Genomic DNA, 54,862 nt, shown 5'->3' on the forward strand with positions numbered 1-54,862 from the left:
GGGGCCCAGTGCGGTGCGGTGGGTTTTCGCGAGAGGGTCACCTGCACACAAGCCGATGCAGCGTGGCGGTGTTTGCTGGTGAATCGGGGCGCTGGGTTCCTGCGTTCGCAGGAACGACGGGTTGCGAGATTTCGATTCCCTGTCTACCCCTCACGTCGTCCCTGTGAAAACAGGGGCCCAGTGCGGTGCGGTGGGTTTTCGCGAGAGGGTCACCTGCACACAAGCCGATGTAGCGTGGCGGTGTTTGCGGGTGGACCGGGGTGCTGGGTTCCTGCTTTCGCAGGAACGACGGGGTTCATAGAACGGGGTCGAACAGCCTTGCGACATGTAGTGCTACGCGCCGGAAATACGACAGGCGGCGGTAGTCGTTCGGGTTGACCTCATCGCTTTCGGCGAAATCCCGTTGCAGCATCGCTTCGACATCGCTCGCCAATGCTTCATCCACATTCAACGACGTGATCTCGAAATTCAGCCGGAAGCTGCGGTTGTCGAGATTCATGCTGCCCACCACGGCCGTATCGTCGTCGATCAGCATCACCTTCTGGTGAATGAAGCCCGGCCGATAGCGGAACATGCGAATGCCAGCCAGCGTGGCCTCATGGGCATACAACGTCGAAGCCATGAACACCGTCTTGTGGTCCGGCCGGATGGGAATGAGCACCCGCACGTCCACACCGCGGAACACGGCGAGGCGCAAGGCACCGAACACCGCCTGGTCAGGCACGAAGTAGGGCGTGGTGATCCACACACGCTTCGTCGCGGCATGAATGGCCTGGGTAAAGAACAGCGAGCAGCTTTCCTGCCGGTCGGCCGGGCCGGTCGCCACGATCATGGTATTCGCACGGCCGCAACGCTCCGGGGGCGGCTGTGACGGCGGTCGCTCGCCGGTTACCCAGTACCAGTCCTCCGCAAAGGCACGTTGCAGGTCGGCCACGGCGGGGCCTTCGATGCGAAGGTGCGTATCGCGCCACGGCGCGAGGGGCGGTTTCTCGCCAAGGTATTCATCGCCGGCATTCAGGCCGCCGACGAAACCGTGCGTGCCATCCACCACCAGCACCTTGCGATGGTTGCGGAAGTTCAGCTGGAAGCGGTTGCGCCAGCGCCGCGTGGCGAAGGGATGCACCTGGATCCCGCCGTTGCGAAGCGTGGCGACGTAGCTGTCCGGCAGGGCATGGCTGCCGATGCCGTCATAGAGCACGCAGATATCGACGCCGGCCGCAGCACGCTCCAGCAGCGCATCGCGAAGCCGGCCGCCGAGACGATCATCGTGGATGATGAAGAACTGCACGAGCACATAGCGCTCGGCTTTGGCGATGGCCGCGAACATCGCAGCAAAGGCCTCTTCGCCATCCACCAGCAGGGTGAGCGCATTGCCCCCATGCATGGCGGTTTTTAGCATCCGGCCGATGGCAACGTAGCGCTCGTCATGTTCGGGCTGGGGATGAGGCAGCAGGGCGGCCTGGGTCTTGTGCGCTTCCTCGTGGAGCATGAAGAACCGCGCCTGGCGCTGGCGGTGCAGGTCCACGTAGCCGCCGAAGTGACTGGCACCCAGGAACAGGTAGGGAATGAGCGTCACGTAAGGCAGCAGGACCAGGCCCAGCACCCAGGCAAAGGCGCCCTGGGCGGTGCGCGTATGCATCACGGCGTGCATGGCGGCAAAGACGCCGCCCACATGAAGGCACAGGGCCGCCACGGCAATCAGGGTGGCGATCATGGCCGACTTCCTTCGATATTCAAGTTTTCGGCAACAATCTTTGTCGCGTACAGGAGTTTTTGCATGCCTGGCCTGGCTGGAGAATGGACACCATTGCTTTCTTCCGAGCCTATCCTATGCACACCCCGTCGTCCCGTCTGCCCTTGTTGGCACTGTCGGTGGCTGCCTTTGCCATCGGCACCACCGAGTTCGTCATCATGGGGCTGCTGCCCGAAGTGGCTGCCGACCTGAAGGTCAGCATCCCCTCGGCCGGCATGCTGGTGTCCGGCTATGCCCTCGGCGTTGCCGTCGGCGCGCCGGTGCTGGCCGCCCTGACCGCGAAGCTGGAGCGCAAGCGTGCCCTGTTGCTGCTGCTCGGCTTGTTCATCCTGGGCAACCTGTTGTGCGCCGTGGCGCCGGGCTACGACGTGCTGATGGTGGCCCGCGTCATCGCGGCCTTCTGTCATGGCTCGTTCTTCGGCATCGGTGCCGTCGTGGCGGCGCATCTGGTGCCGGCAAACCAGCGGGCCCGGGCCATTGCGATGATGTTCGCCGGCCTCACCCTGGCCAACGTGCTGGGCGTGCCGTTCGGTACCTTCCTGGGGCAGTGGGCGGGATGGCGCTCCACGTTCTGGGCGGTGACGGGGCTGGGTATCCTCGCCGCGATCGCCGTGGTCCGTTTCGTGCCGGCGTTGCCGAACCTGAAAGCTCCCGACATGGCGCGGGAACTGCGGGTGTTGCGCGAACCGCAGGCGCTGATCGCCCTGGCGATGACCGTGCTGGGCTTCGGCGGCGTGTTCACGGTGTTCACCTACATCGCGCCCATCCTGCAGGAACAATCGCATATCAGCCCGCAGTGGACGGGCGCCGTGCTGGTGCTGTTCGGCGTGGGCACCACCATCGGCAACATGCTGGGCGGTCGTCTTGCCGACTGGAAGCTGATGCCGTCGCTGATGGGCATCCTCGTGGTGCTGGCCGTGCTGATGGCGGCCTTCGCCTGGACGATGCATTCCACCGTTGCATCCATCGTGACCGTGTTCGTCTGGGGCGTGGCCGCCTTTGCGACCGTGGCACCGCTGCAGTCGCGGGTGGTGCATGTGGCAGGCGACGCGCCGAATCTTGCGTCGACGCTGAATATCGCCGCGTTCAACCTGGGTAACGCGGGCGGTGCATGGCTGGGTGGTGCGGTGATCGGCGCAGGGTATGCGTTGCCGGTGGTAAGCCTCGCCGGTGCGGCCGTCACGGTGGTGGGCTTGCTGGTGACGATGGTCAGTGTGGTGATGGAGCGGCGCAGCGCGGCTGGCATGGTGACAGCGGGTTGTGCCTGAACCCCCAAGACATCGTCACCTTGTAGGAGCGCGCCTTGCGCGCGACCGGTCGATGCGATGCATGGATGATGTTCGTGATAACCGGTCGCGCGCAGGCGCGCTCCTACAACAGCTTGCGATCACATGGGGTTGGGCCGCCCGTCGCTGCGCCGAGCGTAGGGCCGAAGGCGGCCCCGCCCCACGAAGCGATCCGCATCACTTCGCGGGTTTATCCGCCACCAGCATGTTCGCCACCGCCTGCGCCTGCCTGCGGATCTCGGGAATGGCCGTCGACTCCCACAGGGCCCCGCGCAGCAGGCTGCCGATGGCGAAGAGATTGCCGCGTGCCTTGCCATCCGCATCGAGCAGATGACCATCCGGTTTCGCCTTCAGCCCCAGCCCCAGCGGATCGGGCAGCACGAACTTGCCGACCACCAGCTGCTTCATGAGGTGATGCTCGGTACGCAATGTGTCGGTGTTGAGGCCGACCGTCTGCACGACGATGTCGTAAGACTCGGTGAGTTCGTTGCCACCGGGCAGTGATCGCACGACGTTGAGCTCGCCGTCCGGCGACAGCGTGGCCGAACGCATGCGGCCACGCAGGCGCTTCAGACGGTCGGCTTTTTCAAGCTTGACGATGGCGTCGGTGACCTGCGGTGGCATGCGATGGCGTGCGCGCTCCCAGGCCCAGCGTGCATGGCGCAGGAAACGGGCGCGTTCGGTGTCCGGCAGTTCGGCCCACAAGGACTGCGTATGCGGACGCATGCCATCGATGACGGTGCGCCAGTCCACCGTGCGCTCTTCATCGCTGTTCGTGCCGTGTGCATAGCGACCGAGCCCCATGGCCTTGCGTATGCGCTTCGACCAGTTGCGTACATTGGGGTCGTCACGCAGGGTCTCGATCAGGTCACTGCCGTCGTCACCGGGAACCGAAGGGGAATCCAGGTGCGGTTCGGGCAGCTTGCCGTGTCGCGACAGGGCGGTGAAGCGCGCGTTCGGCCACTTCGCCGACAGCTCCAGCAGGACGTCCACGGCCGTGAGGCCAAGACCGATCACCAGCACGCGCAAGGGGCGCTCGTCTTCCGGTGCCGAGGCGAGGTAAGGCCATGGATCGGTGACGTACCGACCGCTGGCCAGGGCGGCCTCGTGCACGCCCGGCAGGGGACGCGGAGGCAGCGAGCCGATGGCCAGCACCGCCGCGTCGGCCTGGGCCTCTTCATCGCCGTAGCCGATAGTGACGCCGTCCTTCGAGGGCACCAGCGAATCGGCCGTGAAGGGCACCACGTTGACGTGATGCTTGAGGCCCGGCGCATTCTTGATGGCCTGCTCGACACGTTCGCGCAGGAAATTGCCGTACAGCTTGCGCGGCAGGAAATCGGAACCCTTGACGCTGGCGTCGTGCGACTGGGCGTATTCGAGGAAGCCACCGGGCTTGCTCACGAACATGCCCATGGAGGCCGCACGCACGTTGAGCAGGTGGCGCTCGGAGGGCGTGCCGTACGCGACACCGCGACCCGCTTCCGGGCCGCCGGCGTACCAATCAAGGTGAAGCGGCTTTGCCGTGCGCCGCTCCAGCAATTCGCTCACCAGCGTCGCCGCTGCTGCGCCACCGCCGATGATGGCGACTTTCTGAAACATGTGTTGGTCCTTCGCCCGTAGGGTGGGGTGGAGGGCCGTGAGACCGTCAGGCCGTCAGGCGTCCCGCGATGATCGACTGCCTCGGTCGTGCGATCCAGTGTCCCGAAGGACCGGGCTGCTCATACGCGAGGTACTGTGCCAGATCGCCACCATACACGTGAAGCGTGAGCGCGGTGTCGTGCCGCGACAGATTGCGGCAGCGATGCGCATGAACTTCCGTGGCATCGAACCATGTTGCATCCCCCGGCCCCAGCCAGGTACGGCCGCTGCTGCGCAGCGCGTGCTCGTCGTCGCCGCGGTCGAAGGACTCTACTTCGAGCGCGCCGGCGATGGTCACCTCAAGGCCCCACAGGCCGCCATGGTCGTGCACCGGCGTGGTGTATCCCGGCGGCCAGGCCATGACGAGCACGCTCACGGGCGGCCGCGACCGCTCGGCGATCATCCAGCGCTCGAAGCCCCGGCGGCGCTCGCGCAGCGCACCGAGCGAGGCCATGGCCTCGCCGTTGCGCGCGTGCAGCACGCGCCCGATCTCGCGGCCCATGCTGGCAAGGTCCGGGTGCTCGGCGTCCGACAGGTCGAACGCGATGTCCCGCAAGGTGGTGATGATGGAAGAACGTTTACCCATGGAAGGGTCCGCCCCGTAAATCGACTGAGCGGAAGTGGAGCATGGGCGCCGTTAAACACTCGTAACCCCCCGTCATGAAAATCGCTTTAAACTTTTCCCTGGCAGGCCGCATCGAAGGGACGAACCGCCCGCAAGCGGCCCCGCTCAACGGAGAGCCCCGCCATGATCATCCTCACTTCGCTCGTTGTCCTCGCTGCCGGTTTCTGGCTGGTCTTCGCCCTCATCGGCGCCGTCCTGAAGCTGTTCTTCGGCATTGTCGGTGGCGTGTTCAGCCTGGTCGGCAGCCTCCTGGGCGCCGTCATCGGTGGCGTGGCGATGCTGCTGGTCGCCCCCGTGGTGGTCCTGGCCCTGCTGCCGGTCCTGTTGCCGGTGGCCTTCCTGGTGCTGCTGGTGTGGGCCATCGCCCGGGCCACCCGCAAGCCGGTCGTGGTGGTGACGTCGACGTCGCACTGACGCCGGCGTTCCTTGGGTCAGAGTTTTCTCAGGTCAAACGTGACGGGGATGCGCGCCCAGGCGCGCACGGCCCTGCCGTTGGCCGTGGCAGGCTGGAAACGCCATGCGGCCAGCACCTGGTCGCGGGCCGTCTTGTCCAGGATCTCGTGACCGCTGCTCTGCTCGATCTCCACCTGTAGCGGCTTGCCGGCCTCGTCCACCAGCACGCGCAGGGTCACCGTGCCTTCCATGCGCCGGCTGATCGCCGCCCTCGGATAGGCCGGGGCGGGGGCCGAGACGTAGGCCAGGTGGGCTTCCACCGGGGCCGCTTCCACGGCCGGCGGGGACTGCACGACCTCGGTCGGTGCCACCATCGGTGCGCTGCCTTCGTCGCTGGCTGTCGGCACCACGGCGGGCGGTGCCACGGTCTGCGGTTTCACGATGTGGGTCGGTGTGTCGTGCTTCACGACGGGTAGCGGTTTCATGTCGATTGGCGGGGGTGGAACAACCTTCGGCTCCACGGGGTGATCGATCAGCCGGATCGAGGGCGTGGGCAGCGGCGCGGTGACGATCTGCGCCACCATGGGTCGCATTACGGCGATGAGGGCGGCGGCGTTGAGGGCGATCGCTGCGCTCATGGCAACGATGCGGACGGTATCCGGGTGAACCCCGGCCAGGGACTGCGGACGAGCGAACGACATGAGCCACCTCCATGCACTGTGGGGGAAGGTGATGCGCGGTCGGGAACACGGCCGGGTGGGGGCCGGCGGGGATCGTGTTCAGGTCCGGTTTCAGATTAGGCCCGGGTCGAAGGTTCTTGCAATAGGGATGTGCGTGGCGATCGGCACAACCGGTTACGTTGTAGGAGCGCGCCTTGCGCGCGACCGGTTTTCGCGATGATCCGGTCGCGCGCGAGGCGCGCTCCTACAGGGAGCTTTCTAGTGCGCCACGAGCATCGGCACGTCGGATTGCATGAAGAGATAGCGCGTGGTGCCGCCCAGCACCATTTCCGAGAGGCGCGAACGCCCCCAGGCGCCCATCACGATCAGGTCGGCACCGTCGCGGTGAGCGATGTCGAGCAGGGCGGGGCCGGGTGACGAAAGCGCAGACTCGTCGAGCCGGCGGACCTCGGCCTTCACACCATGGGTGTCCAGCCAGCCGCAGATATCGGTATCGGGCAGGGCGCAGGTGCCGGTGTCCTCGTCGCGGCTGCCGTCGATCACGGTCACCCGCGCCGCCTTGCGCAGCAAGGGCAGGGACGAACGCACGGCCAGCGCGGATTCGCGGCTGCCGCTCCAGGCCACCAGGACGTGTTCGCCCAGTGTTTCGACTGGTGCATTGTCCGGCACCACGAGCACACCACGGCTGGAGGCGAAGACCGTACGCGATACCACCCCGAAACCGATGGGTGCGTCGCCACGCATGGTGGACGACCGTTCCATCACCACCAGGTCGTAGCCGGCCGAGGCATGGGCCAGCAGGGTGACGGTATCTCCCGTGCCGACCCGCCAGTTGCCTTTCAGACCCTTCGAAGCCAGCAGAGCGGCCCAGTCGTCCCCGATGGCCTTGGCGTCGCTGGTGCGCTGACGCACGGCGTCCAGTTGCATGGGGACGGCCTCGGGCACCGTAAAGGCGGTAGCCGGCAGATCCACCACATGCATGGCGTCCAGCCGGGCGTCGATGCGTGAGGCCATGGCCAGCGCGGCCCGCAGGCCGGAACCCTGGGGCGGAAGACGGGCGATGTGCAGCAGCAGTTCGAGGGTCATGCCCGCATGGAACACCGCCCCGCGGGGCAGGTCAATGGCCGTTCCGTGATGAATGCCGCGGAAGGCCAATTGCGAGCGGTTCTCGTCAAGGGGGCGGCTGGAGTACGCTCGGGGTCCCCACCCAGCGAACCGACAGCCCATGACCCTCGACAGCGCGCGCCCGCGCTACCCCTTCGCCGAAGAAGTCGCCAGCAGCGTGATCCACGGCATCGGCCTGGTCCTGAGCATCGCGGGCCTGGCGGTGCTGGTGGCCTTCGCGGCGATGTACGGCGGCACCCGTGCGGTGGTCGCCAGTTCCGTGTTCGGTACGACATTGATCCTGCTCTACACGGCATCGACGCTGTATCACTCGATTCCGGGCGAGATCCCCAAGCGCGTGCTGCGCACGCTCGACCATATCGCCATTTTCCTGCTTATCGCAGGCACCTATACGCCGTTCACCCTGCTGGCGCTTCCGGGGGCCTGGGGCTGGGGCTTGTTCGCCACGATCTGGACGCTGGCCCTGGTGGGCAGTGCGGCCGAGCTGGGCATGCTCAAGCGCTACCGCAAGGCGGCCGTGGTGATGTACGTGCTGATGGGATGGGTGGCCGTGGTGGCGATCCAGCCGTTACGGCAGAACGTGGAAACGGGCGGACTGGTGCTGCTGTTTGCCGGTGGTGTCGCCTACACGGCGGGCGTGCCGTTCTATGTCGCGAAGAAGCTGCCGTTCGGGCATGCGATCTGGCATTTCTTCGTGCTGGCGGGGAGCGTGCTGCACTACCTGGCGATTCTGCTTTACGTCATTCCTGACGCGCCGTCGCATTGATCCATCGCCGATGCGATCGGCTCCCACCCCTTCGGTAGGCAACGTTGCACTGAACCTTGCGTTGTAGGAGCGCGCCTTGCGCGCGACCGGGTTGTCGCGATAACCGGTCGCGCGCAAGGCGCGCTCCTACAGGGGTTTTGTACGAATCAGCGGTGAGGCTTATTTCTTCTTCAGCTGTTCGGGAATGAAGCGCGTGCGCACCGCTTCGGCCAGCAGATCAGGCGGCAGCAATCCCTGGGCGACGAGGAAATCGTTGAAGGCCTTGCGGTCGAACTTGTCGCCAAGCGCCGTCTGCGTTTCCCCGCGCAGCTGCAGGATGCGCGTATAGCCGTAGAAATACGACGTGGCCTGGCCGGGCGAGTTGAGCGTGTAGCGATCCAGCTCCTGGCGGGCCATTGCTTCCGACAGGCCGACGTCATGCACCAGGATGTCGTGCGCGCGGTCGCGGGTGACCAGGCCCAGGTTGAGCATCGGATCGAGGAAGGCGCGTGCAGCACGCAGCAGGCGGAACTGCAACGCGATGAACTGACCTGCCGGCGGCTCGTACGGCATCATTTCCGCTTCGGAATACAGCGCCCAGCCCTCGACGTTGACGCTGTTGAAGGCGAACAGGCTGCGCGTGAGCGAGACACCCTGTTCCACCATCGCGGCGAACTGCAGTTCGTGGCCCGGGCGACCTTCATGGGCGGTGAGCGTCCACGCGGCGGCCGCAAAAGTGAAGTCGTCGTACATCTGCGAGGCGTCGCCGTTGGCCGGCGGATTGCCTGCCGTCAGCACAAAGGTGCCGCGTTGTCCGGTGTTGTTGATGAAGGGCGGCGGATCCATGTGCGGTGCAGGCGTGCGCGCCGCTTCGGCTTCCGACGCCATGCGCATGGCCAGCTGGCGCTTGGGCAGTTCGACGATGCGCTGCTTGCGGATCACGTCTTCGATCTTGCCGATCACCTCGTGGTACATCGGTTCGACCTGGTCCTTGGGCAGCTGCTTTTTCTTCAGCGCCTTCAGCACGTCGCGATAGTCACCGTCGGGCAGGCCTTCGGCCTTCGCCACCACGGGAGCGAGCGCCTGCAAGGCATAGGTGGTTTCCATGAATTCCAGCTGCGCACGGCCGATCAGGTCGCGCGGCGCGATGTCCAGGCCGACCTGCTCCAGGTTATAGGCGTACAGCGGCTCGGGCAGGCGGAAGTCGGTACGCGAGCGCGGCAGCACCGTCTGCTTCACCCAGGCGTTGTAATCCTTCAGCTGCTTGTCGAGCTTCGCCATCGCCGCGTCGCTGCCAGCGATCTTCTTTTCGACGAAGAGCTTGCGGATGCCGTCGACATAGCGCTGGGTGTTGCCCAGCTTCTGCTCCACATCGGCCTTCACCGGGCCCAGCAGCGCCTTGTCGCCAAGGGCTGCCGTGGTGCGCGTGCGCGCCTGGTCCACGATGGCCGTGCAACCGGGCGTGATGCCCGTGTAGCAGTTGAGGCGGCCCAGCGCAGCCTTGTTCTGCTCCGGCGTACTCTGTGCGTTGAGCAACGAAAACTCACCGCTGAACACGATCTGGCCGACGTCGAACCAGGGCAGCAGGTACTTGTCGTTGAGGTCGATGCCCTTGATGTTGCCGTCGATCTGCTTGACGAGGATCTGCAGGTCTTGCTTGACGTTGGGGTCCTTTTCCTCGGCCAGTCGCGCGGACAGCTTCTGCTTCGCATCCACCAGCGCGGCACGCTGCTGTTTCTCGGCGTCGGCACTGAGGTCGGCAATCTTCTCGTCATAGCCCTTGATGCCGATATCGGTGGCCGATTCCGGGCTGAAGCGTGCCGTGATATCGAGCAGCACCTGTGCGTCGGTATTGCTGCGGGCGATCCAGGCGGGCTGCGCGGGCTCGGCGGCGTGCAGGCTGCCGACCGCGAAGGTCACGGCAGCGGCAAGGGTGAGTCGTCGGAACATGGGTGTCTCCCGGTGAAGTCCGGCGAGACTAGCGGCAGCCGTGGCGCGTCGCCAATGCCCGGAAGTGGGGTGTACATACCGATTGTCAGCCGGGTCTCGTCGCCGAAGCCCTTCCGGGCTCCAGCGACAGACTCTGCGTCCATGCACCTGTTGGTTTCCATGGTCCGCTTATGGGGTGCCTTATCCGCGCAGTGCGTCGATCAGTCGTGAGGCGGCAGCGGAGGAAGACGCCGGGTTCTGGCCCGTGATGAGCACACCATCTGCCACCACGTAAGAGCCCCAGTCGGGGCCTTTCGAATAGTGCCCACCGTTGGCCTTGAGCATGTCTTCCACCAGGAAGGGCACCACGTCGGTGAGGCCTACGCCCGCTTCCTCGGTGTTGGTGAAGCCGGTGACCTTGCGTCCCTCCGCCAGCGGATGACCGTTGGAGGCCTTCACGTGTTTCAACACACCAGGAGCGTGGCACACCAGCGCCGTCGGCTTGCCCGCCTCGACGAACGATTCGATCAGCGCGATGGAATGCCTGTCTTCCGCCAGATCCCACAGCGGACCGTGGCCGCCCGGATAGAACACGGCGTCGAAGCCCGTGGACGAAACGCTGTCCAGGCGAACCGTGGCATTCAACTGGGCATTCGCATCCGGGTCGGCTTCAAAACGGCGGGTCGCGTCCGTCTGGAAGTCAGGCTCGTTGCTTTTGGGATCCAGCGGAGGACGGCCGCCCTTGGGCGAGGCGAGCACCACCGCCACCCCGGCGTCCTTGAACGTGTAGTAAGGCGCGGCCAGTTCTTCGAGCCAGAAGCCGGTCTTGCGGCCGGTCGTGCCCAGTTCGTCGTGCGAGGTCAGAACCATCAGGACTTTCATGTCGTTCTCCCGGTATCAGCTGGTAGATATTAGTAGACCAGTCGGCTAGTGGATTGGCCCTAAAAAAGCACTTCCGCGGAAGTGCGTGTTTCGCCTGGCTGCCCCCGGTCAGGAGGGCAGGTGAAGCATCTGTTTCGTGGTTTTCATGGCCTGCGCGAAGGGCTCCGGGCTGCGGGCGATTTTCGCCATCAGGCTGGTTCCCAGCCATAGCTGGTAGAGACTCTGTGCCACGTCTTCCGGTGCTCCCTCGCACGTCAGGGAACCCTCGGCCATGCCGGCTTCGATGGCGCGGGCCAGGTGTTCGATGATCTTCGAGGTACCGCGTTTCAACGAGGCGCGCATGGGCTCGGAAAGATCCGAGACTTCGGCGCCGAGTTTCACGGCAAGGCATTTGCCTTGGCAATCCAGGAAGGACTGGTTCTCCTGCCAGCCGCGCCAGTAGTTCGCCAGCCGCCCGGCCATGGTGAGCCCCGGCTGGCGGAGCGTTGCATCCATGTCAGCGAGGTAATCCTCGAAATAGTCTTCGAGCAGGGCCTCGCCGAAGGCTTCCTTCGAGGCGAAGTAGTAATAGAACGATCCCTTCGGCACGCCGGCGCTGGTCAGGATCTCGTTGAGACCCACGGCGGAAAACCCACGGGCGCCCATGATCTGCTGGCCTACGGTCAGTATCCGGTCGCGGACGTCAGGGGTATCGGCGGCAGTCGAAGGGCTCATGGGACGTACCTTATCCAGAATTAGACCGGTCGTCTAGTGCCGAATTCTCTATCGGGCATCCGAAGTGGGATGGCCCGGTTCAGGAAAAAAGCAACGCCAGTCCCGCCATGCCGATCATGAGGAAGGAGATCACCACCTTGGCGACAATGCCCAGCAACATGCCGATCCAGGTGCTCACCCCCACGTGAGCCGAGCGCAGGATGCTCTGCCCGGACCACAGCTCGCCCACCATGGCACCGACGAACGGCCCCAGCAGCAGGCCGGGAATGCCGAAAAACATGCCCACCACGGTGCCTGCGCCGGCACCCCACAACGCTCGTGGACTGGCGCCGATCTTCTTCGCGCCCAGTGAGGCCGAGACGAAATCCAGGGCAATGCCCACGGCGGCCACGATGGCGATCGCCACGATCCAGCCCCAGCCCAGGTGGCGATACTCATCCACGGCAGCGGCAAGCCAGATGCCGCCGAAGATCATCGGGATGCCGGGCAGAACAGGCAGGATGGCGCCCGCCACCCCGCCCACGACCAGTGCCGCCGAGAGCAGGTAGAGGGCGATCTCCATCAGCGAAAGGCCTCGCGGTACTCGGGCTTGAGCCACGCGGAAAACGCGTCGCTGGGCACATCCACGGCCTGCGGGCCCGCCGAATACGCCGCCACCTGGTAGGGAGGGAAGATCAGCGTGACACCGTGGGCCTTGTCATCCGGGCCGGTGAGCAGGTTGAACACACGGAAATGGTTCTTGCCCGGCGCAGTGCCTTCGTCGATCTGCCGGCTGTCCGAGGCCAGGGGCTCGTCGTCGTCGTCCAGGGCGCTGATGAGCTGGCGCCGTGCTTCCGTGGCGAACGCGCCTTCGGCGGCGTCCGGATCGGCGAACAGGTCGCGGATCCCCACCACGCGCTGCTCGTCGAGATCGTAGGTGAAGCTGTCTACGATCGGGGCGGGATGAGCGCCACCGGTGAAGGCCGAGCCGTCCACCTGCACGTTGAGGAAGCGGTCGGTGCGCGACGCCACGGCGATATCGAGGTTGAGGTCCCAGGGCAGCTCACGGGCACGCTCCTGCGCGCCCGGCGCATCCAGGCTGGCCATGAAGGCCTTTTTCTGGCGTTCCACGTAATGGTCGAGCGTCGTGCGCAGGCCCGCGGCCCGGGCAGGCAAGTCAGGAAGCTTCACTTCCACGGTATAGAGGCCTTCCCGGCTCGATTGGGTATCCTTGTCGGCACGCGTCTGGGTGGACGGTGGCGTTTCCCCGCCGTTCGTCCGGTCAGCGCCTTCGCGGCAGGCGGCAAGCCCGGCGGTGGCGAAGACCAGCGACAGGATGTGTCGCACCAGCATTTCGGCTTATCTCCCTGCAAGGCCCGCATCTTAGCGTAGCGGCTGCACAGCGGAGAGAGCGTCAACGAATCGAAGGAATAGCGTGTACGACGCGATGACGGAAACCGTCACCCTGCTCAAGGCCGATGAACTGGGCCGTATCGAACGCGTGGAGCGCGGCGGACAGCTGCTCATCCGTCGCGATATCGCCGCCGCGCGCTGGTGGGCCCGCTGGTTCGCGCGCCGCGCGGCTGCGCGTGAAGCCCGTGCGCTGAAGCGGCTCGAGGGCATCGACGGCGTGCCACGCCTCCTGGCCTGGAATGGCCGCGTGCTTGAGCGCAGCTATATGGCCGGCCTGCCGATGCAGCAGGGCCAGCCGCGCGATGCGGCGTATTACCGCGATGCCTTGCGCCTGCTCGCCGTGCTTCACCGTCGCGGCATCGTGCACAACGACCTGGCCAAGGAACCCAACTGGCTCGTGCGCGAAGATGGCTCGCCGGGGCTGGTGGATTTCCAGATCGCCTGGACACGTGGCAGGCGTGGGGCCCTGTTCCGCCTGCTGGCGCGCGAAGACCTCCGCCACCTGCTCAAGCACAAGCGCACCTATGTGGCCGAGCGCCTTTCCACCCGCCAGCGGGCGATCCTTGCGCAGCCCGCACCGCATTCGCGGCTATGGCGGGCAACGGGCAAGCGGCTCTACAAGCTGATCGCGCGAAAGGTGTTCGGGTACTGGGATAACGAAGGCCAGGGCCGCATCCGCCGCTGACATGCCCTTTTTTGTAGGAGCGCGCCTTGCGCGCGACCGGTTGTCGCGAAAACCATCAACGCATTCGCATCACCGGTCGCGCGCAAGGCGCGCTCCTACACGATGCGTTACTTCTCGACGAATGCCCGCTCGATCACGTAATCGCCCGGCTCGCGCGTGCGCGGCGAGGCCTGGAAACCCTCGCCATCAAGCAGTACGCAGATGTCTTCGAGCATCGACGGGCTGCCGCACAGCATCACGCGGTCTTCCGCGGGGTTCAGTTGCGGCAGGCCCGTGGTGCGGGCCATCTCGCCGTCGGCGATGGCGTCGGTGATGCGGCCGCGGTTGCGGAAGTCTTCGCGGGTCACCGTCGGGTAGTAAACGAGCTTCTCGCGCACCACGTCGCCGAGATACTCGTGGTTCGGCAGTTCGTTCTCGATGTATTCGGAATAGGCCAGGTCGTTGACGTGGCGCACGCCGTGGGCAAGCACGATCTTGTCGAAGCGCTCGTAGGTTTCCGGGTCGCGGATGATCGACAGGAACGGCGCCAGGCCCGTGCCGGTGCCGAGCAGGTAGAGGCGCTTGCCCGGCTTCAGGTCGTTGAGCACCAGCGTGCCCGTGGGCTTGCGGCTCACGATGACCGGGTCGCCGGGCTTCAGGTGCTGCAGCCGCGACGTGAGGGGGCCGTCCTGCACCTTGATGCTGAAGAACTCCAGGTGTTCCTCGTAATGCGCGCTGGCGATGGAGTAGGCGCGCATGAGCGGGCGCCCCTCGACTTCCAGGCCGATCATCACGAAGTGGCCGCTTTCGAACCGGAAACCGGGATCGCGGGTGGTGCGGAAGCTGAAGAGCGTGTCGTTCCAGTGGTGCACGTCGATGACGTGCTCGGTCGCCAGTGCCACCATGGTTTGCTTGAACCTCAGATACAAAAGGGACGTGGGCCACCGCGCGACGCGTTGGCCCTGGATTCGGCTGGGGAAGCGGCCTGAAGGCCGCGCTGCCTCGCACGTCGCGCCGCGCCTTCGTAGGTGCGGGCTCAGGGCCATAAGGATACACCAGGGCGTTACCCGGGGCCGGCATCCCGTCTCGCGCTGGTCTAAGATCACCAGCCACCCACTTCAAGGACGGTGCCGCATGACCCGACCCGAATACGCCCCCGGGCAGGCCTGGACCTACCGGACCCGAGGCGACGAGGAAGCCTCCCGCCTGATGATCCGCAAGATCGATATCGAGCCGGAAGACGGCGAGGTGTTCCATGTCTCCCTGAAGGGAGTGAAGCTTCGCAACCACCGGGTGCCCGGCGGTTTCCAGCCTGCGATGCATCATGCGGTGATGAACCGCGCGGCGCTTGATCGGAGCGTAGTGGACATGGTGGGGGAGGCCGATTCCGATGAAGCCTGGATGGATGGCTATGCCGTCTGGCGCCAGGCCTACGACAACGGGGACGCAGGCGTGTTCGACATCCCTGCCGACCAGATTCTCGGCTATATCGAAAAGGTGGTTGCCGCATCTGGCGAGGCCCGCTGATGCGCCGTGTCCTTAGCGTGATGCTGCCCTTTGCGCTTGTCGCCTGCGCGCATGCGCCCCAGGTCACGCAGGTACCTCAACCGTTACGTGACGGGAAGGTCAGTTACGAAGCCCTGCCCGTCGTTGCCGATGGCAGCTACAAGCTCGAAGCCAGCCAGACCTCGTTTGGTGCCCAGTCCATTGCACGCGATCCACCGGCTTACCCGGCGGAACTTGTCGCCAGCAATCTGCCGCCTGTCACCATTCGCGTGAAGGTCATCGTCGATGGGGAAGGCAAGGTTACCGACGTACGCGACCTGGATGCGCCGGCGGACGAACATCACGCAGCCTTCTTCGCGGCATGCCGTCAGGCAACCTTGCACTGGAGCTATACGCCCATGACCATCGTGGATATCCATGAAGAATCGGGTGGCAGGATATCGCAGATACGGCACACGGCGCCTTTCAGCCTGGACTACGCCTTTCATTTCGAGTTGAAGGATGGCGCGCCACTGGTGTCCTCGGATCGGTGAAGTGCATCTCCCCAGCGATCGCGCACCACAGACCATGTGGCGAGTTTGATCGCCGATGCGATCGGCTCCCATCCCGCTGCCAGCACCGTTGCGTTGTAGGAGCGTGCTTGCGCGCGACCGGATGAATCGAAAAGATGAAGGTTTTCGCGTCAACCGGTCGCGCGCAGGCGCGCTCCTACAGGGTAGCGGTAGTCCCCAAGGTGTTCTTGCATGGCCTCCTTCGCCTCCAGGCGACCACGCCACGCGCGCCGGGCGCGAGGCCGAAAGGCGAGCCCACCCTACGAAGCGAAACAAAAAAAGAGCGCCCGGCTCCAGATCGTCCGGTCGGGGAGGGACCGGACGATCGAAGGGGGCGCAAGTCACACAGGGATTCGTGGTTCGCTGGCGATCAGAAGTCGTACGTCACGGCCAGGCGTGCGTAACGCGGGTCCTGCACGTAGAGCGGCACGCGGTAGATCGGGTTCGGGGTGAAGGGGCGATCCTCGCTCGACGGGTAACGGTAGGTGGCGCGCTGCTGGTTCAGCACGTTGAAGACATTGGCCGAGAAGGCCAGTTTCTGGTCGGCCCAGTTCGGCCGGTAGGTCAGGCCGAGGTCGAGCTGGAACGTCCAGGGCAGCCGGCCTTGCGATCCCGGCGGCGACGGCAGCCCGTTGCAGTAGTGATAGGTGCTGCCGTAGGTCTTCGGGTCGCTGTGCGTGGCACCGTAATAGCCCAGGCATACCTCGGGGGCGCCGGAGATCGCCTGGAAGCTGCCGGAGAGCTGCCATTCCGGGGCGAACTGCCAGTAACCGTACGCCTTGAGCTGATGAGTGTGATCGTTGCCGAGCACACCGTTGGAATACTGCATGACGTAGCTGTTGTCCCAGTCCACGCTGCCCGCAGCGCCGGACTGACGCGTATCCGTGCGTGCCTGGCCTTCCGAGTCGCCATAGGAACGCGAGAACAGGTAATCGACCTTGCCGTACCAGACGCCATCGAATGTGTGCTCGAGGAATCCTTCGAGGCTGTAGTAGCGGCGCTTGGCGGACGGAAAGCCCATCTCGTCGCGACTGAGCGGTACGCCGTAGGCCCGGCCGTTGGCGTCGATCAGGGTGAACGTGTTGGCCGAACCGCCGTTGATCAGGTAGCAGCTGTTGCTGCTGCCGATGGTATGGCCCAGCGCCGTGGCCTTGTCCGTCACCAGGCCCACGTCGCAGAAGTCGTCGATCACGCTGCGCAGGATGCGCTGGGTCGCCTTGACGCCGTAGACCCAGTGCTCACCGAACGACTTGTCGAAGCCCAGGATGAATTCGTCCTGGTGTTCCGCTTTCAGGTTCCTGCCGGCGACGGTGCGAGGGTCGGGCGGGATGCCATAGGAGTTGTTGCCCGAGACCACGCCGCTGATCTGGGTGAGGCCGGTCGGTGCGCCTGTCGTGGGATCGATGCCGGAATAGGTGTAGTACTGCTGCGTCGAGGTGTATCCCGCCGCTGCGCCGGTTGCCGGGTTGAGCGGAAGGCCAAGGTAATAACGGCCCGCATTGGCGAATATCTTGAACGAACCATCGCCATTCACGTCCCACGAGGCACCCAGGCGAGGTGCCCACTGCGGTTTGGTCTGCTTGATGAAAGCCTGGCCGAACTGGTTGTAGTCAGTGAACTGGTCGTTGCGCAGGCCGATCGACAGGAGCCACTGGTCGGTGAGCTGCCACTTATCCTCGATGTACTGCGCGCGTTGCCTGGAGCGCACGTTCACGCGGTTGTTCACGATGTTGCGGCTGACGAAGTAGCCGGTCTGACCATTGGGGAACAGGCCGGGCGCCGGCACGAAGTTGCTTCCTGAGGCATCGGAGATCGGCTGGTTGGGGTTATCGGTGTGACCGTAGTCCCAGACATAGCCCGGGCCGGGGCTGGACGTGCCGAAGTCGAGGACGCGCGAGCCTACGTTGTCTATGCCTGCCGAGAGAGTGTGGTCGCCGAGCACGTAGGCGACGTCGAAACGGAAGTTGGTCGACTTGTTGCCACGACCTGGCGCGCTGATGTCGGGTACCTGGCTGTTCTGGATGGCATGGCCACCGTTCAACAGCGGATTCTGCTTGGGCGCATCGTCGACGCGGACCAGGCTGGGGTCGTAGTCGGCCGCCTGGTCGTAGTTCTTGGTGTCCATCTTGCCGTACATGGCGCTGATGGTGAGGTTGTCGGTGATGTAGCCGGTGTACTTGGCGACGTAGAGATCGCCGCCGGTCTTGGTGTCGTTGACATCGCCGATGCGCGAGGTGCGCTCGCGGTTGACGAAGTCATAGCGGTAGCGGGTGCCGGAGCCTTCGCGCTTGTCGCCGGCGCCGGTCAGTTCGAGGATGTTGCTTTCGTTGATGTTCCAGTCGAGCTTGGCGTACCAGCGCGGCGATCGATAATCGTTGGTCGATGCCGGCGTGTTGTTGCCCACGTCGTTGACGTTGCGCCGTCCCTGTTTTTCGAATTCACCGGCAGCGAAGAAGAACAGCTTGTCCTTGATCAGCGGGCCACCGGCATAGGCGCTCACCGTCGTGGTCCAGGCGCGGTTTTCGCTCTTGGGCTGGTAAAGATTGCCCGCAGGCGCAGAGGCTGGCGTGGCGTAGTAATGCAGGTCGGAATAATGCGAGCGTGCAAAGGCCGGCTCCCATAGCACCTGGGCGCCGAAATGCCATTCATTGCTGCCGCGCTTGCCGACCTGGTTAATCACGCCGCCGTCAGAGCGGCCGTACTGCGCGCTGTAGCCGCCGGTATAGACCTCCTGCTGGTCGATGGCGCCGTAAGGCAGCTGCAGGCCGCCGAGTGCGTTGAGCGGATCGGTCGTGTTGAAGCCGTTGACGTAGTAGGCATTCTCGTTGGCGGCCGCACCGCCGAAGCTCGCCACGGAGTGACCCGTGTCGCTCTGGAAGTTCGCGCCATTGTTCACCACACCCGGGGCCAGCCGGGCAATCGCTTCGGCGTTGCGCCCGAGCGGCAGCCTGGCGAGCTGCTGGGAGGTGATGACGGTGCGCGAATCGACGGACGTGACGTCGATACTGGGCAGGGCGGTGCCTGTCACCGTGACGCCGGTGAGGCTGGTGGCATCGCCTGCCGTAGCGGTTGGGGTGGGTGCGGCGAAGGAGACATCGGTGCTCGCGCCGACGCGCAAGGCAACATCCTTGCGCGTATCCACCGTCGTGCCGTCACGGACCAGGCTCACGGTGTAGGTGCCCAGGGGAAGCTGCGATACCGCATAACGACCACGAGCATCGACGGCAATCTCGCGGCGGAAACCGCTTCCACTCTCGATGACGATGCTCTGGTTGCCGCCGGCCGGGACGCTGCCGTTGATACCGCCGGTGGTGGACTGGGCCTGGACGGCGCTCACGCCGGCCAGGCAGGTACAGATGGCGAGCGCGAGCGCGCTCTTCCGCGAAAAGTTCGGTTTGTTCATGTGCTCCCCAGGAATGTCGGTGCCGCCAAGTGACTCAAGCGGTGACACGCGACGAAGCCCTCGCCCATCCCCGGCGAAGCCCCCGTCCCTCGTCGTTCGTCACCGGCCTATTTGCCTCGATCCAAATAGACCCTGCGAACGATTTACATGAGCGCTCCGACGATGTCCAGACCTCAGGAGCGGCGACGATATGGACGTCCAATTGAAAGTTGCCGATGGCGCGATGCAGCAGAAAACCGCGTAAGTAGAGGTATTTCCGTATGTTGATGACCACCGGTCGCCTGGCGAATCCAGGGAAATCAGGGGCACGATGGCAGGCTTTTCACCGATGCCGCCGAAGTGTATTGGGATGCTGTTTTTGTGACGTGGTTTGGATCGAGGCAAGTCTCGTGCCATATCCATGCTTCCTTGTTCGCGCAAAGAAGGCTTCGACATGTTTTGACGGGATAAAGGGCCGTATATCGCGCTGCGACGACACGCCGCAATCCTGAACAGGACGGTGATTTCCATTGGGAAACCGCGTCTTAGCCGAAATTACCGCTATAAGGGCCAAATTCGGACTTGCCAGCGCACGGCAAGACCATAGACTAGGCGATTATCGCGTAGGGGGCGGGTCAGGCGGGCATGAATATCGATGGCGGTAGCGGTAAGCGCGCCGAACCGGTGATGCTCAGCGAGGCTGCCGAACGTCTGCGCAATCCGCGGATCGATCGCATCGTCGCCAGCTTCCGCGAGTACCGCGTCTCGCTCATGCGAGCGGTCATCCTTGGGTTTATCGTGGTGTGGACGGCGGCGTGGCTTCAGGGGCCCGAGCCGATGGCCCTCGAGGCCCACCGGGTGTTTCCCGTGGCGGGCGGTCTTTTCCTGGGTGCCACGTTCTGGATGCTGTGCATGCACGCGGCCCCCCGCCTGCGGCGAAGCCAGTTCGTGGATGCCATCGGCACCATCGCCAACTACGTCATCGTGTGCGTGCTGTTGAAGACCGCCTTCATGCTGGTCATCACACTGACGGCGGTACTGCCTTTCCTGTCGGTGGCGGTCGGCGTCCGTTATAGCCGCAAGGCGTTTGCGGCCAGCGTCGTCGCCTCGGTGGCGGTGCTGATCGTAAGCGGCCCGGAGGGTTACTGGATTGCCCGTCCGGCCTATGCGTTGTACGCGCTGGCCCTGGTGGTCGTATTGCCCATGACGCTTTACCGGCTGATGGACGCACTGCGCGAAGTATCCTCCGAGGCGATCGCCTCGCGCGAGGCGCAGCATCGCTTCATCTCGATGATGAGCCACGAGATGCGCACGCCGTTGAGCACGGTCATCCACTCCGCGTCGCTGATCGATACCTCGGTGATGAACGACGACCAGCGGCGACTGGTGGCCTTGCTCGCGTCCAACGCCAATGCGCTACTGCATCGGGTCAATGCCGTACTCGACGTCGCATCGTTCGCGGGCGGCCGTTTCAACCTGCGCTATCAGCCATTCAGTTTTGACGAAGTACTCGAAACCGTCGGCGCCGTGTGCCGCCCGCACGCGGCGGAAAAACGCCTTGCCTTCACGCTGTCCCGCGACGCTTCGGTGGGAGGCGTGTTCACGGGTGACCCGGGCCGGATCGAACAGGTGCTCTCCAACCTGGCCTCCAATGCCGTCAAGTTCACGCCACCGGGTGGCTCGGTAGAGGTCCGCGTGGAACTGCATGAGGGCGTGGGAGGGCGTGATCCCACCATCCTGTGCACGGTGACCGATACCGGCATCGGCATCGCCGATGCGGACAAGGCACGGATCTTCGACCCGTTCCACCAGGTAAGTGCGGGCGAAAGCCGCCGCCAGGAGGGCGTTGGCCTTGGTTTGTACATCGTGCGCAATGTTTCCGAGCAGATGCACGGTCACCTGCATGTTGCCGACAATCCGCTTGGCGGCACGGTGTTCAGCTGGCGCTTCTCGCTGGCGCGTGCGGCGGAAGGTGTCCGCAGCGTGGCGGAGATGCCGCTGGTGGAACTGCTCGACGATCATCGCCGCCGGGTCGCCTCCCAGCGTTGCCTCGTCGTCGATGACAACGCGGCCAACCGGGAAATCGTGGGCCGGATCCTGGAGCGTGCCGGTCATGCCGCCACGTTCAGCGCCAGCGGTGACGAAGCGCTGGGCCGTCTTGCGGAGGCCGAGTTCGATCTCATCTTCATGGACCTGCACATGCCAGGAAGTTCGGGCTGGGACGTACTGGGCCGTATCGACGTGGCGCGGCGTACCCGCCCGATTCCGCCCATCGTGATGCTCAGTGCCGATTCCAGCCACGATGCCGTGCGCATTGCCTTCAAGGCCGGTGCCCGCGCCTACCTCACCAAACCCATCGCCGCGCAGCGGTTGCTGGATGTGATCGAATCCATCGCCGAGGAGCGCTGGCTGGAAGATACGGCTCGTGCATGGCAGACGGTCCCTGAAGTGACGGCCGTGGAAACGCAGGATCCTTCCCCGTTGGACGAGATGCGAATGCTCGCCACCGACGAAGAGTTCGCTGGGTTCGTCGATCTGTGCGTGCGTACCGCGGGAGCGCACATCGAAGCGCTCAGGGCGTCGATGTCGTGCCATGACATCGCGGCGGCATCGGAAGCCATCCATGCCCTGCGCAACGTGCTGGGCAACCTGGGACTGCCGGGTGGCTCGCGCGTCTGTGACGACCTTGCCGTGCTGCTGGATGCCGGGGGCGATTTCCACCAGGCCCATGCGGAACTGGACACGCTTGCGCGATCCGTATGGCGCTTTGCCGAGATCCAGGGCATGCGCTCGCGCTCCATGGAAGGTGCGGGCGCCTGAGGCGCTTGCACGCCTGCCGGCTGCTGAGCAGTTTTTGCCGCGACGCGAAGCCTCCGGCCGCGTTATCGTTGCGCCTCACCGGATAGGACAGGACATGCGTCGCCTGCTACGCGCGATGGCCAGGTCGGGAATCGTCGGGCTGGCGCTGTTGGGCTGGCTGGCGAGCGCGTGGGCGGGCGACAGCCGCGACCGGGATATCAGCCAGTTTTTTCATTCCTCATGGACGGTGCGCCAGGGGGCGCCCGGGCAGGTCACGGCGCTGGCGCAGACGGCCGATGGCTATCTCTGGCTGGGCTCGCTGAGCGGCCTGTATCGCTTCGACGGCGTGCGCTTCGAGCGTTATCGCCCGCATGGCAGCGACTTCCTGGCCTCCGCGGTATCCACGCTCTATGCGCCGCCTTCGGGGGGGCTGTGGGTCGGTTTTCGCTATGGCGTGATCAGCTACATCGCGCAGGACGGCCGTGCCACGCACTATGCGGCCGGCTCGGGGCTGCCCACGGCCACCGTCTACGGCATCGCCGGCACGCCGGACGGACGCATCTGGGCCGCGACCTTCAGCGGCCTGGTCCAGCTCGACCACGGGCGCTGGCATGCGGTCAGCCCGGTCATGGGCCTGATCGGCTCGCGCGCACGCAACCTCACGGTAGACCGTGAGGGACGCCTGTGGGTCGCCACGGAGAAGGCGCTCGAATGGCTGCCCAACGGTGGCCAGCATTTCGTGGTGGCGACCACCGACGTAGGCCGCATCAATCGTATTGCCGAAGCACCGGACGGCACGATCTGGGTGGCGGAAGCCGATGGCGGCGTGCGTCCCGCATGGGCCGGAGAGCGCAACCCGGACGACATGGGGCCGGTGCTGCGGCTGGCGTCGGCCGGGCTGTTGTTTGATCGCGACGGTGCCCTGTGGATGCCTACGCTGGGCGACGGCATCCGTCGCGTGCCCTACGTGCGCGAGCTTCCTCGCCAGGTGATCGATGCCAGCGGCACGGTCGCACAACGCTTCGTCGAGCATGACGGCTTGTCGTCGGACTCCGCGGATGCCGTCATCCAGGACAGGGAAGGCAATATCTGGGTGGGCGGCACGGGTGGACTGGATCGCTTCCGGGTCAGCCGGCTTGAGCCAGCCCCCACGCTGCCCGGCGCGACGGACTTCGCCATCGTCGCCGCGAAAGGCCACGGGGTCTGGGCGGGCACGAAGAACCGCCCCCTGGCCAGGGTGGAGCCCTCCGGCGTGCAGGCGACCAACTTCACCAGCGCCATCACGGCGGTGTCGCGCGATGCCGACGGCATCTGGCTGGGAGGGCCCGAAGGCATCTGGCGGATGCGTGACGGTGATCCCATGCCCGTGGCCGACCTGCCATCGCCGCAGTACACGGGCGTGCAGGCCATCGAGAGCGATGGGCATGGCGGCGTGTGGCTGTCGATCAACCGCCCGGGGCTCTATCACTACAGCAATGGTCGCTGGACGTTCGACACCCTGCCCATCATGGCGAACGATCCGTCGCCTCTGATCCTGCACCGGGATGCATCGGATCGCCTGTGGATGGGATTCGCCCGCAACACGGTGCTGGTGCGCGACAAGGAGCACGACCGCCTGCTCGGCCCGGCGAACGGCCTCACGATAGGCAACGTCACCGCGATCATGGACGACGGGAGCATGACCTGGCTCGGTGGCGAACTGGGCCTGGCCCTGGTGCAGGGACAGGAGGTGCGCAGCATTCCCACCCTGGGCGAACCGCTTGCCGGCATTACCGGTCTGGTCCGCGACAGTCGTGGCGACGTCTGGGTGAACAGTGCCGCAGGCGTGGGCCGCATCGCGGGTGCCGACCTTCGCCGTGCAGCAAGCGATGCGACGTACCGGCCTGCAGTGGAGCTGTTCGACTGGCTGGACGGCCTGCCGGGAACGCCATCGCAGTTCCGTCCCCTGCCGAGTGCGGCCGTGGCGGACGATGGCCGGCTCTGGTTCGCGACCACCAGTGCCATCGTGTCGATCGATCCGCTCGATGTGCCACACAACACCTTGCCGCCACCGGTGCATATCCAGTCGGTATCCACCGACATGGGCACCTGGCCCACCATGACGCCGGTGCACCTGCCGGCACGCATCGAGCGGCTGCGCATCGCCTACACGGCCACCAGCCTGAGCATGCCCGAGCGCGTGCGGTTCCGTTATCGGCTCGAAGGGCTCGATACGCGCTGGCGCGATGCAGGTACCGAGCGCGAGGCGATCTATACCGATCCACCGCCGGGGCATTACGTTTTCCAGGTGACTGCCGCGAACGAAGACGGCGTGTGGAACGAACAGGGTGCCGAGTTGCCTATCGACATTGCCCCTGCGTTCTACGAGGCATGGTGGTTTGCCGTGTTGTGCGTGATCGCGGCGGTGGCGATCCTCGCCGCGGCTTATCTTTCGCGCGTGCAGCGGATCAAGGCCAGCCTGCGCGAGCGCCTTCAGGAACGGCATGCCGAGCGCGAGCGCATCGCGCGCGAGCTGCACGACACCTTGCTGCAAAGCATCCAGGGGTTGTCGATGCGCTTCCAGGCGATTGCAAACCGCGTACCCGAAGGCGATGCGCTGCGCGATTCAATGGAGCGCGCACTGGATCGCGCGGAAGACGTGCTGGTGGAGGCACGTGATCGGGTCAGAGGCTTGCGCGAACACACGGTGGACTCGCGCGGTCTCGCCGTCGCACTACAGGAACTGGCTGCGGAATATGCGCAGGAACACACCGTGCCCATCGGCGTCGATGCGCGCATCGATGCGTCCGGCATGGATCGCGCGGTGCGCGACGAACTGTACGGCGTGACCCGCGAGGCATTGCACAATGCGGTGGCTCACGCGGATGCAAGTCGTATCGACATCGTGCTGGATGTCGAGGGCCGTGATCTCGTGCTGCATGTGTGCGACGACGGACGAGGCATGGACGAAGCCATGTTGCGCGAAGGGCGCGAGGGTCACTGGGGCCTGCGCGGCATTCGAGAGCGCGCCGTGGCCATCGGCGGCATGGCTTCGATTACCTCGCGTCTTGCCGGCGGCACGGTGGTGACGGTGCGTATTCCCGTCGAGCGGGCATTCCCCGGCCGTGGTCACTGGTTGCGCCGCCGATTCCGGCGGCGCAACGATTGATGCATCAACGATCACGCACCGCCGCCACGGCAGCGGCGAGACTCTCGTCCGAAATACGGAACACATCGAACACGCCCAGCCGTTCCATGGCAGGCACGAGGGCGAGGGCGTCTTCCAGGGCGGCGGCACGTGCTGCGGTGTCGCTGCCCTCGTCGGCAAGCGCACGGGCATTCACGATGAAGGCGCCCACCGTGCCCTTGCGGACCGTGACGCCATCGAGCACCACGCTGTTCGTGTCGTCGGGGAGGATATCGTGGGGTTTCATGAGCAGGTCTCATTGGGATGTGTGCATAGCGTGAGGCGGCCGGGCTTGGCGCGCGCCCGCGTTCGCGCCAGACTTCGTCGCGTGCACGCCAATCCGCCCCCGCCGCCCCTCATGTCCCTGCCTCCGGTCGCCAGCGCGCACTGGTTGAGCGGGTGGTGGAGCGTCGCGCCGCAGATTCGCGATACGGTGATGCACGATCATCCGCATGGGCAGGTGTTCGGCACCACGCGTGGGTTGCTCAGTGTCGTGACGCACACCGCCCGCTGGCTTATCGGGCCCGGGCAGGCCATCTGGCTGCCGCCTGGCGTTCCGCATGCCGCAAGCTCGCACGGGGCGTTGACGGGATTCAGCATGTACGTGTTGCCGGGAGCCGGGCGCGATCTTCCCGCGGAGGTTTTCCTGGCAGGCGTATCGCCCCTGTTCCTCGCTCTGCTGGAGCGTGTGGCCCAGTGGCGGGGTGACGGTGCATGGAGCCCGCAACGTGAACGCCTCGCGGCCACCTGCTGGGACGAATGGATAGAACTACCGCGTTCGTCGCTGGCGCTGCCCATGCCCGCCGATGCACGCCTGCGTCGTGTGTGCGACGCCCTCATCGCGACGCCTGCCGATCGACGGGGGCAGGATGCCTGGGCCGCTCTGGCCACCATGTCCGCGCGCACGTTCGTACGCCACTTCCTGGCGGAAACCGGCATGGATTTTTCCAGTTGGCGCCAGCGGGCGCGGTTACGCTGGGCGCAGGAACGTCTCGCCGCTGGTGCGCCCGTATCCGCCGTGGCGGTGGATGCGGGCTATGACAGCCTGAGCGCTTTCGCTGCCGCTTTCCGTCGGCATCTGGGCATCGCGCCATCGGTCTACGCGCGTTCGCTCGTATGATCGATTCCCTTCGCGCACGGATGGACCAGATCGACGCAGCGGCGCAATGGCGACAGCCGGAGGCCTTCGCGCATCGCGCCGAACTGGCGGATCGGCTCGATCTGTATCTTGCAGGCGACGCCGCACCGGACGAGAAGGCGCGCGGACAACGGCTTCTGGATGACATGGCGGCCTGTGACGAGCAGCTGTTCGCATCGTTGCGCCAAGCGATACGACGAGGCGAAGGGCGTGCCGCGCTTGCCCCATGGCTGGATGGGCAGTCACCGCGCGGCCAGCACTATGACGCGCTGGATAGCCTCCTGGGTGGTGTGCTGGCGCTTGACGAACCCGTTTCGGACGATCCGGTCCCGCCGCCGGACATGGTGTTCTACCAGCCGACGCCGGCCCGGCACATTGTCGATTGTGTCCAACGCGCGGGCATCGGCGCGGCGGATACGGTGCTCGACCTGGGATCGGGACTGGGCCACGTCGCCATGCTGGTGAACATCCTGAGCGGTGCGCGCACGCTGGGCGTGGAGCGCGAGCCGGCTTATGTCGCATCCGCTGTCCGGGCGGCAAGCGCGCTGGAACTGGGCGATGTGCGCTTCATGGCCGCCGATGCGCGCGAGATAGGTTTCGATGGCGTGGATGTCGTCTACCTGTTCACGCCGTTCATCGGTCGCGTGCTGGCAGAGGTGGTGGCTTCGCTGGAACGGGCGGCAGCAGTGCGACCGTTGCGCATCGTCACCCTGGGGCCCTGCACGCGCACGTTTGCCCGGCTTGCATGGTTACAGCCCGACGGGGAAACCGCGCCGGACCGTATCGTGGTGTTCCGCAGCCGTGCGGATTGACCTCAGCGGATACGACCGCCGTTGAAGTGCCCGGTGCCCGCGCCGACCGAGATGCTGACGCTGCCGGTGGGGTGGTCGCAGCTTCCGAAGGCCTGGGTGACGTTCACGGCACCGCTCTGGTAGTTGCCGCTCATGCCACGGCTGCCACTGACCACGCCGGTGCTGACGCTGCCATGCATCTGCGGTTGGTTGTAGGTGGCATCGTCGCAGCGCGGGCCTTCGTTGGCTTCCGCAACGTTGGCCAGCCGACCCGTGGTATCGCCGTAATAGGTGCCCGGCGGGTCCTTGGGACGCGACGGCGTGACGGCCACGTTCTCACCCGGTTTCACGCCATTGGCGGCGGCCGTTCCGGACTGGCCCGTCTGTGCCGGCGCGGAAGCGGACGAGGATGAGGCCGGCACGTAGTCCGGAGGAAGCTTGAGGTTCAGGGGTTTGGCGGCGTCCTGGGCCCAGGCGCTGGCAGAGGTGGCGACGAACAGGGCGAGGACGAGGATCGGTTTCATGGACATGCTCCGCGGATAGGCCTTCGAACGCTCGAGGGCGCGTCCGGTGTACCGGCCTTGGATCGCCGGAGGGCGGCCCAAGTTCCCGGCCACCGGTACACCTTACTCCGCCAGCATCTCCACGTCGTCTTCCGGCACGCTTTCGCCCAGGCGGGCCTTCAGTGTTTCGATCTCGCGCTTCAGGTTGCGGTTTTCGGCTTCCAGCTCTTCGATCTGCTCGCGCAGGGCCAGGACGTCGTCGCTGGGCTTCTCACGCGGCTTGCGCCTGGATTCGCGTACACGCTTCGCCGCCTGTTTCAGCTCGCTGTCGCCCGCCGTGGCGGCAGCACGCTGTTCGTCCTCGGGGAGGGTGGCCACGGCGGCTGCGGCGCTGATCGAGAGGTTGCCCGACTTTACGGCGGCCACCACTTCCGGCGCGGCTTCCTTGCGGATCTTTTCGATCATGCCGACCTGGTTGGCGCTGATGCGTGCCTCGCGGGCGATTTCCCTGCGGCTGTCTGCAGGGTTGACGCGCGGGGGCTTCGGTTTCGCCGGCTCCGAGCCGGTGGGGTCGAACGGCAGGTCGTGTTCGTCCTTGTGGCCTTCCGCTTCGGCCGTGGCGGCACGTCGCTCGGCCAGGATCTCGCGCTTGCGCAAGGCGAGTACGCCGCGCTGGAAGTCGGAGACGCTGCGCCGGCCAAGGTGCTGTTCGATCATCCACAGGTGCACGTCGTCGACGGACTGGAAGCGCTCGTTCTGCACGGTGCGGAACGGGATGTCGTGCTTGCGGCAGATGCCGTAGCGGTTGTGCCCGTCCACCAGGGTGTCGCCCCACAGCACCAGCGCGTCGCGGCAGCCTTCCGTGAGCAGGCTGCGCTCCAGGGATTCGTATTCGTCCGGGGTCAGCGGGTCGATGTAGGCCTTGAGTTCTTCGTTGACGACGATGTGCATGGGGCGGTGCGACCTGTGACCTGCGGGGGCCGCATTCTAGTGGCTGCGGCCGGTTCGTGCAGGAATACTCAATGCGCGTCGCAGATCCTCAGACCGTCCAGTACGGGGCTGTCCGGCGACAGCTGCTGGTCGGGGTTGGCCTCCAGCCAGGTCTTCGCCCGGACCAGGATGCGCCGGTCGTTCTCGGTGCATTTCCATTCGCCGTCCTGGTAGGCAAGGTTCAGCAGGGAAAAACGCAGCCGGTCGATATCGCGGCGGCGTGAGAACGCCGGGTCGGCTTTCTCCAGCGCCGTCACCGTCATGGCGATATCCGCGAACTGGAAGCTGCGCCGGTTCTGCATATAGAGCCGGCCGAGCACGGAGCCGACGGTCTGTCCGCCGAGGTAATAGCCCAGCCCGCCACTGACGAGCACGCCGAGGAACCAGAGCACATGGATGAGCCAGGGTCGCTTGTTCATGTGCGTATCGCCGGACGGGGAATTCGAGGTGGCGCGAGCTTCGTGCAGATTGCTTGCGCGCGCAAGGGTGATCGCGAAATCGTGTTCATCGCGCGGTCGCGGACACCCATGCCTTCTGGCACATGGCGGGGCCATGTCCTAAACCTCCTGGCCTCCAGAGGCATCCCTTCTCGACTTCCAACGACCAGGGGACAGACGGATGGTGAAGTTGCGTGGATGGACGGCGTGCGTGCGCTGGGCAGCAGGGTGCGCGCTTGCGGTGGCTTCGGTAAGCGTCATGGCGGAGACCCCGCCTGCGCCGGTGGATGTGATGATCGTGGGCACGTTCCACATGGCCAATCCCGGGCGGGATATCTACAACCTCAAGGTGGACGACATGCTGGCGCCGAAGCGGCAGGCCGAGATCGAAGCCGTGACGAAGACGCTTGCGCGCTTCAGGCCCAACCGGGTGGCAGTGGAGTGGTCGGCGGATGATGTCGAACGGCAGTATCCGCGTTACCTCGACGGCACACTGGCGCCGACGGCCAGCGAGCGCGTGCAGCTGGGCTTTCGACTGGGCCGGCTTGTCGGGGCGAAGGGCGTGTACGGCGTCGACGTCGATGGCGATTTCCCGTATCCCGAACTGAAGGCCTATGCAGAAGCGCACGGCCAGGCCGGGTTGCTGACGGAGGCGGGCAAAAAGATCATGCGCACACTCGACGAGGAGCAGGCGGCGCTTAAGGAACATGGCGTAGCGGGAATACTCCGCCTGCTCAACGATCCGGCGAGGATCGCCGCGGATCAGGGGCATTACCGCGACTACCTGCGCATCGGTGGCAAGGACGGCCAGCCCGGCGTGGACGTGCTTACCGGTTGGTATCGTCGCAACCTCACCATCTGCGCCAACCTGATCCAGCTGGCAAAGCCGGGCGACCGCATCGTGGTGATTTACGGGGCAGGGCACGCGTTCCTGCTGAGGCAATGCGTCACCGAGACGCCGGGATTCCGCCTGGTGGAGGCCAACGATTACCTCCCAAGGACATGATGTAAAAAATATTTGACATCATGTGATGTTTGATTAACATGACTCCATCACCAACCGTGGGGGATGGGGTCATGCTGACGAAAGAACGATTTGCCTGGGTCTGGGTGGGCGCGCTCGTGGCGGTACTTGGTGCTTACGCCGGCGTCGTTGCCATCCAGACGCAGGGCGGCGAGCCCTCACCGGGCGTGCGTATCGGCACGCTGGCGGTGGCCCTGTCGATCCTGGGCCTGGTCGCGCTCGGCACCTGGCTGGCCGGCCGTCGTCGCGCCGATCCGCTCGATGAACGCGATCTGATCATCGAGCGACGCTCGGCCGCGATGGCCTACAACGTGTTGATGGCCGGCATGATCCTGGTCGGCTGCGTGATGCCGTTTGGTGCTGGCGGCTGGAAGATCGTGCATGCAGCCCTGTGTGCGATTGTCCTCGCCGAGATCGTCCACCACGGATTGATCATCGTCGGCTACCGCAGGGGCTGGCGTGTCTGATCGTCGGCTCACCAACGACATCCGCACCCTGCGTTTCCTCGCGGGGGAAATGACCCAGGCCGACCTGGGGCAACGGGTGGGCGTCACCCGGCAGACCATAGCCGCCATCGAAGCCGGCAAGTACTCGCCCACGCTGGAGTGTGCGTTTCGCATTGCGGAAGTCTTCGGCAAGGCGCTGGAAGAGGTGTTTCACTGGGAGCGCTGAGCCGGCTCGTTGCCCGGTGGCTATCGCGCCGCGCCTATGCTGAGATCCCGGTGCCTCGGTCATCGCGTGTCGTCGGCTGTAGTGATCCCGCTTCACCTCATTCCGTCAGGCGTTCTCCAGTAGCATGACGGCATACGAAGGATGGTGTTTGCATGACCAAGCCCGGTAACGAAACTCTCCAGGTGGATGCATCGTCATTGATCGACCAGCGTATCGCCGAGCTGGGTGATTGGCGTGGTCATACGTTGGCTATGATCCGCAGGCTCATTCACGATGTCATCCCCAACGTGGTCGAGGAATGGAAATGGCGGGGAACGCCGGTATGGTCGCACGGAGGCATCCTCTGTACCGGGGAAACCTACAAGGACAAGGTAAAGTTCACGTTTGCAAAGGGAGCTGCCTTAAAGGATCCCTCGCGCTTGTTCAATGCAAGCCTCGATGGCAACGTGAGGCGCGCGATCGACATCGCTGAGCACGAAACGATCGATGCACGGGCATTCAAGGCGCTTATCCAGGACGCCGCGGCGTTGAATGCCCGGAAACCCTCCGGGCGCAGCCGGGGCGGGTCGCTACCCTCAACCTGATAACACGAGCGAAGAGTCGACATGACGCTGGAAACCATCGAAATCAAGGCTTTCGTTCCGGCGCAGGACTTCGAGCTGTCGAAGCGCTTCTACACCGATCTCGGATTCACGCTGGCATCGTCATCCAACGGTGTGGCTTACCTCAAAGCGGGTGAATGCGCGTTTCTTCTTCAGGACTTCTATGAAAAGACGCTCGCCGAGCATTTCATGATGCACCTGATGGTGGCTGACGTGGATGCCTGGTGGCATCACGTGGAGTCCACCGGCATGGTGCAGCGCTACGGTGTGCGCGCCGCCGCACCGGAGGACCGGCCCTGGCGGATCCGCGACTTCGTGATCACGGATCCGTCTGGCGTTCTCTGGCGCATCGGCCAGAACATCGGCTGACACCTGCCCTTATGGCTTAGCCGAGAGGGTTCAAGAGCAGCATCGTGCACAACGTCAGCATGAATACGGCGATGGATCCGTCCAGCACGCGCCACGCCCGTGGATTGCGGAACACCGGCTGCATCATGCGTGCGCCGTAGCCCAGCGTGATGAACCAGACGACGCTGGCCGAGCAGGCGCCAGCCGCGAACACCCAGCGCAGTTCGTGCTGGTAGCGGGTCGAGATGCTGCCCAGCAAAACCATGGTGTCCAGGTACACGTGCGGGTTGAGGAAGGTGAAGGCCAGGCAGGTGAGGGCTACCCGCTTCCAGCTTTGCTGGCCACCCGTGGTGGCGGTGAGCGCACTCGTGCCCTGCAAGGCGCGCCTGGCGGCCATGAGTCCGTAGACGGCAAGAAAGGCGGCACCGCCGAAACGGAAGACCTGCAAGGCGACCGGATACTGCTGGACCAGCGCGCCGATGCCGGCAATGCCAAGGATGATGAGGGCGATGTCGCTCAGGGCGCACAGCACCACCACCAGCCCGATGTGCTGGCGCTTGATGCCCTGGCGGAGGATGAAGGCGTTCTGGGCGCCGATGGCAATGATGAGGCCCGCGCTGGCGGCAAAGCCAGCGGCGGCAGCGGCGAAATACATGACGGGAAACCTTTACTGCGGACGGCCCATGGTGCGGGTTTGCAGATAATTAGCCAAACTAAATATCCTGATGCATATTAAGAAAATCTAATTAACGTCAGAGAGGCTCCCATGGATCTCCTGCATCCCCAGCTAGCCGCCTTTGCCGCCGTGCTTGAAGAGGGCAGCTTCGACGCCGCTGCCCGCAGCCTTTCCGTTACCCCCTCGGCCATCTCCCAACGCCTGAAGGCACTGGAAGACCGATTGGGTCAGGTACTCGTGGTGCGCCAGTCTCCCTGCCGGCCCACCTCCGCAGGCGAGCGCCTGCTGCGCCGCGTAAGACCGATGCAGACCCTGGAAGCCGAGGCCATCGCCGACTTTCTTCCCGAGGAGGCGAAGGCTGCCCATGTGCGCCCGCTCACGCTGGCCGTCAACGACGATTCGCTGCATACCTGGTTTCTTCCCGCCGTGGCGGAGCTGCACGATAGCCACGGCTTTCTTTTTGACGTGCGGGTGGATGACCAGGACTACACGCTGGAACACCTGCGCCGGGGCACCGTGCTGGGGGCCATCTCGGCGGAGCGCACGCCGTTACAGGGCTGTAACGTGATGCCGTTGGGCAGCATGCGTTACCACGCCATCGCGTCCCCGTCGTTCGTGGAGCGCTATTTCCCCGACGGCCTGAGCGCCACGGCGTTCGGCCGGGCGCCCATGCTGGTCTTTAGTCGCAAGGACGAACTGCAATGGCGCTTCGTCCGCAGGATCACGCGCGCCCGGCTGGAACCGCCCATCCATTACCTGCCCACGTCCACGGGTTTTGTCGATGCAGCCGCCCTGGGGCTGGGCTGGTGTCTTGCCGCCGATGTGCTCGTGGAGTCCGCGCTGCGGGACAAGCGCGTAGTGATGGTAGACCCGGATCGCTGGTTCGACGTGCCTCTTTACTGGCATTACGTCGCGGTGCGCTCCGGCACCCTGCAACTGCTGGGCGATGCCCTGAGGAAGGCGGCGCGCAGTGCGCTGCATACCTGACGAACCGTGATAGCCCTTCCGGCATGTTTGCCGGTGACCCCGGACTTGTATATTCCGCGCTTGCCTTCTTATGGGGAATGAGATGTCTGGCAAAGGGATCAAGGGGAGCAGGCGTAAAGGTTCGTGGGTTCATGCGCTCGCAACGGTGGTCGCCGCTGTTGCGTGCACAGGGGCGTGGGCATCGCCCGATCCGGTTCCGGTCAACGTAGGCCAATGCAAGCCGATCGAATCGCAGGTGCTGCACGAGACCAGGAGTTACTGTGTGCATCTGCCGGCATCCTACGGATACCCGGGAAACCAGCAGAAGCATTATCCGGTGCTCTACGTGCTGGATGGCGAGACCTTTTTTGCCATGGCTGCCACCACCACCGACTTCATGGGAGGCGGGGCCAACGGCAATTACGCCATACCTGAAATGATCGTCGTGGGTGTCGCCAACACCAAGCGCACGCGCGACATGAGCCCCACGCATAGCCTCAGCCATACGGGGGGCATCGGCGACCTGAGTGAAAGTGGAGGTGGTACTGCCTTTCTGTCATTCCTGGAAACGGAGCTTGCGACGACCATCGACCGCGACTACCGGACGCAGCCCTATCGCGTCCTCGCAGGACATTCGTTCGCAGGCCTGGCTACGGTGAATGCCTTCCAGAGCCGGCCATCGGCTTTCCAGGGCTATATCGCCATCGATCCGTCGTTGTGGTGGGATAGCGAAGTCATGCTCAGCAAGGCGAAGGGAGCACCTCCGGCCGAGGGACATCAACGGCTTTACATCGCGCTTGCCAATACGGCAGCCATCAAGGGACCGTTTGAAGGTATTGCGGCAGCCCATATGGGTGCCATCCATGCCTATGCTCAATTCATGTCGGATACGTCCAGCATGAAGGATCGCTTCAAGCTGGATTACTTCCCCGACGAAGAGCATGGCTCCGTGCCGATGCTGGCGCTGTACAACGGGCTCAAGTTCGTCTTTATCGATTACAAGCTCACCTTCGCCAAGGGGCTGAATGATCCGGACAGCATCGGCAGGCATTTCGACAAGGTTTCCGAAACGCTGGGCTTCCGTTTTCTCCCGTCGGAGCAGGAAGTGAACGTCATGGGTTACATGGCGCTGCACGACATGAAACAGCCTGACAAGGCGATCAAGCTTTTCTCGCTCAACACGACCTGGTATCCGCAGTCGGCCAATGCCTATGACAGCCTCGCCGAGGCCTATGCCTCCACAGGCAACAAGGCGCTTGCCATAAAGAACTACCAGAAGGCGCTGGAGCTCAACCCCGGCAGCGATAACGCCCGGGCGTGGCTGAAGAAACTGACTACGCCCTAGCATGCCCTTGTAGGAGCGCGCCTCGCGCGCGACCGGGATTCATCGGCTACGCCGGTCGCGCGCGAGGCGTGCTCCTACAAAGTGGCCGGAGCGTAGGCGACCCAGCCACGGAAGGTGAAGCCGGCATAGAACAGTTCGACGTTCTCAAACCCGGCTTTTTCCAGTAGCGCTGCATCTTCTTCGGGGGACAACAACGGCAGACGGGCCTGGATGGCGGTGGCTGCATTCTTCGCATCGGCCTCCGGTACGCCGGACGCCGATGCAAACGCCGCATACCGTGCCAGCCAGCGACGTTTGCCCGACTCGTCACCCGGCACGCTATGGTGCGCAACCACGAAGGGCGCCCCCGGCTTCAGGCGACGACGCACTTCGCCCAGCGTATGCAGGCGCTCTTCGGCGTTGAGGAAGTGCAGGGTAAGCAGGCAGGTGGCGCCATCGAAAGGCCCCGCAGGAGCGGTATCGATATAGCCTTCCTGGAGCTCGACGCGCGATGCGAAAGGGCCCAGCGTGTCGCTGGCCAGCTTCAGCATCTCCGCGGAGGGATCGACGCCCGTAAAGCGCCAGCCTTCGTGCGCCTCGGCAAATGCCTTGAGCTCCAGGCCTCCGCCTGCACCGAGCACCAGCACATGGCCCGCCTGCGGTACCACTTCGGCCAGCAGCAACGTGGTCATCCGTTGCAGGCCGAGGAAACCAGGCACCTGCCTGACAGGGCCTTCAGCGTAACGGGCGACGGCCTTGGGGTCGGAGAAGGACAAGGTGAAGCTCCAGTGCGTGTGATCCTCCATGCTAGCGCAGGGACGGCGGTGTCCGGGAGAGTGCACGTCGTTGTTGAAGGCCTCTGCGCCCCCGGTGACTTCCAGCAGATGTCCCGGTCCCGGCGGGAGCCTAGGCTGAGCTGTCGCCTCGCCCCGTGGACTATCTATGAACCTTTTCGTTCGTTGGTGCCTGCCGGTAGCGGCGGCTTGTCTGGCGATGCCTGTATTTGCCCAGGCAGACACTTTTGTTTTTCTACAGAAACCCGGCACGTTACCTGTCGGGCTGCGTGTCATCGATCAGTATGATCGCTCACGTACCTTTCCTTCTGCGATCAGCAACGCTGGCAAGCCGTCAAAGGGCAGCTATCGGCCGTTGCAGACCTTGATCTGGTATCCCGCACGCCTCCATTCGGGAGCACCCATGACGGTTGGCGACTACGCCGCGTTGGCGGATAGTGAACTTCGATTCGATGTACCCGACGCAAAAGGCAACAAGTGGCGTGAACAGCTTAAAGGTATGTCTTCCGTCGCCTTATGGGCGGTTCGTGATGCCGTGCCGGCGGACGGCCGCTATCCCGTTGTGATCTATGCGCCCAGCGACTCGTCAGTATCATGGGAGAACGCCGACCTGTGCGAGTACCTGGCCAGTCATGGCTATGTCGTGATCGCCAGCCCATCGATGGGGGAGGCGACGCGCGACATGACGGACGATCTGCCCGGCATTCGTGCGCAGGCCCGTGATATCTCGTTTCTGGTGTCTTATGCCAGGACGCTTCCTGATGCGGATGTATCGAAGCTGGCTGTCCTGAGCTGGAGCTGGGGAGGCATATCCAGCGTATTCGCTGCCGCAAACGACTCACGTATTCGTGCGTTGGTATCGATGGATGGGAGTATGCGCTACTTCCCGGGGCTGGTTAAAAAAGCCGGGGACGTTCACCCGGAAAAGATGACGCTCCCCTTGATCTTCTTTACCTCCGAATACCCCAATTACCTGGAGGATTTCGAGGCGTTCTATGATGGGCCGGCCGAAGACCTGGCCGGGCCTAACGTACTTAACGCGTGGAAGCATGGCGATCTCACCACGGTGAACATGATCGGCATGTCGCATGGGGAATTCAGTTCGATGTTCCAGCGGCGCAAGAGTGCCGAGCGCTTTGCCGAGGACCAGATCGCCGATTATGGGCGAGACGAGGCCAATCAAGGCTACGCGTGGGTGACCCGTTACGTTGCCGCGTTTCTCGATGCCCGGTTGAAAGCCGATGCAGAGGCGGGAGCGTTCCTGGCGAGAACACCCGCGGCGAATGGTGTGCCATCACATTTCATGTCGATCCGACGACGCCCTGCGCAGCCGATCAACGCCTTACCTGCCAGTGGCAGGTAAGCGGTGGCGCAATCATCCAAACTCCGGGCCGTGTTTCCACAGTTCACTCAGGGGTGCACGCGTTGGCCCACACACGAAAATATCCGGGTTGTCTATGCTTTCCGTGTTCCGCACGCCCCACGAGTTGAACGTGTGGCCTGCCAGTCGACAGTCGAAGAAAAGTTCATCGACGCGCTCGGATGAACTCCCGACCACGATATAGGTGGAAGGCAGAGGATCAGGATAACCGCGCAGCCAACCCGAGTTGACCGCAGTGATCGGGCGTGGGAGGCCGTGTTTCTCTCCCAGCAGGGTGATGGCCCCGTACTCGCCATAGTTTCCCACCACGATGCCAAGATGCGCCCGCTGTTCGGCTGGCAGGGCGTCGCGAATGGCAACGACCTGCGCGACGATCTCCTCCCAGCCGATCTCCTCGCGCAAGTCATCGTTGTTGTTCAATACGTAGTCGCGCAAAGGGCCGCTCGATGCCAGCGGAACAATGCGTACGATGGCGAAAGCCCCGATCACGGCGACGCCCGCGAATGCCAGTGTACTGATGCTGACATGCCATCCGGGGCGCAGCGAGCGAATCCAGCGATCACCCACGACGGCGCCCATGGCAAGCAGCATGGGATAAGCGCCGGCCATGTAGTAGTAGCGCCCCTGTGCCAGCAGGAACAACGCCAGCGGCACTACGTACATCCAGGCAAGCATGCGGTAGCGGCGGCTTCTGGCGTATGCAATCCATCCCGCGAGCCAGACTGGGGCGGCGAACAGGTTGACGTTTATCAGGAACTGGTCGCAGAGGAATCCTTCCGCGCGACCTATCCGGACATCGCGCTCATGGATGCCTTGCAGAAAATGGTAGGAAATAAAATCGTGGCGGATCAGCCATACAAGATTGGGTGCGAAGATCAGTAGCGCGATGGCGCCGGCCGCCCAGAACCAGCGGCTCGTGATGTAGCGCCGTGCGTCGGTGAAGAGAACGCCTGCGAGGACGCCCGCCAGCTCGAATGCGATCGAGTACTTCGTTTGCAAGCCAAGGCCCGCAAAGACACCAATGGCCAGCCACCAGCGCGGCTCGTTGTCACGCAGCAGGCGTATGCTGGCCCACGCGATCAGCACCCACCACAGCAGGTCGAACGACGAATACTGAAACTCGGTGGCCTGGAAGATCGGCATGGGTGACAGCGCGACGGCGAGCGCGGTAAAGACCTGCGCCCGTCGTCCGCCGCCAAGGTCGCGCGCCATCACGCCGCTGACGAAAATCACCAGGGTCTGGGCAATGACCGAAAATGATCTGAGGCCGACCAGTGAAATCCCGAACGCGTTCAGGCCCAGATATTCCAGTGCAGCGGTCAGGGGCGGGTAGGGTACGAAACCCCAGTCCAGATGCTTGGCATCGCTCAGGAACTGCCATTCATCCCGGTGGAATCCATACTGGCCATTGGTGAGCATGTGCCCCAGTCCGAAGAACAGGGCGATGGCCAGGATCACATAGGAGTCGTTGCGACGGCTCTGCGTTGCATCCTTTGATGAATCCATACCTGGCGCCATGAACGTTTCCCTGTAGGTCGTGTATGTCTTTAACGCCATTCCCCTGGGCGACAAGCCCGCCTCGGATACATGCCGAGGGACAGGTCGATGCTACCGTCATCGTGCAGTTACAGTATGGCGTGAGTGGAGAAACGTCCATATGACTTCCGACAGGCAAGTCCTGGCGGGGGGAGGCTGTCAATCCAATCGGTAGGGGGGAGTGGTGTCAGCAGATACGAAGCTTGAATGTCTTGTCGGTGGTGAATGGCTTGCGCATTCGTTTGCGCCGGTCTTTCACGTGCCTGATCGCGGTGCAACGAACAAGCGCCTGGTGGCGGGGGTGCCGGATGGCGATCCTTCCTTGTTCGCAGGCCTGCTTGGTTGCTTGTCACCGCCTTACTTCCTGCTCTATGTCCTGCATACACCTCGTGGTGAAGCGCAGCCCGGGCGATACCAGAGTCCAGCGCTTTCGCTGGAGCAGACGACCTCATTTATTGATCAATTCGGTACATTCCTTCGTGCGGATGCGCGATACGACCTCTGGGGTCATTCGCCGCACGACAACGCGACCGTGGTCTGGGACAGGCATAATCTGCTTTACGGCTATGGTCCGGTTGAGTTGTATCAGGCCCGATTGATCGACCTGGGATTCTCCATCGACGTCCCGGTCGTTCCCTCACCTCATCAACATTGCTACCGCCGGGATCTGGACAGCATGGCCAAGAGTGTCATCGAGGCTTTCGACTGGAGTTTCTCGGAACTGCGACCGGAGGACGAGCAGTAGTGTGAGGTCCGCGCACTCACGGGATGGAAGATGGCGAGTCGTCTTTTTCACCGTAGCGTATTTTCAAGGGCAGTATCACATCTGCCCGGGCGAACGACGATAGACTCCGGCCTCGGAGGCTAACCGGTGCATGCCCCCGCTTCAGGTCGTATCCGCACCGTCATGCGCATATTGAGGGGAAGGGCGTGAGCAGACAGTTGTTCATCAATCTACCGGTCGTCGATGTGGCGAAGTCCCGGACGTTTTTCACTGCACTGGGTTTCGCGATCGATCCGCGATTCAGTGGGGACACCGCGGTGGCCGTCGTCATCAACGACACGACCACAGTGATGTTGCTCCCGCACGAACGGTTCAAGGACTTCACGCCCAAGGCCATCTGCGACACGAGCAAGGCTGTTGAGGTGCTGTTTTCGATCGGGTGCGACAGTCGCGAGGAAGTAGATAGCCTGGTTGCGAAGGCGCTGGCCGCTGGTGGAACCACCTATGACGAGCCGGAAGACCTTGGCTTCATGTATTCGCATAGCTTTATCGATCTCGACGGGCATGGGTGGGGCGTGCTTCATATGAGTGGCTCGCCGGAGGGGTGAGAGGGGGGCGGTCCTCTGGGGCCGGTCGCGCGCAGGCGCGCTCCTACGGGGGTTGCTAAAATGGGGGGATGCAGCCTCTTGATCCCTCAGCATTTCGTCTGACCGTCGCCCCCATGATGGATTGGACCGATCGACACTGCCGGTATTTCCACCGGCTGTTGTCGCCCCATGCCCGTCTTTATACGGAGATGGTCACCAGTGCCGCGCTCGTACGCGGCGGCCAGCTGCGTCTGCTCGAACACAGCCACGAGGAGCATCCGGTGGCCTTGCAGCTGGGCGGCAGTGACCCGGTGGAGCTGGCGCAGGCGGCGGTTCTGGGTGCACGGGCCGGCTACGACGAAATCAATCTCAACGTGGGCTGCCCGTCCGACCGGGTGCAATCCGGCAAGTTCGGCGCCTGCCTGATGCGCGAGCCGGCCCTGGTCGGCGACTGCGTGCGGGCCATGGCCGACGTGGTGGACGTGCCGGTCACGGTGAAGTGCCGCATCGGCGTGGACGACCAGGACGAGTACGCCGACCTCCAGCGTTTCACCGAGACCATGGTGGCCGCCGGGGTGACAATCCTCGTCGTGCACGCCCGCAAGGCCTGGCTGGAAGGGCTGAGCCCCAAGGAAAACCGCGAGATCCCGCCGCTCGACTACGAGCGGGTCTACCGGCTCAAGCGCGAGTTCCCCCAGCTCACCATCGTGATCAACGGCGGCATCACCACCGTGGAAGCCGTCCGCGAGCACCTGGCCCGGGTGGACGGAGTGATGCTGGGCCGTGCTGCCTACCACGATCCCTTCGTGCTGGCCCGGCTGGAGGCCGACCTCTGGGGCACGCCGTTGCCCGAGCGGGCCGACGTCCTGGAACGCATGCGTATCTATATCGATGCCGAACTGGCCCGTGGCACCCAGCTCAAGCACATCACCCGGCACATCCTGGGCCTTTACCAGGGCGAGCCGGGAGCCCGCGGTTTCCGCCGGTTGCTGTCCGAGGGTGCACACCTGCCGGGGGCCGACTGGTCCCTGATCGAGTCGGCCCTGGCACCCTTCCGGCACGCGGCCTGATTTCGTTCAGCTTCGGGCGGGTAGGCGCTCGGCATGATCGGCCCACTTGCCGAATGCACGCCGTGTCCACGACCGACATGAAAATCACGTTTCATCCGCTACTTTTCGCAGCGCTTTGCCTTGCCTCGCCGCTGGCCGCCCTGGCCCAGGAGTCTTCGCTGACCCTGGAGCAGGCGGTGAGCAAGGTGCAGAAAGAGACCGGGGGAAAGGTGCTGTCGGCGGATACGCGGCTCGTCGAGCGTGGCCGGATCACCGAATATCGCGTGAAAGTGCTCACCCTCGACGGACATGTGAAAGTGGTGCCGGTCCGCACTGAAACCGCCAAGCCCCTGGACATCGGTACCGGGGACAACAAGGAGAGACATTGATGCGTATCCTGCTCGTTGAGGACGAGGCCCCGCTGCGCGAGACCCTCGCCGCGCGTCTCAAGCGCGACGGTTTCGCCGTCGATGCCGCCCAGGATGGCGAAGAAGGCCTGTATCTCGGCCGCGAGGTCCCGTTCGACCTGGCGATCATCGACCTGGGCCTGCCCAAGCTGTCGGGCATGGACCTGGTAAAGGCCCTGCGCGAGCACGGCCAGCGCTACCCGATCCTGATCCTCACTGCCCGTGGCAGCTGGCAGGACAAGGTGGAAGGCCTGAAGCACGGCGCCGACGACTACCTGGTGAAGCCGTTCCACGTCGAGGAACTGCTGGCTCGCATCAACGCGCTGGTCCGTCGCGCCAGTGGCTGGTCCAAGCCGGTGCTGGCCTGCGGTCCGATCAAGCTCGACACCACGGCACAGACGGTCACCGTCGAAGGCCGCCAGGTGGACCTCACCAGCTACGAGTACAAGGTGCTCGAATACCTGATGCTGCATGCCGGCGAACTGGTCTCCAAGGCCGACCTCACCGAGCACATCTACCAGCAGGATTTCGACCGCGACTCGAACGTGCTGGAGGTTTTCATCGGCCGCCTGCGTCGCAAGCTCGATCCGGAAAGCGCGCTCAAGCCCATCGAAACCGTGCGTGGCCGTGGCTACCGCTTTGCCATCCCGCGTAACGAAGCGGACGAAGACTGACCTGTCCCCGGCGGCGCGGCCTTGCGCCGTGCCGCCGGCGAGGTGAACCTGCAGGCATGGATACCGCTTCACCGACCAAACGCCGGCCGCTGTCACTGGCTGCCCGAGCCGCACTCGCCACGGGTTTTGCCCTGGCGGCGTTCCTCGGCCTGACCGGCCTGGCGCAGAACAAGGCCAACTACGCGTCCGAGCTGTCGGCGATGCACGATCGCCTGCACAACTACGCCATCGCATACATCACCGGTACGGACATCACGCGCGCGGGCAAGGTTACCGTGCCCGACAGCCAGCCCAATCCCGACTTCTCCCGCCCGGGCTCGGGGCTTTACGCGATCATCGTGGGCAACGATGGCTTCCGCTGGGAGTCGTCGTCGGCATTGGGGCGCGACTTCGATTTCGTGCGCATGCTGGCACCGGGCGAGACGGCCTTCGAGCCGGTGGAGACGCGTAGCGGCAAGCTTTATGTCTTCAGCTATGGCGTGTCGCTGGACAGCACGGAGCGACGCAGCGTGCCGCTCACCTTTGCGGTGGCGCAGACGGAAGACCAGTTCGAGCGCCAGGTGGCGACCTACCGGCGTACCCAGTTCCTGTGGCTGGCGATGCTCGGCATGATGCTGATGCTGCTCCAGCTGTTCCTGTTGCGCTGGAGTCTGTTGCCGCTGCGCCGCGTGTCCAGCGATCTGGCCCATATCGAGCGCGGTTCGCACGATCATCTGGACGGCCCGTATCCCGTGGAGCTGACGGTGCTTACCCGTCGCCTCAATGCCTTCATCGATAGCGAGCGCGAACAGCGCACGCGTTATCGCGACACGCTGGCCGACCTGGCGCACAGCCTGAAGACGCCGCTGGCGGTGATCCGCTCGCAGCTGGAAACCAATGCCGACGCGCGCCAGCTTCGCGGCGACATCCTCGACCAGGTGCGCAAGATGGACGAGATCGTCGCTTACCAGCTTTCGCGGGCAGCGACATCGGGGCGGCGCATCATCGCGGCTGAGGAACCGATTGCCGGGCACGCCGAGGATCTCGTGCAGAGCCTGGAGAAGGTCTATGCGGCGAAGAACGTACTATGCGAATTCGAGCTGGAGGATGGGGTGGCCTTCCCGGGCGAGCAGGGCGACCTGCTGGAGCTGATGGGCAACCTCGTGGAAAACGCCTTCAAATGGGCCTCGCACCGCGTGCTGCTGACGGCCCGTTCCACCGGCAAGGGCAAGGGACGCAGCGGGCTTGAGCTGATTGTCGAGGACGACGGCCCTGGCATTCCCGACGAGAAGATCGAGAAGATCCTGCAGCGTGGCGTGCGTGGCGACGAGCGAGTGCAGGGCCATGGTATCGGCCTGTCCATCGTGCAGGACATCATCAAGGCCTACCAGGGCGAACTGCACGTGGACCGCTCCGAAGAACTCGGCGGCGGGCGTTTCCGCGTCACCATTCCGCCGGGCTGAACAGCTCGCGCCAGGCCGTGTAGGAGCGCGCCTGCGCGCGACCGTGGGTGTCGCCTCCGTGGCGGTTTTCGCGCTGTAGCGGTCGCGCGCGAGGCGCGCTCCTACAAGGCGGGGCATTCGGTTCGCGTCAGGCCCTGTAGGAGCGCGCCTGCGCGCGACCGCAGGTGTCGCCTCCGTGGCGGTTTTCGCGCTGTGCCGCTCGCGCGCGAGGCGCGCTCCTACAAGGCAGTTGGGGGTGGGCCGTAGAAATCGGTCAGCAGCTTTGCCACCTTCGGTTCGGCCCGGCGCAACTCGGCCGGTTGCGAGAAATGCATCTCGCTGGTCACGGCGAAGAATTCCTCGGGCGCTTCGGCGGCATAGGGATCGATGATGGTCTGTCGGCCGTGGTCCACTGCCTTGGAAAGCGTGTCGTAGGCCGCCTGCATCGTCGTGATCCACTCGCGCCGGTTGATCGACGAGGGCAGCGGCGGCACGCCATTGGCCGGTGCCGCCAGCATGTCGAGCTTGTGTGCCATTTCATGCACGACCACGTTGTAGCCATCCCACGGGGCTTCGAGGTCGAGCGCCACGTCGGCCAGCGACAGCACCATCGGGCCGCGATCCCAGGCTTCCCCGATCAGCGTGTCGTCGCTGTCGGTCACCACGCCGCTACGGGCGTCGTAGTGACTGCGCCGCACATTGAATTCGCCCGGGTACACCAGGACGTTGGTCCAACCGTGGAACGCTTTCGGACCACGCGGCAACGCGGGCAGGCTGGCCTGCATGGCGATGGCCAGCCGCCAGAAGTCGTCCAGCGTGGCTCCGGCCATGGCATGGAAGCGCTTGGTGTGAAGAAACTCCCCGGCCAGCCGGCGCAGGTAATGCGCGCGGGGTTCGTCCAGCGCACGGGCCAGTGGCACGCGGGCCAGGGCCTGCTTCCAGAGGGCATCGTCGATGGGGGGCGCAGGCGCACGGAAACGCGCCAGCAGGGAATCGATCAGGCCCACGAACGACCGCCGTATCCGGTCAGAGCATCGAACCCGGCAGCAGCGACTGCCAGCTGGGTGACGCGGAGCGCACCGGTGAGGGGCCGTCGTGCGGGCCGTCCTCGATATCGGTGGACGTCGGGGGCGCCGTAGGGGCGGTGGGCCGGCTGGACGACGTAGCCGACGAACGACGCACGGGAACGCTGTCCACCGCGCCCGAAGGATCGCGACCGGGGGCCTGCGGTGCGCTCGGTGCCGAGCCTTCGAACGAAGACGACGACGCTACGACACCGCCCAGCGAGAGCAGATTGGTCAGGTCGATGTCGGAAGCGGCGGCGGTGCCGGTGGCACCGACGAGGCACAGACATCCGAAGATGTAAGGTCTGGCGTTCATCGGTAAACCCTGCATTCCCCCGGGGACGCAAGGGGGGACGACCGATCCTCGCAGAATTTTCACGTAGGTGCTAGTGCCGTAGGTGAGTAGGATGACGCCGTGATGACGCGGGTGGGCGATTTCGCGTCACTGCCCTAGAATCGGCGGATGTCCCGGTTCCCCACACCCCTGACAACGGCCGCCTGACGGTCCCCACGGCGCCCCAGCATGCTTGCACGCGACCTCCTAGAAGCCCTTGCCGGCGGCGATGCCGTGTCCGGCGCCTCCCTGGCCCGGCAGGCCGGGGTCACCCGCGCGGCGGTGTGGAAACAGATCGAGGCGCTGCGCCTGAAGGGCGTGCCCATCGAGGCCAAGGTGGGTGGTGGCTACCGCCTTCCGTGGCCTACCCAGTTGCTGGATGACCACAGCATCCGCGAGGCACTTCCTCCGGCGGCGCGCACCAGCCTGGGCATGCTGGAAGTGCATTGGGACATCGATTCCACCTCCAGTGAACTGGCGCGGCGCAACCCGGTGCTGGATGACCTGTCCTTCGTGCTGGCCGAGACCCAGTCGGCCGGGCGTGGCCGCCGCGGTCGGCCCTGGCTGTCGCCGCCTGGCATGAATCTCTACCTCTCGGTGCTCAAGCGCTTCGATAGTGGCTTCGCCGCCTTGTCGGGCCTGTCGCTGGCGGTGGGCGTGATGGTCGTGCGTGCACTGGAAGAACTCGGTATCCGTACCGCTGGCCTGAAGTGGCCCAACGACGTGCTGGCTGGTAATGCCAAGCTGGCAGGCATCCTCGTGGAGTTGTCGGGCGAGTATTCCGGACCGTGCGCCGCGATCATCGGCGTGGGCATCAATATCCGCCTGCCGGACAGCGTGCACGAACGCGCCGGTCAGCCGGTGACCGATCTCGCCGACATGGCCGGCGGCCAGCCGCCGGATCGCAACGCCGTGGCAGCGGCCGTCATCGCCTCGCTCAGTGAAGGCCTGCTGTTGTTCGAGCGTCAGGGCTTCAAGGCTTTTGCCAACGATTACGCCGAGCGCGACCTGCTGCACGAACAGACGCTGCGTATCCTCGATCCGCGTGGTGAATACGAAGCGATCGGCGAAGGCGTGGATGAGCGGGGTGGCCTGCGCGTGCGTCGTGCGGACGGCAGCAGGGTTACCGTCGACAGCGCCGAAGTGTCCGTGCGCCGGAGTGCCACATGATCCTGCTGCTCGACCTTGGCAATACCCGGCTCAAGTTTGCCCTGCTCCAGGATGGAGAATTTACTCATCGTGGTGCGTTCGGCTGGGAAGCGGATATCGCCCATGAACTGGCGACGCTGTGGTCCGACTGGCCCTCACCGGAACGTATCGTGGGCGCCTCCGTGGTCGCGGAAGCGCGCGAGGCCGTCGTCGCTGCGGCGGTCGAACAGGCCTTCGGCAAAGCGCCGCACTGGGTACGCACCCCGGCGCAGGCCTGTGGCGTCACCAATGCCTATGCCGAGCCGCATCGCCTCGGTGTCGATCGTTTCCTTGCCATGGTGGATGCCTACGCCGCCGGTCGCGCGCCCTGCGTGCTTGCCAGCGCAGGCACGGCGCTCACCCTCGATGCGCTCGATGCCGACGGACGTCATCTGGGGGGATGGATTGCGCCGGGTCCCGTGCTGATGCAGCAGTCGATCCTTGGGGCCACCGCACAGGTGCGCCCCGAACGTCCCGGCGCCGTGCGCGACCTTGCGGACAACACGGCCGACGGCCTGGCCTCCGGTTGCTGGCAGGCCTCGGCCGCACTCATCGACCGCTTTGTCGATCGTTCCGCGCCGCTGCTTGGCGGTGCCCCGACGGTAACGCTGGGCGGAGGCGACGCCGACGTGCTGGCGCCGCTGCTGGAGCACGACGTGAGCATCGTGCCGGACGCCGTCCTGCGCGGTCTTGCCGTGTGGGCGGATGTGCACTCCACGGGTGGCGATATCCCCTAGAATCCGGCTGCTGCCGGTTCTTACAGGGGAACGCGAGCAGGCCCAACCGAGAGACCGAAGGCCCCCATGCTGCTGCGTTTGCTTTTTGTCCTGCTGATCGCACTCAACATTGCCGTCGCGGCCTGGTTGCTGCTGGGCGATACGGGAACGCATGCGGTGGATGCGGCGGACAACGGCGTGCCGAAGCTCAAGCTGCTGGCCGAAGCGCCGGCCGCAGCGGCTACTGCGCCGACGCCTGCTGCATCGACGTCGGCTCCCGCGAAACCGGCTACCGTCGCGCCGGTCGCGGTTACCAAGGCTCCGGAAACCAAGGCCCCGGTAGTTCCGGCGCCGCCCCTCGTCAAACCGGAACCCGCGCCGGCGCCGCCCGCAACGGAGTCGTCCGTAGCCACCGCGCCGACGCGCCGGAGCTATCGGTGCCTGGCGGTAGGGCCCTTCAACAGCCAGGTCGACCTGCGTGCCGCCCGCGCCGCGCTGGCCTCGCGCACGGTGCGTACCCGCCAGCGCCAGGAGCAGACCACCGAATCCCACGGCTGGCGCGTCTACCTTCCCGCCCAGGCGAATCGCGAGCAGGCCATCGCCCAGGCCCGACGCCTGGAGGCGAAAGGGATCAAGGACTACTTCGTGGTGAGCGCCCAGGGAGAGATGCAGAATTCCGTGGCGCTGGGCCTGTTTCATGATCCGGCGAATGCCCGCAAGCGCCGCGACGAAGTGGTTGCTGCCGGCTTCCCGGCCCGCATGAGCGAACGCACGGAAACCACGCCGGTCTGGTGGCTCGACGTGGTGGTGCCCGAGGAGGGCAACCCCGACATTCGCCGTAGCATCCGCACCCCGGGTGTGACGGCGCGAACCACCGGCTGCTTCTGATAGAATCCCCGCCTTCGCCGGCATAGCTCAGTTGGTAGAGCAACCGCCTTGTAAGCGGTAGGTCCCCAGTTCGAATCCGGGTGCCGGCACCAGATCCCCCGTCATGGCGAGCACCATGGCATATCAGCCCGCCTCGTCGCGGGCTTTTTCATGCAGCGAGCGCACCCTTCCGATGGCATCGTCTTCCAGCATCCCCAGCGGTCACATCCTCACGCCCGTTTCCGTGGGTGAGCTGGTCGACAAGCTGACCATCCTGCAGATCAAGTCCGAGCGCATCGCCGACCCGGCGAAGCTGGCGAACATCCGTATCGAGCTGGATCGCCTGATGCCGCTGTGGTTGCAGGTGCTCGAAGCGAATGTGGAGCTGGAACCGCTGCGCGCCGAACTGAAGGCGATCAACGAACTCATGTGGGACGTGCAGGATGCCTTGCGCGACCGCGAAAAAGCGCAGGACTTCGACGAGGGTTTCGTCAGGCTGGCCTGCGACGTGGGTCGCCATAACGGCGTGCGCATGCAGGTGAAGGGCCGGATCAACGTGCTGTCTGGCTCGCAGCTGCAAGAGGTGAAGCAGTACCGCGTCGACGGCTGAAAAACGCCGTCGCCCGGACCGTTTCAGGCAACGTGCCAGCCTCCGCCCTGGGTCTCGAACACCAGCTTGTCGGCGTGTGCCGTCGCATCCAGATGGTTCAGGGCGTCGATGGCGCGCCTGATGGTGGCATTGCCGCTCAGGTGTCCGCGCACGATGAGGCGCAGCAGCTTTTCCGCCGTGGCTGTGATCCTGCTGCGGTTCTTTTCCCACAGCGCCACCGACTGGACGCCGATGCCGATCAGGTTGCCGAGCGACTCCTGTGAAAGCTCCATATGCTGGCGGAGAAAGCGGATTTCCTCGCCAGCCAGGACACCGTTGCGCTCGATGAGCGCATGGGCAATGGCCCGGTGCAGGCCGAAGATGTCTTCGAACGCCACGGTCGGGCCATACGGGGAGTTTTCCTCCGTATAGCCGTTGCGAAGCCAGATGTTGGACAGGCCGGATTCGATGAAGTGATACATGGCTAGTTGACCCAGAAGGCAGTGATGACAATGGCCTGCGGACGGCGGATATCGATGGCCACGGCACAGGCCAGGGTATGACCGGCCATGTAGTGCTCGACGCGCAGTTGCCAGTTTCCGTGGAAATCCAGTGTGGGAGATTCGGTGATGCTGCCGCGCTGCAGGCACCTGTAGGCGTGTTCGGGAAGAATGCTGCGCTCGGTCATTCTGTCCCTTGCATGCATCGTGTACCGCACACGGGATGGTTCGTCGGCAATCGCTCGCAGATGCTTCAATGCGGTGGCATCGGACATCCGGAACGGCGCCACGGAGGGCTTGGGCATCTGGCCCGACTCGTTCGGCTGAGGATGGTACAGGCTATAAAAATTATAGGCAACTTGCTGTAGGGGCGGCCGCCAGTCAGCTGCGTTGTCGCTTGGACTCACGTCGGCGAATCGCGATCAGGCGCTTAAACCTTTTCGAGCGACTTCCCATCCAAGCCCAGTTGCCTTCGCCATCAGGACGGAACATGACGAACGAGAAAATGACGGCGGCACATCGTGCCGGAGCGTGGGTGTCGGCTTGCCTGGTTTTGGGGATTGCCGCCGTCAGTGCCCATGGCGCGACGGCGGACGATGCACGGCGTCAGACGGCCGAGAACAGTCTTCGTCCTCGTGTGGAGATCGAAGGTGACGCCCCCATGCGCTGGAATGTGTACGAGCGTATGCGTCGCTATCGCGTGCCGACGATGTCCGTGGCCGTGATCGAGCATGGTCGGATCATCTGGTCGGCGCGTTACCGAAGCGACGGCACCATGCATATGCCGGCCGGTGACGAACGCTACCAGGCGGCATCGTTGAGCAAGGGCTTCGCGGGAAACCTGGCGGCCATTCTTGCCGACAAGGGTGTCGTCAAGCTGGATGAACCCGTGGATGGCTGTCTTGCACCGCTGGCCTTGCCTGCCGGCAAACAGGATGCGGCGCATCCGGTCACCTTGCGAAATCTGCTGCACCACACCGCTGGTGCAACGGTGCACGGATTTCCCGGCTACGTCGTCGGCACGTCCGTGCCCACGGCGGAGCAGGTCGTGCTTGGGCAGCCCCCGTCGAACACGCCGGCAGTGAAGATCGCCACGGTTCCGGGGGCAACATTCGATTATTCGGGCGGTGGATACACCTTCGCGCAGATCGCCATGGCGCATTGTGCGAAAGCACCGTTCGCCAGCCTCATGCAACGCTACGTGCTCGGCCCGGCGGGAATGCGCGACAGTACGTTTGCGCAGCCCCTGCCAGCGGGTCTCGCGCATGCCACGGGCCACACGTCGAACGGCGATCCGGTGCCGGGGGATGCGCATACGTATCCCGAGCTTGCCGCTGCCGGTCTGTGGACGACGGCGGAAGACCTCGCCCGTTGGTTAATTGCTTTGCGCAACGCCGATATGGGCAAGTCGTCCTTTCTTTCACGCAAGGCGGCAAAGGATCTGTTGACGCCCGGCCTCGGTAACTACGGCATGGGCATCTTTGTGTCTGGCGAAGGTGCGCATCGTCGATTCATGCACGAAGGCGGCAATGCCGGTTTCAAGAGCAAGTACGTGATGTTCGCTGAGCAGGGAAACGGCGTGGTCATCCTTACCGATGGCGACAACGGTGTTTTCCTGATGAATGAATTCGCCAAGGCCGTGGCCGTTGCCTATGCCTGGACGGATCTCGATCCGCGTATCGTCTCGCGCGCCAGGGCCGACGAGACAGCGATGGCGAAGCGGGTGGGGCAGTATGTCGTCGACGATCCGGACTGGGAGGGCGAGCGTTCGATGAGTCTCGTGCGCGAGGGTGATCGCTGGTATCTCGATACGGCAGGCCTCGGACATACTGCCCTCGTACCGACGGGTGCGCAGTCTTTCGTGGCGCCGGATACCGGCTATCCCATCGTGTTCGACGACAAGGACGGCCTGACCTCCGGTCCCATGAAGGCGCGCAAGGTCCGCTAGGCGGCGAGGGCGTCCATCCGTTCGCGCAGGAAATCCCGCAGGCGTTGCAGTGCCGGGGTGAGCTGCGATCGATGGGCGCTCACCAGATGCACCGGTGCCAGCTCGCCCTGGCCGGGAAACAGGTCCACCAGCCGGCCGGCCTTGAGGTCGGCGGCGATATCCAGCGCTGACTTGAAGGCGATGCCGTTGCCGGCCACGGCCCAGCGGCGCACCACGTCGCCGTCGTCGCTGATCCGGTTGCCTTTGACTTTTACGGTGTGCGGGCCCTTTGGCAGGTCGAAGGCCCAGCGGTCGAGCACGAGGTCGCCCCAGACGAAGCACAGGCAGTTGTGCTGGCGCAGGTCGTCCGGATGCATGGGGCGTGGATGCCGGCTCAGGTAGTCGGGTGAAGCGCAGGCCACGCGACGGTTCAGCGGAGCGAGCGGCTGCGCGACGAGCCTGGAATCTTCCTGCGGTCCGTAGCGCACGGCGGCATCGATGGGATGGCGCAGCAGGTCGGCGGCGCGGTCGCTCACATGCAGTTGCAGCGTGATGCCGGGATGGGTGTGCTGGAACGTGTCGAGCCAGCCGAGCAGCACGCTTCGACCCAGGTCGGAAGGTACCGAGAGCCGTAATGGTCCGGCGATTTCGCCACGCGCCTCGGCCAGGGAGCGCCCGCCATCGGCGAGGGCATCCAGCATGGCACGGGCGTGGGGCAGGTAGCGCTGGCCGTCTTCCGACAGCCGCATGCTGCGCGTGGAACGGACGAACAGGCGGGTACCGAGTTCTTTCTCCAGCCGCATCACGGCGCTGCTGGCCACGGCCGGGGTGCAGTCGAGCAGGCGGGCGGCGGCGGAGAAGCTGCCGGCATCGACGGTCTGCACGAAGACCTGGAGATCATCCAGTCGGATCATTTTCGGATCTTGAGTGAAAGTGACGGCGCCATGGTGCCCGATTTTCTCCCTGATGGAAGAAAACGCGACGGAAGAGCGGCTGACGCGCTGCAACGTGGCTGTTCCATCCCCCGGTGTAAACTTGCGAGATGACCAGCTTCCGCGTGTCGATGTTGCTCGCCCTGTCGTTATTCCTGCCCACCCTCGCGTGGGCACAGGACGTTTCCCGCGAGGCACCGGCCTCGCCCATCGCCACGGCATCGCGTGCCGACCGCTGCGCGCTCGTACTGAACATCCTTAGTCTGTGAGTCCATCCCGATGAGCCCTACCACCCGTTCGGTCGCCCTCGTGGGCGCCCCCACCGATATCGGCGCCGGCCACCGCGGCAGCTCCATGGGCCCTGAAGCCCTCCGCGTCGCCCACCTGGCCGATCGGCTGACCCGGCGCGGCATGCATGTCGTCGATCGCGGCAATCTTTCCGGTCCGCTGAATCCCTGGTTGCCGCCGAAGGAAGGCTATCGCCACCTCGATGCCGTGGTCGCCTGGAATACGGCGGTGCACGATGCCATCTATGCCGAACTGAGCGACGGTCGCCTGCCGATCATGCTCGGTGGCGATCATTGCCTCGCCATCGGTTCGATTTCCGCCGTGGCACGCTATTGCCGCGAGACGGACAAGAAGCTGCGCGTGCTCTGGCTCGATGCCCATGCGGACTTCAACACCAGCGAGATCACGCCCTCGGGCAATATCCACGGCATGCCGGTGGCCTGCCTGTGCGGTTTCGGGCCCGAGGCACTCACCCACATCGGCGGCCATGTGCCGGCGACTTCGCCGGAGGTGTTCCGCCAGATCGGTATCCGCTCGGTGGACGAGGGCGAAAAGCGCCTCGTGCACGAGGTGGGCGTCGATATCTACGACATGCGCTATATCGACGAAATCGGCATAAAGGCCGCCATGGAAGAAGCGCTGGCGGGCGTGGACCAGGATACCCACCTGCATGTGAGCTTCGACGTGGATTTCCTCGATCCGTCGATCGCCCCGGGCGTGGGTACCACGGTGCGTGGCGGTCCGAATTACCGTGAGGCCCAGTTGGTGATGGAGATGATCGCCGATACGGGGCGGGTGGGGTCGCTGGATATCGTCGAGTTGAATCCCGCGTTCGACAAGCGCAACCAGACGGCGAAGCTGGCTGTGGATCTGGTGGAGTCGCTGTTCGGGAAGTCCACGTTGATGCGTTGAGGCACGTCGTTGTGACGACGTGTGACCGGTCGCGCGCAAGGCGCGTTCCTCGGTGGCGGCTTCGTCGCCATGTCTTCGATTCGCTCGCTCCTGCAAACACCGCTTCGGGCCGGTCGCGCGCAAGGCACGCTCCTACATAAGTCGCCCTGTAGGAGCGCGCCTTGCGCGCGACCGGTCCGGAGCGATTCCCCAGGCGCGGCACCCTGCCGCATGCCCGGGTCGCTACAAGGCCGCCACGCGGGCTACACTCGGCCGGTTATCGTCCGTTTCGCAAGCCAAGGTCCCCATGCGTACCCGCGTCCTCACCGGCATCACCACCACCGGCACGCCGCATCTCGGCAACTTTGCCGGCGCGATCCGTCCTGCCATCCAGGCCAGCAAGGATCCCAACGTCGATGCCTTCTATTTCATGGCCGACTACCACGCGCTGATCAAGGCCGATGACGCTGCCCGCGTCGCCGCCTCGCGCATGATGATCACCGGCACCTGGCTGGCCGGCGGCCTGGACCCGAACACCGCCACCATCTACCGCCAGTCGGACATCCCCGAGGTGCCCGAGCTGATGTGGCTGCTCACCTGCGTCACGGCCAAGGGCCTGCTGAACCGCGCGCACGCCTACAAGGCCGCCGTGGATCGCAACGTGGAGCAACAGGAAGACCCGGATGCCGGCGTCACCGCCGGCCTCTACATGTACCCCGTGCTCATGGCCGCCGACATCCTCGCGTTCAACGCGAACAAGGTGCCGGTGGGGCGTGACCAGATCCAGCACATCGAAATGGCGCGCGATATCGCGCAGCGCTTCAACCACGTCTACGGCGGCGAGTATTTCGTGCTGCCCGAAGTGCAGATCGAAGAGCAGGTTGCCACGCTGCCGGGTCTCGATGGACGCAAGATGTCCAAGAGCTACGACAACACGATCCCGCTCTTCGAAGGTGGCCCGAAGGCCCTGCGCGAGCAGATCATGAAGATCGTCACCGACTCGCGCGCACCCGGCGAGCCGAAGGACACCAACGACTCCGCCCTGTTCACGATCTTCCAGGCGTTTGCCTCGCCTGCCGAGAGTGCCGCGTTCGCCGACGCCCTGCACGGCGGCCTGGGCTGGGGTGAAGCCAAGCAGGTGCTGTTCGAGCGTATCGAGGCCGAAGTGGCGCCGATGCGCGAGCGTTACGACGCGCTCATGGCCCGTCCGGACGACATGGAGGACATCCTCCTGGCCGGCGCCGCCAAGGCGCGTGCCATCGCCGTGCCTTTGCTGGAAACGCTACGTGAGGCCGTGGGCCTGCGCAGCTTCCGCAACAGTGCGAAGGTGGCTGTCGAACCTGCGGCAGCTGCATCCGCAAGCAAGGCCAGGCCGCCGCGATTTGCGAGCTTCCGCGAAGACGACGGCAGCTTCCGCTTCCGCCTGCTCGGTGCAGACGGCGAGGAGCTGCTGCTTTCCGCCGCATTTGCCGATCCGAAGGCCGCCGGCAAGCTGCGCCAGACGCTGTCCACGGTCGGCGGTGCCGCTGCGGTGATCGAGTCGCAGGGTGACCACGTGGCGTTGCTGGTCGATGGGGATGTCGTAGCCAACGGTGCTTCGTACCCGGACGAGGTGGCCCGCGCCGCCTTCGTGCTGCGCCTGCGCACCGCGCTCGACGCGCTGGCTGCGGCACAGGACTAAGCAGGCCATGCGCTACCTCGCGCTCCTGCTGCTGGCACCCTGGCTGATCGTGCTGGGCTGGGCGTATTGGGCCTATCCGAAGTCGTTGCTGAAGAATGCGACGCGACGGGGGTTCGATATCCTGGCGCTGCTCGCCGCAGTCGTGGCGTCGGTGCAGGCCGCGTTGGTGGCGTATGACGCGGTGGAGCTTCCGGCCGCGGATGAGTTCGGGCCGAAAAGCGGCGCGATCTGGCAGCAGGTGGTGCCGGCACTGTATGGCTACGGTGCCTTCGTGGCGGTGCTGGTGGCGGCATTGATCATCCGCCAGCTCGTCTGGAAACGCCGCCCCCCCCTGTAGGAGCGCGCCTTGCGCGCGACAGCTACAGGATTGCCTCAGGGATTCCAGATACCGTGAGGTTCCTGGTTGCCCAGGAACTTCGGACACCTGTCGCGCGCGAGGCGCGCTCCTACAGGGGCCTTACGGGCCGCGAAGTTTCAGCGTCATGCCTTTCAGGAAATTGCGCAGGAACTGGTCGCCGCACAGGCGGAAATTGCTGTGCTTGGGCTGGCGGAAGAGGGCGTTCACTTCGCCCTTGGAGGCGCGGAAGCCCGCAGCGGCCATGATGGCCAGG

58 protein-coding genes and 1 tRNA gene (1 of these 59 cut by a window edge) are annotated in these 54,862 nt (G+C 64.8%); 34 read left to right on the forward strand and 25 right to left on the reverse strand.

What is annotated here, in order from left to right:
* Positions 1-295: 295 nt before the first annotated feature.
* Positions 296-1,714 carry a cardiolipin synthase gene (gene cls / locus HBF25_RS19045; RefSeq protein ID WP_166951414.1) on the reverse strand — a complete coding sequence of 473 codons (1,419 nt, stop codon included), beginning with the start codon at positions 1,712-1,714 and terminating at the stop codon, positions 296-298.
* Positions 1,715-1,830: 116 nt separating this feature from the next.
* On the opposite strand from cls, the gene HBF25_RS19050 reads away from it, so the two are divergent.
* Entirely contained in the window at positions 1,831-3,021 is a 1,191-nt protein-coding gene (locus HBF25_RS19050; protein WP_166951418.1) for an MFS transporter, read from the forward strand.
* Positions 3,022-3,216: 195 nt separating this feature from the next.
* On the opposite strand, the gene HBF25_RS19055 is transcribed toward HBF25_RS19050, so the two are convergent.
* Both HBF25_RS19055 and HBF25_RS19060 read right to left on the reverse strand, forming a co-directional pair.
* The gene (locus tag HBF25_RS19055) at positions 3,217-4,638 is read right to left on the reverse strand and encodes an FAD/NAD(P)-binding protein (RefSeq protein ID WP_166951421.1); all 1,422 of its coding nucleotides are present in this window, start codon (positions 4,636-4,638) and stop codon (positions 3,217-3,219) included.
* 46 nt (positions 4,639-4,684) lie between these two features.
* Positions 4,685-5,263: a cysteine dioxygenase gene (locus HBF25_RS19060; protein WP_166951424.1), complete on the reverse strand. Its 579-nt coding sequence runs from the start codon at positions 5,261-5,263 to the stop codon at positions 4,685-4,687.
* A gap of 162 nt (positions 5,264-5,425) precedes the next feature.
* Here HBF25_RS19060 and HBF25_RS19065 point away from each other — a divergent pair, with 162 nt between their 5' ends.
* Positions 5,426-5,716 carry a hypothetical protein gene (locus HBF25_RS19065; protein ID WP_166951427.1) on the forward strand — a complete coding sequence of 97 codons (291 nt, stop codon included), beginning with the start codon at positions 5,426-5,428 and terminating at the stop codon, positions 5,714-5,716.
* 17 nt (positions 5,717-5,733) lie between these two features.
* Here the strand turns inward: HBF25_RS19065 and HBF25_RS19070 are convergent, their stop codons facing one another.
* Positions 5,734-6,396, reverse strand: coding sequence for an energy transducer TonB (locus HBF25_RS19070; protein WP_166951430.1), 663 nt, complete (start codon positions 6,394-6,396; stop codon positions 5,734-5,736).
* A 237-nt stretch (positions 6,397-6,633) separates the two neighbouring features.
* Complete coding sequence (locus HBF25_RS19075; protein ID WP_166951433.1) at positions 6,634-7,461, reverse strand: universal stress protein; 828 nt, start codon at positions 7,459-7,461, stop codon at positions 6,634-6,636.
* A gap of 139 nt (positions 7,462-7,600) precedes the next feature.
* Here HBF25_RS19075 and trhA point away from each other — a divergent pair, with 139 nt between their 5' ends.
* A complete protein-coding gene (gene trhA / locus HBF25_RS19080) occupies positions 7,601-8,266 on the forward strand; it encodes a PAQR family membrane homeostasis protein TrhA (RefSeq protein ID WP_166951435.1) in 666 nt (221 codons plus the stop codon).
* Between the two features lie 159 nt (positions 8,267-8,425).
* Here the strand turns inward: trhA and HBF25_RS19085 are convergent, their stop codons facing one another.
* The 5 genes from HBF25_RS19085 to HBF25_RS19105 all read right to left on the reverse strand — a co-directional run bounded on the left by HBF25_RS19085 (position 8,426) and on the right by HBF25_RS19105 (position 13,102).
* On the reverse strand, positions 8,426-10,195 hold the full coding sequence (locus HBF25_RS19085; RefSeq protein ID WP_166951437.1) for a DUF885 domain-containing protein: 1,770 nt from the start codon (positions 10,193-10,195) through the stop codon (positions 8,426-8,428).
* A 180-nt stretch (positions 10,196-10,375) separates the two neighbouring features.
* A complete protein-coding gene (locus HBF25_RS19090; RefSeq protein ID WP_166951440.1) occupies positions 10,376-11,056 on the reverse strand; it encodes a type 1 glutamine amidotransferase domain-containing protein in 681 nt (226 codons plus the stop codon).
* A 108-nt stretch (positions 11,057-11,164) separates the two neighbouring features.
* The gene (locus HBF25_RS19095) at positions 11,165-11,770 is read right to left on the reverse strand and encodes a TetR/AcrR family transcriptional regulator (protein WP_166951442.1); all 606 of its coding nucleotides are present in this window, start codon (positions 11,768-11,770) and stop codon (positions 11,165-11,167) included.
* A gap of 79 nt (positions 11,771-11,849) precedes the next feature.
* The gene (locus HBF25_RS19100; RefSeq protein WP_166951444.1) at positions 11,850-12,332 is read right to left on the reverse strand and encodes a DUF456 domain-containing protein; all 483 of its coding nucleotides are present in this window, start codon (positions 12,330-12,332) and stop codon (positions 11,850-11,852) included.
* Complete coding sequence (locus HBF25_RS19105; protein WP_166951447.1) at positions 12,332-13,102, reverse strand: DUF3298 and DUF4163 domain-containing protein; 771 nt, start codon at positions 13,100-13,102, stop codon at positions 12,332-12,334. Before HBF25_RS19105 ends, HBF25_RS19100 begins: the two co-directional genes overlap by 1 nt.
* A 94-nt stretch (positions 13,103-13,196) precedes the next feature.
* On the opposite strand from HBF25_RS19105, the gene HBF25_RS19110 reads away from it, so the two are divergent.
* Positions 13,197-13,847, forward strand: coding sequence for an RIO1 family regulatory kinase/ATPase domain-containing protein (locus HBF25_RS19110; protein WP_166951772.1), 651 nt, complete (start codon positions 13,197-13,199; stop codon positions 13,845-13,847).
* 107 nt (positions 13,848-13,954) lie between these two features.
* Here the strand turns inward: HBF25_RS19110 and HBF25_RS19115 are convergent, their stop codons facing one another.
* Positions 13,955-14,731: a ferredoxin--NADP reductase gene (locus tag HBF25_RS19115; protein WP_166951450.1), complete on the reverse strand. Its 777-nt coding sequence runs from the start codon at positions 14,729-14,731 to the stop codon at positions 13,955-13,957.
* Between the two features lie 229 nt (positions 14,732-14,960).
* Here HBF25_RS19115 and HBF25_RS19120 point away from each other — a divergent pair, with 229 nt between their 5' ends.
* Both HBF25_RS19120 and HBF25_RS19125 read left to right on the forward strand, forming a co-directional pair.
* A complete protein-coding gene (locus tag HBF25_RS19120; protein ID WP_166951451.1) occupies positions 14,961-15,353 on the forward strand; it encodes a hypothetical protein in 393 nt (130 codons plus the stop codon).
* A complete protein-coding gene (locus HBF25_RS19125; protein ID WP_166951454.1) occupies positions 15,353-15,865 on the forward strand; it encodes a hypothetical protein in 513 nt (170 codons plus the stop codon). The genes HBF25_RS19120 and HBF25_RS19125 overlap by 1 nt, the downstream gene beginning before the upstream one ends.
* Before the next feature lie 388 nt (positions 15,866-16,253).
* On the opposite strand, the gene HBF25_RS19130 is transcribed toward HBF25_RS19125, so the two are convergent.
* Positions 16,254-19,286: a TonB-dependent receptor gene (locus HBF25_RS19130; protein ID WP_166951455.1), complete on the reverse strand. Its 3,033-nt coding sequence runs from the start codon at positions 19,284-19,286 to the stop codon at positions 16,254-16,256.
* A 624-nt stretch (positions 19,287-19,910) separates the two neighbouring features.
* Here HBF25_RS19130 and HBF25_RS19135 point away from each other — a divergent pair.
* On the forward strand, positions 19,911-22,085 hold the full coding sequence (locus tag HBF25_RS19135; protein WP_166951458.1) for an ATP-binding response regulator: 2,175 nt from the start codon (positions 19,911-19,913) through the stop codon (positions 22,083-22,085).
* 94 nt (positions 22,086-22,179) lie between these two features.
* Complete coding sequence (locus tag HBF25_RS19140; protein ID WP_166951460.1) at positions 22,180-25,212, forward strand: sensor histidine kinase; 3,033 nt, start codon at positions 22,180-22,182, stop codon at positions 25,210-25,212.
* A 4-nt stretch (positions 25,213-25,216) separates the two neighbouring features.
* Here HBF25_RS19140 and HBF25_RS19145 read toward each other — a convergent pair whose 3' ends face one another.
* Positions 25,217-25,477 carry a hypothetical protein gene (locus tag HBF25_RS19145; RefSeq protein ID WP_166951463.1) on the reverse strand — a complete coding sequence of 87 codons (261 nt, stop codon included), beginning with the start codon at positions 25,475-25,477 and terminating at the stop codon, positions 25,217-25,219.
* A gap of 111 nt (positions 25,478-25,588) precedes the next feature.
* On the opposite strand from HBF25_RS19145, the gene HBF25_RS19150 reads away from it, so the two are divergent.
* Complete coding sequence (locus HBF25_RS19150) at positions 25,589-26,350, forward strand: AraC family transcriptional regulator (RefSeq protein ID WP_208392684.1); 762 nt, start codon at positions 25,589-25,591, stop codon at positions 26,348-26,350.
* Positions 26,347-27,180, forward strand: a complete 834-nt coding sequence (locus HBF25_RS19155; RefSeq protein ID WP_208392685.1) for a methyltransferase domain-containing protein — start codon at positions 26,347-26,349, stop codon at positions 27,178-27,180. The genes HBF25_RS19150 and HBF25_RS19155 overlap by 4 nt, the downstream gene beginning before the upstream one ends.
* Before the next feature lie 2 nt (positions 27,181-27,182).
* On the opposite strand, the gene HBF25_RS19160 is transcribed toward HBF25_RS19155, so the two are convergent.
* The 3 genes from HBF25_RS19160 to HBF25_RS19170 form a co-directional block, all read right to left on the reverse strand.
* Complete coding sequence (locus tag HBF25_RS19160) at positions 27,183-27,683, reverse strand: hypothetical protein (protein ID WP_341778172.1); 501 nt, start codon at positions 27,681-27,683, stop codon at positions 27,183-27,185.
* 102 nt (positions 27,684-27,785) lie between these two features.
* Positions 27,786-28,613 (reverse strand): plasmid replication/partition related protein, encoded by an 828-nt coding sequence (locus tag HBF25_RS19165; protein ID WP_166951471.1) that lies wholly within the window; start codon positions 28,611-28,613, stop codon positions 27,786-27,788.
* A 68-nt stretch (positions 28,614-28,681) separates the two neighbouring features.
* Complete coding sequence (locus tag HBF25_RS19170) at positions 28,682-29,071, reverse strand: hypothetical protein (protein WP_166951474.1); 390 nt, start codon at positions 29,069-29,071, stop codon at positions 28,682-28,684.
* 277 nt (positions 29,072-29,348) lie between these two features.
* On the opposite strand from HBF25_RS19170, the gene HBF25_RS19175 reads away from it, so the two are divergent.
* The 5 genes from HBF25_RS19175 (at position 29,349) to HBF25_RS19195 (ending at position 31,756) form a co-directional block, all read left to right on the forward strand.
* Positions 29,349-30,095, forward strand: coding sequence for a DUF5694 domain-containing protein (locus tag HBF25_RS19175; protein WP_166951477.1), 747 nt, complete (start codon positions 29,349-29,351; stop codon positions 30,093-30,095).
* Positions 30,096-30,166: 71 nt separating this feature from the next.
* On the forward strand, positions 30,167-30,580 hold the full coding sequence (locus HBF25_RS19180) for a DUF2178 domain-containing protein (RefSeq protein WP_166951479.1): 414 nt from the start codon (positions 30,167-30,169) through the stop codon (positions 30,578-30,580).
* Positions 30,573-30,785 (forward strand): helix-turn-helix domain-containing protein, encoded by a 213-nt coding sequence (locus HBF25_RS19185; protein ID WP_166951482.1) that lies wholly within the window; start codon positions 30,573-30,575, stop codon positions 30,783-30,785. The genes HBF25_RS19180 and HBF25_RS19185 overlap by 8 nt, the downstream gene beginning before the upstream one ends.
* Before the next feature lie 152 nt (positions 30,786-30,937).
* Positions 30,938-31,369, forward strand: coding sequence for a DUF1801 domain-containing protein (locus HBF25_RS19190; protein WP_166951484.1), 432 nt, complete (start codon positions 30,938-30,940; stop codon positions 31,367-31,369).
* A 21-nt stretch (positions 31,370-31,390) separates the two neighbouring features.
* Positions 31,391-31,756, forward strand: coding sequence for a VOC family protein (locus HBF25_RS19195; RefSeq protein WP_166951487.1), 366 nt, complete (start codon positions 31,391-31,393; stop codon positions 31,754-31,756).
* 16 nt (positions 31,757-31,772) lie between these two features.
* On the opposite strand, the gene lysE is transcribed toward HBF25_RS19195, so the two are convergent.
* Positions 31,773-32,390: an L-lysine exporter gene (gene lysE, locus HBF25_RS19200; RefSeq protein ID WP_166951490.1), complete on the reverse strand. Its 618-nt coding sequence runs from the start codon at positions 32,388-32,390 to the stop codon at positions 31,773-31,775.
* Between the two features lie 111 nt (positions 32,391-32,501).
* Here lysE and HBF25_RS19205 point away from each other — a divergent pair, with 111 nt between their 5' ends.
* Both HBF25_RS19205 and HBF25_RS19210 read left to right on the forward strand, forming a co-directional pair.
* Positions 32,502-33,398, forward strand: a complete 897-nt coding sequence (locus HBF25_RS19205) for a LysR family transcriptional regulator ArgP (protein ID WP_166951493.1) — start codon at positions 32,502-32,504, stop codon at positions 33,396-33,398.
* Positions 33,399-33,480: 82 nt separating this feature from the next.
* A complete protein-coding gene (locus HBF25_RS19210; protein WP_279588223.1) occupies positions 33,481-34,722 on the forward strand; it encodes an alpha/beta hydrolase-fold protein in 1,242 nt (413 codons plus the stop codon).
* 74 nt (positions 34,723-34,796) lie between these two features.
* Here HBF25_RS19210 and HBF25_RS19215 read toward each other — a convergent pair whose 3' ends face one another.
* Positions 34,797-35,477 (reverse strand): class I SAM-dependent methyltransferase, encoded by a 681-nt coding sequence (locus HBF25_RS19215; protein ID WP_243853320.1) that lies wholly within the window; start codon positions 35,475-35,477, stop codon positions 34,797-34,799.
* Between the two features lie 166 nt (positions 35,478-35,643).
* On the opposite strand from HBF25_RS19215, the gene HBF25_RS19220 reads away from it, so the two are divergent.
* Positions 35,644-36,858 (forward strand): dienelactone hydrolase family protein, encoded by a 1,215-nt coding sequence (locus HBF25_RS19220; protein ID WP_166951497.1) that lies wholly within the window; start codon positions 35,644-35,646, stop codon positions 36,856-36,858.
* Between the two features lie 12 nt (positions 36,859-36,870).
* On the opposite strand, the gene HBF25_RS19225 is transcribed toward HBF25_RS19220, so the two are convergent.
* The gene (locus tag HBF25_RS19225; RefSeq protein WP_166951499.1) at positions 36,871-38,394 is read right to left on the reverse strand and encodes a glycosyltransferase family 39 protein; all 1,524 of its coding nucleotides are present in this window, start codon (positions 38,392-38,394) and stop codon (positions 36,871-36,873) included.
* 202 nt (positions 38,395-38,596) lie between these two features.
* Between HBF25_RS19225 and HBF25_RS19230 the strand changes: the two genes are divergently transcribed.
* The 6 genes from HBF25_RS19230 (at position 38,597) to HBF25_RS19255 (ending at position 43,295) form a co-directional block, all read left to right on the forward strand.
* Positions 38,597-39,157 carry a hypothetical protein gene (locus HBF25_RS19230; protein WP_166951502.1) on the forward strand — a complete coding sequence of 187 codons (561 nt, stop codon included), beginning with the start codon at positions 38,597-38,599 and terminating at the stop codon, positions 39,155-39,157.
* A gap of 185 nt (positions 39,158-39,342) precedes the next feature.
* Complete coding sequence (locus HBF25_RS19235; RefSeq protein ID WP_166951505.1) at positions 39,343-39,744, forward strand: VOC family protein; 402 nt, start codon at positions 39,343-39,345, stop codon at positions 39,742-39,744.
* Positions 39,745-39,812: 68 nt separating this feature from the next.
* Positions 39,813-40,793 (forward strand): tRNA dihydrouridine(20/20a) synthase DusA, encoded by a 981-nt coding sequence (dusA, locus tag HBF25_RS19240; RefSeq protein ID WP_166951508.1) that lies wholly within the window; start codon positions 39,813-39,815, stop codon positions 40,791-40,793.
* A 77-nt stretch (positions 40,794-40,870) separates the two neighbouring features.
* Entirely contained in the window at positions 40,871-41,161 is a 291-nt protein-coding gene (locus HBF25_RS19245) for a PepSY domain-containing protein (RefSeq protein WP_166951510.1), read from the forward strand.
* Positions 41,161-41,853, forward strand: coding sequence for a response regulator transcription factor (locus tag HBF25_RS19250; protein ID WP_036115892.1), 693 nt, complete (start codon positions 41,161-41,163; stop codon positions 41,851-41,853). Before HBF25_RS19245 ends, HBF25_RS19250 begins: the two co-directional genes overlap by 1 nt.
* 56 nt (positions 41,854-41,909) lie before the next feature.
* A complete protein-coding gene (locus HBF25_RS19255; RefSeq protein ID WP_166951513.1) occupies positions 41,910-43,295 on the forward strand; it encodes an ATP-binding protein in 1,386 nt (461 codons plus the stop codon).
* A gap of 218 nt (positions 43,296-43,513) precedes the next feature.
* Here HBF25_RS19255 and HBF25_RS19260 read toward each other — a convergent pair whose 3' ends face one another.
* On the reverse strand, positions 43,514-44,281 hold the full coding sequence (locus HBF25_RS19260) for a M90 family metallopeptidase (RefSeq protein WP_341778179.1): 768 nt from the start codon (positions 44,279-44,281) through the stop codon (positions 43,514-43,516).
* Positions 44,282-44,300: 19 nt separating this feature from the next.
* Positions 44,301-44,654 carry a hypothetical protein gene (locus HBF25_RS19265; protein WP_166951516.1) on the reverse strand — a complete coding sequence of 118 codons (354 nt, stop codon included), beginning with the start codon at positions 44,652-44,654 and terminating at the stop codon, positions 44,301-44,303.
* A gap of 207 nt (positions 44,655-44,861) precedes the next feature.
* On the opposite strand from HBF25_RS19265, the gene HBF25_RS19270 reads away from it, so the two are divergent.
* The 5 genes from HBF25_RS19270 to HBF25_RS19290 all read left to right on the forward strand — a co-directional run bounded on the left by HBF25_RS19270 (position 44,862) and on the right by HBF25_RS19290 (position 48,053).
* Positions 44,862-45,842, forward strand: coding sequence for a biotin--[acetyl-CoA-carboxylase] ligase (locus tag HBF25_RS19270; protein WP_166951519.1), 981 nt, complete (start codon positions 44,862-44,864; stop codon positions 45,840-45,842).
* Complete coding sequence (locus tag HBF25_RS19275) at positions 45,839-46,597, forward strand: type III pantothenate kinase (protein WP_166951522.1); 759 nt, start codon at positions 45,839-45,841, stop codon at positions 46,595-46,597. Before HBF25_RS19270 ends, HBF25_RS19275 begins: the two co-directional genes overlap by 4 nt.
* A 66-nt stretch (positions 46,598-46,663) precedes the next feature.
* A complete protein-coding gene (locus HBF25_RS19280) occupies positions 46,664-47,464 on the forward strand; it encodes an SPOR domain-containing protein (protein ID WP_166951524.1) in 801 nt (266 codons plus the stop codon).
* Positions 47,465-47,480: 16 nt separating this feature from the next.
* Positions 47,481-47,556: transfer RNA gene (locus HBF25_RS19285), tRNA-Thr, on the forward strand.
* An 80-nt stretch (positions 47,557-47,636) separates the two neighbouring features.
* Entirely contained in the window at positions 47,637-48,053 is a 417-nt protein-coding gene (locus HBF25_RS19290; RefSeq protein ID WP_166951777.1) for a hypothetical protein, read from the forward strand.
* 23 nt (positions 48,054-48,076) lie between these two features.
* On the opposite strand, the gene HBF25_RS19295 is transcribed toward HBF25_RS19290, so the two are convergent.
* On the reverse strand, positions 48,077-48,514 hold the full coding sequence (locus HBF25_RS19295; protein WP_166951527.1) for a transcriptional regulator: 438 nt from the start codon (positions 48,512-48,514) through the stop codon (positions 48,077-48,079).
* Positions 48,515-48,516: 2 nt separating this feature from the next.
* Entirely contained in the window at positions 48,517-48,837 is a 321-nt protein-coding gene (locus tag HBF25_RS19300; RefSeq protein WP_166951530.1) for a DUF4258 domain-containing protein, read from the reverse strand.
* A 185-nt stretch (positions 48,838-49,022) separates the two neighbouring features.
* Here HBF25_RS19300 and HBF25_RS19305 point away from each other — a divergent pair, with 185 nt between their 5' ends.
* The gene (locus HBF25_RS19305) at positions 49,023-50,480 is read left to right on the forward strand and encodes a serine hydrolase domain-containing protein (protein WP_166951533.1); all 1,458 of its coding nucleotides are present in this window, start codon (positions 49,023-49,025) and stop codon (positions 50,478-50,480) included.
* Here the strand turns inward: HBF25_RS19305 and HBF25_RS19310 are convergent.
* The gene (locus HBF25_RS19310) at positions 50,477-51,373 is read right to left on the reverse strand and encodes a LysR family transcriptional regulator (RefSeq protein WP_166951535.1); all 897 of its coding nucleotides are present in this window, start codon (positions 51,371-51,373) and stop codon (positions 50,477-50,479) included. The two genes, HBF25_RS19305 and HBF25_RS19310, sit on opposite strands and share 4 nt — an antisense overlap.
* 128 nt (positions 51,374-51,501) lie before the next feature.
* Between HBF25_RS19310 and HBF25_RS19315 the strand changes: the two genes are divergently transcribed.
* The 4 genes from HBF25_RS19315 (at position 51,502) to HBF25_RS19330 (ending at position 54,588) form a co-directional block, all read left to right on the forward strand.
* A complete protein-coding gene (locus HBF25_RS19315) occupies positions 51,502-51,660 on the forward strand; it encodes a hypothetical protein (protein ID WP_166951537.1) in 159 nt (52 codons plus the stop codon).
* A 10-nt stretch (positions 51,661-51,670) separates the two neighbouring features.
* On the forward strand, positions 51,671-52,591 hold the full coding sequence (gene rocF, locus HBF25_RS19320) for an arginase (protein ID WP_166951540.1): 921 nt from the start codon (positions 51,671-51,673) through the stop codon (positions 52,589-52,591).
* Positions 52,592-52,877: 286 nt separating this feature from the next.
* The gene (locus tag HBF25_RS19325; RefSeq protein ID WP_166951543.1) at positions 52,878-54,251 is read left to right on the forward strand and encodes a tryptophan--tRNA ligase; all 1,374 of its coding nucleotides are present in this window, start codon (positions 52,878-52,880) and stop codon (positions 54,249-54,251) included.
* Positions 54,252-54,258: 7 nt separating this feature from the next.
* Positions 54,259-54,588, forward strand: a complete 330-nt coding sequence (locus tag HBF25_RS19330) for a hypothetical protein (protein ID WP_166951545.1) — start codon at positions 54,259-54,261, stop codon at positions 54,586-54,588.
* Between the two features lie 120 nt (positions 54,589-54,708).
* Here the strand turns inward: HBF25_RS19330 and HBF25_RS19335 are convergent, their stop codons facing one another.
* Positions 54,709-54,862: the final stretch of a YehS family protein gene (locus HBF25_RS19335; protein ID WP_166951548.1), read on the reverse strand. Its footprint extends 311 nt past the window's final position; 154 of the gene's 465 nt are visible here — the last part of the coding sequence; its start codon lies beyond the right edge, outside the window — the gene reads right to left on this strand; it ends in the stop codon at positions 54,709-54,711.

It is taken from the genome of Luteibacter anthropi, from assembly GCF_011759365.1.
GTDB lineage: Bacteria > Pseudomonadota > Gammaproteobacteria > Xanthomonadales > Rhodanobacteraceae > Luteibacter > Luteibacter anthropi.

Coding starts and splice junctions, on each gene's coding strand:
- cls (WP_166951414.1), bottom strand. CDS start 1,714: ATGATCGCCACCCTGATTGCCGTGGCGGCCCTGTGCCTTCATGTGGGC.
- HBF25_RS19050 (WP_166951418.1), top strand. CDS start 1,831: ATGCACACCCCGTCGTCCCGTCTGCCCTTGTTGGCACTGTCGGTGGCT.
- HBF25_RS19055 (WP_166951421.1), bottom strand. CDS start 4,638: ATGTTTCAGAAAGTCGCCATCATCGGCGGTGGCGCAGCAGCGGCGACG.
- HBF25_RS19060 (WP_166951424.1), bottom strand. CDS start 5,263: ATGGGTAAACGTTCTTCCATCATCACCACCTTGCGGGACATCGCGTTC.
- HBF25_RS19065 (WP_166951427.1), top strand. CDS start 5,426: ATGATCATCCTCACTTCGCTCGTTGTCCTCGCTGCCGGTTTCTGGCTG.
- HBF25_RS19070 (WP_166951430.1), bottom strand. CDS start 6,396: ATGTCGTTCGCTCGTCCGCAGTCCCTGGCCGGGGTTCACCCGGATACC.
- HBF25_RS19075 (WP_166951433.1), bottom strand. CDS start 7,461: ATGACCCTCGAACTGCTGCTGCACATCGCCCGTCTTCCGCCCCAGGGT.
- trhA (WP_166951435.1), top strand. CDS start 7,601: ATGACCCTCGACAGCGCGCGCCCGCGCTACCCCTTCGCCGAAGAAGTC.
- HBF25_RS19085 (WP_166951437.1), bottom strand. CDS start 10,195: ATGTTCCGACGACTCACCCTTGCCGCTGCCGTGACCTTCGCGGTCGGC.
- HBF25_RS19090 (WP_166951440.1), bottom strand. CDS start 11,056: ATGAAAGTCCTGATGGTTCTGACCTCGCACGACGAACTGGGCACGACC.
- HBF25_RS19095 (WP_166951442.1), bottom strand. CDS start 11,770: ATGAGCCCTTCGACTGCCGCCGATACCCCTGACGTCCGCGACCGGATA.
- HBF25_RS19100 (WP_166951444.1), bottom strand. CDS start 12,332: ATGGAGATCGCCCTCTACCTGCTCTCGGCGGCACTGGTCGTGGGCGGG.
- HBF25_RS19105 (WP_166951447.1), bottom strand. CDS start 13,102: ATGCTGGTGCGACACATCCTGTCGCTGGTCTTCGCCACCGCCGGGCTT.
- HBF25_RS19110 (WP_166951772.1), top strand. CDS start 13,197: ATGACGGAAACCGTCACCCTGCTCAAGGCCGATGAACTGGGCCGTATC.
- HBF25_RS19115 (WP_166951450.1), bottom strand. CDS start 14,731: ATGGTGGCACTGGCGACCGAGCACGTCATCGACGTGCACCACTGGAAC.
- HBF25_RS19120 (WP_166951451.1), top strand. CDS start 14,961: ATGACCCGACCCGAATACGCCCCCGGGCAGGCCTGGACCTACCGGACC.
- HBF25_RS19125 (WP_166951454.1), top strand. CDS start 15,353: ATGCGCCGTGTCCTTAGCGTGATGCTGCCCTTTGCGCTTGTCGCCTGC.
- HBF25_RS19130 (WP_166951455.1), bottom strand. CDS start 19,286: ATGAACAAACCGAACTTTTCGCGGAAGAGCGCGCTCGCGCTCGCCATC.
- HBF25_RS19135 (WP_166951458.1), top strand. CDS start 19,911: ATGAATATCGATGGCGGTAGCGGTAAGCGCGCCGAACCGGTGATGCTC.
- HBF25_RS19140 (WP_166951460.1), top strand. CDS start 22,180: ATGCGTCGCCTGCTACGCGCGATGGCCAGGTCGGGAATCGTCGGGCTG.
- HBF25_RS19145 (WP_166951463.1), bottom strand. CDS start 25,477: ATGAAACCCCACGATATCCTCCCCGACGACACGAACAGCGTGGTGCTC.
- HBF25_RS19150 (WP_208392684.1), top strand. CDS start 25,589: ATGTCCCTGCCTCCGGTCGCCAGCGCGCACTGGTTGAGCGGGTGGTGG.
- HBF25_RS19155 (WP_208392685.1), top strand. CDS start 26,347: ATGATCGATTCCCTTCGCGCACGGATGGACCAGATCGACGCAGCGGCG.
- HBF25_RS19160 (WP_341778172.1), bottom strand. CDS start 27,683: ATGAAACCGATCCTCGTCCTCGCCCTGTTCGTCGCCACCTCTGCCAGC.
- HBF25_RS19165 (WP_166951471.1), bottom strand. CDS start 28,613: ATGCACATCGTCGTCAACGAAGAACTCAAGGCCTACATCGACCCGCTG.
- HBF25_RS19170 (WP_166951474.1), bottom strand. CDS start 29,071: ATGAACAAGCGACCCTGGCTCATCCATGTGCTCTGGTTCCTCGGCGTG.
- HBF25_RS19175 (WP_166951477.1), top strand. CDS start 29,349: ATGGCGGAGACCCCGCCTGCGCCGGTGGATGTGATGATCGTGGGCACG.
- HBF25_RS19180 (WP_166951479.1), top strand. CDS start 30,167: ATGCTGACGAAAGAACGATTTGCCTGGGTCTGGGTGGGCGCGCTCGTG.
- HBF25_RS19190 (WP_166951484.1), top strand. CDS start 30,938: ATGACCAAGCCCGGTAACGAAACTCTCCAGGTGGATGCATCGTCATTG.
- HBF25_RS19195 (WP_166951487.1), top strand. CDS start 31,391: ATGACGCTGGAAACCATCGAAATCAAGGCTTTCGTTCCGGCGCAGGAC.
- lysE (WP_166951490.1), bottom strand. CDS start 32,390: ATGTATTTCGCCGCTGCCGCCGCTGGCTTTGCCGCCAGCGCGGGCCTC.
- HBF25_RS19205 (WP_166951493.1), top strand. CDS start 32,502: ATGGATCTCCTGCATCCCCAGCTAGCCGCCTTTGCCGCCGTGCTTGAA.
- HBF25_RS19210 (WP_279588223.1), top strand. CDS start 33,481: ATGTCTGGCAAAGGGATCAAGGGGAGCAGGCGTAAAGGTTCGTGGGTT.
- HBF25_RS19220 (WP_166951497.1), top strand. CDS start 35,644: ATGAACCTTTTCGTTCGTTGGTGCCTGCCGGTAGCGGCGGCTTGTCTG.
- HBF25_RS19225 (WP_166951499.1), bottom strand. CDS start 38,394: ATGGCGCCAGGTATGGATTCATCAAAGGATGCAACGCAGAGCCGTCGC.
- dusA (WP_166951508.1), top strand. CDS start 39,813: ATGCAGCCTCTTGATCCCTCAGCATTTCGTCTGACCGTCGCCCCCATG.
- HBF25_RS19245 (WP_166951510.1), top strand. CDS start 40,871: ATGAAAATCACGTTTCATCCGCTACTTTTCGCAGCGCTTTGCCTTGCC.
- HBF25_RS19250 (WP_036115892.1), top strand. CDS start 41,161: ATGCGTATCCTGCTCGTTGAGGACGAGGCCCCGCTGCGCGAGACCCTC.
- HBF25_RS19255 (WP_166951513.1), top strand. CDS start 41,910: ATGGATACCGCTTCACCGACCAAACGCCGGCCGCTGTCACTGGCTGCC.
- HBF25_RS19265 (WP_166951516.1), bottom strand. CDS start 44,654: ATGAACGCCAGACCTTACATCTTCGGATGTCTGTGCCTCGTCGGTGCC.
- HBF25_RS19270 (WP_166951519.1), top strand. CDS start 44,862: ATGCTTGCACGCGACCTCCTAGAAGCCCTTGCCGGCGGCGATGCCGTG.
- HBF25_RS19275 (WP_166951522.1), top strand. CDS start 45,839: ATGATCCTGCTGCTCGACCTTGGCAATACCCGGCTCAAGTTTGCCCTG.
- HBF25_RS19280 (WP_166951524.1), top strand. CDS start 46,664: ATGCTGCTGCGTTTGCTTTTTGTCCTGCTGATCGCACTCAACATTGCC.
- HBF25_RS19290 (WP_166951777.1), top strand. CDS start 47,637: ATGGCATCGTCTTCCAGCATCCCCAGCGGTCACATCCTCACGCCCGTT.
- HBF25_RS19295 (WP_166951527.1), bottom strand. CDS start 48,514: ATGTATCACTTCATCGAATCCGGCCTGTCCAACATCTGGCTTCGCAAC.
- HBF25_RS19300 (WP_166951530.1), bottom strand. CDS start 48,837: ATGCCCAAGCCCTCCGTGGCGCCGTTCCGGATGTCCGATGCCACCGCA.
- HBF25_RS19305 (WP_166951533.1), top strand. CDS start 49,023: ATGACGAACGAGAAAATGACGGCGGCACATCGTGCCGGAGCGTGGGTG.
- HBF25_RS19310 (WP_166951535.1), bottom strand. CDS start 51,373: ATGATCCGACTGGATGATCTCCAGGTCTTCGTGCAGACCGTCGATGCC.
- HBF25_RS19315 (WP_166951537.1), top strand. CDS start 51,502: ATGACCAGCTTCCGCGTGTCGATGTTGCTCGCCCTGTCGTTATTCCTG.
- rocF (WP_166951540.1), top strand. CDS start 51,671: ATGAGCCCTACCACCCGTTCGGTCGCCCTCGTGGGCGCCCCCACCGAT.
- HBF25_RS19325 (WP_166951543.1), top strand. CDS start 52,878: ATGCGTACCCGCGTCCTCACCGGCATCACCACCACCGGCACGCCGCAT.
- HBF25_RS19330 (WP_166951545.1), top strand. CDS start 54,259: ATGCGCTACCTCGCGCTCCTGCTGCTGGCACCCTGGCTGATCGTGCTG.